We start from the raw sequence: 57,671 nt of genomic DNA, 5'->3' as shown, positions 1-57,671 counted from the left end.
GCGTCATCCGCCACGCCGATTCTGACGCAAACCTCTTGATCAACGAGGCGGGGCGGAGCGGGGCGGAGCGAGGCGGGGCGACGCAGCGGGGTGCGGCGGGGTGGCGGAGCGGGGCGAGGCGGAGCGCGGGTGGGGCGGGGGGTAGCGGTCAGGTGAGGGTGAGGGTGCCGGTGGCGACGAGGACGGCGGGGCCGGCGAGCCAGCAGGAGTCGGCGGTGACCGTGACCGTGAGCCGGCCACCGGGGACGTCCACCGCCACGACGCCGGTGTCCAGGGTGGCGTCGCTCAGCGCCACGGCGGCGACCGCGCAGGCGCCGGTGCCGCAGGACAGGGTCTCGGCCGAGCCGCGCTCGTAGACCCGCATCAGGATGTGGCCGTCGGTGCCGTCGACCGGGTCGGCGGGGGCGGTGAACTCGACGTTCACCCCGTGCGGGAAGACCCGGGGGTCGAATTCGGGCGCGCGGGTCAGGTCCAGGTCGGCCAGCTCGATTCCGGCCGGCAGGGCGCAGACCAGGTGCGGGTTGCCGACGTCCACCGCCGTACCGGGCAGGGTCAGCCCGCCGAGGACGGCGTGGGAGGCGTCGTACAGCCGGGGGCGGCGCATCTCGACGGCGATGGTGTCGCCGTCGACCCGGGCCCGCACCAGGCCGGCGCGGGTCGCCACCGGCAGGGTTGCGCCGGTGGGGGTGGCCAGCCCGGTCGCCAGCAGGTAGCGGACGAAGACCCGGGACCCGTTGCCGCACATCTCGGCGAACGAGCCGTCGGAGTTCCAGTAGTCCATGAACCACTCGGCTTCACCGGCGAGGGCGACCCCGTCGGGGTGTTTCGCCGCGCGGACGACCCGCAGCACGCCGTCGCCGCCGAGGCCGCGCCGCCGGTCGCAGAGCGCGGCGACCAGGCCGGGGGTCAGGTCGAGGGTGCCGTCCGGATCGGGCAGGACGACGAAGTCGTTGCCGGTGCCGTGGCCCTTGGTGAACTCCACGCCCCCATCATCGCCGATGCCCGGCGACCACCCGCAGGGCAGTCTCGACAACCGTCGGTTCGGTCGGGTCCAGCCAGTGGATGCGCTGGTCACGGCGGAACCAGGAGCGTTGCCGTCGGACGAACCGGCGGGTGGCCCGGATCGTCTCCTCCCGTGCCTGCGCCTCGTCGGTCTCCCCGGCCAGGAACCGCAGCACCTGCTGGTAGCCGAGCGCCCGGCTGGCCGTCCGGCCGTCGGCCAGGCCCTGCCCACGCAGCGCGCGTACCTCGGCGACCAGTCCGTCGGCCCACATCCGGTCGACCCGCACCGCGATCCGCTCGTCGAGCAGCACGGTGTCGAGGTCGACGCCGAGCTGCACCGCCGGGTAGTACGGGGTCGGGTCGGGCAGCGAGGCGGTGAACGGCGCACCGGTCAGCTCGATCACCTCCAGCGCCCGGACGATGCGTCGACCGTTGCCGGGCAGGATGCCCGCCGCCGCCACCGGGTCGGCCCCGGCCAGCCGGGCGTACAGCGGGGCCGGGCCGAGCTGCGCCAGTTCCGCCTCCAGCCGTTCGCGTACCGCCGGGTCGGTGCCGGGGAACTCGAACTGTTCGAGCACCGCCCGCACGTACAGGCCGGAGCCGCCGACGAGCAGCGGCACCCGCCCCCGGGCCAGGATGTCGTCGACCGCCGCGCGGGCCAGCCGCTGGTATTCGGCGACGCTGGCCGGCTCGGTGACCGGCCAGATGTCCAGCAGGTGGTGCGGCACCCCGTCGCGCTCGGCGGGGGTGAGCTTGGCGGTGCCGATGTCCATGCCCCGGTAGAGCTGCATCGAGTCGGCGTTGACCACCTCACCGTCGAGGGCGTGTGCCAGGGCGATGCTCAGCGCCGACTTGCCCGCCGCGGTCGGGCCCACCACGGCGACGACCGTGCCGCTCACCGCGTCACACCGCCCGCCGCCGTCCCGGCGTCACCCGCCGCCGTCCCGGCATCGCCCACCGGTGTCCCGTCCGGGCCGGGCGGGTCCGTCCGCGTCCAGGAGGCCACCAGGTAGCCGACACCGTAGGGGACGCCGTGGTGACGCAGTTCGCCGTGCCAGTCGCCGCCGGCCGCGCGGACCGCCCCGGCCAGCACCTGCCAGGCCGGCCGACCGGCGACCCCCAGCCGCGCCGACAGCCCCCGGTCCAGACCGAGCAGCGCGTCGGCGTCCGCGTCGGCCAGGGCACGGGCGACCCCCTCGTCGTACGCCCCGGCGCGCGGATCGTCGTAGCCTGGCGCTTTCGGGCCGTGGCAGGCCGACCCGTCACCGAGCACCAGCAGGGCCCACGGCCCGTCCACCCGCAGCCCGGCGCCGAGGGTGGCGCACCGGTCGGCCGGCTCGTCCGACGCGACGCTCACCAGCCGCCAGGCGGTCGGGGTCGGCGGGGCGGTCCGGTCGACCAGCCAGGCCCCGACCAGCAGACTCAACGGCAGCCCCTCGTCGTCGGCCGACGGCGACACCGGCTCGTCGTCGGCCGACGGAGGCACCGGTTCGACGCCGGCCGACGGAGGCACCGGCTCGACGCCGGCCGTTGCGAGACCGACCGTGAGGGGCAGACCCCAGGGGGCGAAGCTGCCCCGGCGGGGCAGCGCCAGTTCGGTGGTGCGCTCACCGGCACCGACCAGCACGACGGTGTCCGCCCCGGCCGCATAGAGGGCGGCGACGGCGGCGGCGCAGGCGTCACGCAGCTCCGCCAGCTCGGGCGCAGCGGCCCCGGCCAACTCGGGGACGATCAGCGGCGGGTGCGGGCAGACGGCGGCGGCGAGCAGTGGCACCAGGCAACGGTAACGGCCGGGCACCGCCCGCTCCGCCCACCCCGCCGCCCGGCCCCGGGCGCACAGGCCCTGCGGCCCTGCTGCCCCGGGGCCATCGGCCATGTGGTCAGCCGGACCGGGTGGCGGGGGCGGTCAGCCGGTCTGGCCGCCCCAGCCGCCCTGGACCATGGTCTGGAACCGCCACTGCCCGCCGGTGCGGACCAGCAGGTCGGCGTAGCGCACCCGCTGGCGTTGGCCGTCGAGGGTGAACTCGGCCTCGGTGAGCACCACGGCCAGGCTGCGGGTGAGGAAGTAGGGCGTGCGGCGGCTCTCCATCTGCAGGTCGCCTCCGCCGCCGAGGACGCCGCCCATCATCTCCAGGTAGGCCGCCCGGTCGAGCTGGCGGGCCGAACCCTCGCCGGCCGCGTCGTCGGTGACCGTGTTGAGCGGGAACATCGCCAGGTCGGCGGTGCCGGTCACGTCGCCCGCCTCGGCCAGGGCGTCGTACCGGCGGAACCACTCGTCCAGCTCGGCGAGATCGGCGGCGTCGGGCACGAACCCGGGGTCGGCCGGGGGCGTCATCCGGGTGTGGGACTGCGTCATCCTGCTCCTCCTCGCCCGCCCGGGGCACGGGCGGCAATGTCGGTGTACGGCCTACCGTACACCGTACGGCGGATTGCGACACTCGCCCCACGGAGCCTGTGTGTGGGTGCTAGGACACCGTATGGTCACGGTCAGAGACAGGCGCTCGACGCGGACGGGGGCGGACCTGTGACAATGCCGGGAGCAAGTTGGCTGCGCCGTGGCGGCGATCGCGGGGGGTTTCCCGACGACGCCGGGAGAACGAGGATGGGCACATGAGCGACTGGACTGCCTTCGGACGGGTGGACGCGGACGGCACCGTGTACGTGAAGACCAGCGAGGGCGAGCGGGTGGTCGGATCCTGGCAGGCGGGCGCGCCCGAGGAGGGCCTGGCCCACTTCGCCCGCCGCTTCGCCGACCTGGTCACCGAGGTGGACCTCACCGAGGCCCGGCTCAACTCGGGCGCCGCCGACGCGGGAGGTTCGCTGAGCACCGTACGGCGGATCCGCGCCTCGCTGGCCGAGGCCCACGTCGTGGGGGACATCGACGCCCTCGCCGCGCGCCTGGACAAGCTCGCCGTGCTCGCCGAGGAGAAGGCCGGCGAGGCCCGTGCCGCCCGGGAGGCCGCCCGGGGCGAGGCGCTCGCCCGTAAGACCGCCCTGGTCGAGGAGGCCGAGAAGCTGGCCGCCGAGTCGACCGGCTGGAAGACGGCCGGTGACCGGCTCAAGGAGATCCTCGACGAGTGGAAGACCATCCGGGGGGTCGACAAGAAGGCCGACGGTGAGCTGTGGAAGCGGTTCGCCGCCGCCCGGGACGGCTTCACCAGGCGTCGGGGCGCCCACTTCGCCTCCCTCGACCAGCAGCGCAAGCAGGCGCACACGGTCAAGGAGGAGCTGGTCGCCGAGGCCGAGAAGCTCTCCGACTCCACCGACTGGGCGGCCACCGCCAACCAGCTCAAGGAGCTGATGAACCAGTGGAAGGCCGCCCCGCGCGCCTCCAAGGAGTCGGAGCAGAAGCTCTGGGAACGGTTCCGCGCCGCCCAGGACGCGTTCTTCAGCCGGCGCAGTGAGGTCTTCTCGGCCCGGGACAACGAGCAGCGGGCCAACCTGGAGCGCAAGCAGGCGCTGCTGGCCGAGGCCGAGGCGCTCGACGTCGACGGCGACCCGAAGGGCGCCCAGGCGAAGCTGCGCGATATCCAGGCCCAGTGGCACGAGGCGGGCCGGGTGCCCCGGGAGGCCGCCGCCGGCCTGGAGCGGCGGCTGCGGGCCATCGACGACAAGGTCCGCGAGGTGATGGACTCGGCCTGGCGGCGGACCACCAAGGAGGACAACCCGCTGCTCGCCCAGATGCGGGCGCAGGTCGCCGAGGCCGAGGAGCGGCTCGCCCGCGCCCAGGCCGCCGGGGACGCCCGCCGGGTCAAGGAGGCCGAGCAGGCGCTCGCCTCCAAGCGGCAGTTCCTCCAGCTCGCCGAACAGGCCGGCTGACCCCGACCGGCCGTCCTCCGCCCCGGTTGGGTGGACACGCCGGTTGGACGGACACGCCGGTTGGATAGACATACATGAGCCCCCGGTCCCGGGTGAAGGGACCGGGGGCTCACGCGTGTCCGCCCTGGTCGCCGAGCGGACCACCCGGCGGGGCCCGTGCGGGGAGCATCCCGGGCACACCGGTGACCAGCCGGAACGACCCTTCCGGCGGGGCCGCCGCGACCTGCGGTTGACGCATCGAGACCGGCTGATCAGAATGGGCGGCAGAGCCAGGTCGATCCCACCGGCGCGAGGGCACCGACGACGGACACCGTCGTCGGGAGTCGCCGGTGCACCGCAGCGAGTGGCCGTGTCCACGTGACCCGGCACGTCGCGCACTGTCCGCGTATCCCGTAACGAGCGGGACGGACGGCGGCGGCCGGCTTTCCCCCCGGTTTTCCGCCCGCGTCGCCTCGCGACGCCGGGCATCCGAAGTGGAGCCCGCATGTACCGACCTCGCATTCTCGGCGCCGCGCTCACCGCGCTCGCCACCGCTGCGGCAGGCGTGTTCGTCGCCGCCGCCGTCGGCACCACCCCGGCCGCCGCCGCCGTCGGCGGCACCGGCACCGGCTACCTGCACACCAACGGCAACAAGATCGTCGACAGCACCGGCGCGACGGTACGGCTGACCGGCATCAACTGGTTCGGCATGGAGACCGACAACCGCACGTTCCACGGCCTGTGGTCGAACAACCCGTGGCGTGGGCAGCTCGACAAGATGGCCAGCCTGGGCTACAACACGCTGCGCATCCCGTACTCGAACGACTCGGTGAAGCCGGGCGCGACCGCCACCGGGATCAACGACTTCGTCAACCCGGACCTGGTCGGGCTCTCCCCGTTGCAGATCCTCGACAAGGTGATCGACTACGCCGGCAGCAAGGGCATGCGGGTCATCCTGGACCGGCACCGGCCGACGTCGGCCGGTCAGTCGCCGCTCTGGTACACCCCGACGGTCTCCGAGGCGACCTGGCTCGCCGACTGGAAGATGCTGGCCCAGCGGTACGCCGGCAACACCACGGTGATCGGCGCGGACCTGCACAACGAGCCGCACGCCGAAGGCACCAACCCGGCCGCGACCGGCGCCTGCTGGGGCTGCGGCGACACCACCCGGGACTGGCGGCTGGCCGCCGAGCGGGCCGGTAACGCCATCCTCGGGGTGCAGCCGAACTGGCTGATCTTCGTGGAGGGGGTGAGCTGCCCCAGCGGCGGTCTGTCGAACGTCTGGGACAACGACACCAGCAACGACGAGGACTGCGGCTGGTGGGGTGGCAACCTGTCCAAGGCCGGGCAGTTCCCGGTCCGGCTGAACGTGGCGAACCGGCTGGTCTACTCGCCGCACGAGTACGCCACCAGCGTCTACGAGCAGGAGTGGTTCAAGGCGGCCGACTTCCCGGCGAACCTGCCGGCGGTCTGGGACCGCTACTGGGGTTACCTCTACAAGCAGAACATCGCCCCGATCATGATGGGCGAGTTCGGCAGCACCCTGGCCGACCCCCGGGACAAGGTGTGGCTGGAGAAGCTGATGGCCTACACCGGCACCGGCGTCAACGGGATGTCCTTCACCTACTGGTCGTGGAACCCCAACTCGGGTGACACGGGTGGCATCGCGCTCGACGACTGGACCAACATCAACACCGCCAAGCAGGCGATCCTCCAGCCGTACCTGATCCCGCCGGTGGCCGGTGGGGCCGACCCGACGGGCACCCCGACGCCGAAGCCGCCGACCACCACCCCGGTGCCGCCGACCACGACCCCGCCGCCGCCCACCACCACGCCCCCGCCGCCCACCACCACGCCCCCGCCGGCGGGTGGCTGCACCGCCACCTACAAGCAGGTCAACGCCTGGCAGGGTGGCTTCCAGGGTGAGCTGACCGTCAAGAACACCAGTTCGTCGGCGGTGAACCCGTGGTCGGTGACCTGGACCTGGCCGGCCGGGGTGACCCTGGTCAACGGCTGGAACGCCACGGTCACCCAGTCCGGCACGACGGTGACCGCCGCCGGGCCGAACTACGCGCCATCGCTGGCGGCAGGCGCGTCGATCACCGTGGGCTTCACCGCCAACGGTACGGCCGCCGCCCCGGCCTCGGTGAAGCTCAAGGGCACCGCCTGCTGAGCTGAGCATGTCCACACCCGGCGGGCCGCCTGTCGACACGTCCGTCGACCGGCGGCCCGCCGGCCGTTGCGGCACTGCCGGGAGGTGGCCGGCATGCCGATTTACATCCGCCACTGTCTATGCTTTGCTCGGGAAAGCGCTTGTCCGGGCCGCGGGCGCACCACACGGGAGCCACCTCGTACCGACCTGACCCCCGGCAGGGGCCGATCGGCGAACGCGGCGAGTCACCGGTGCCCACGGGCGCGGCAACCACCGGCGGCTCCCCCGTCGACGGCCGCCTGTCCCACCCGAAAGGGACGCAGCATGCGCACACCTCGGCGTCGTACGACGCTGATCGCCGCCACCACCGTCGCCCTGCTCGCCACCGGCACGCTCACCGCCGTCGCCGCCCACGCCGCCCCCGGCTGCGCGGTCAGCTACACCGTCGGCGGGCAGTGGCAGGGCGGATTCACCGGCAACATCACCATCACCAACCTCGGCGACCCGCTGTCGGGCTGGAGCCTGCGCTGGTCGTACTCGGCCGGCCAGACGGTCAGTGACGCTTGGAACGCCACCGTGGCCCAGAGCGGCAGCACGGTGACCGCCACCAATGTGGGCTACAACGGGAGCGTGCCGACCGGCGGCAGCGTCTCGTTCGGCTTCAACGGCACCTGGAACAACTCCAGCAACCCGACGCCGACCAGCTTCACCGTCAACGGGGTGACCTGCACCGGAAGCACCGCCCCCACCGGTGCGCCGACCACCCCGCCGTCGGCCACACCCCCGCCGATGACGCCCCCGGCGACCACCCCGCCGCCCAGCGTGCCGCAGACCGGCCTGGTCGGCTGGGCTACCCAGAACGGCGGCACCACCGGCGGCGGCAGCGCCGGCGCGACGACCGTCTCCACCGCTTCGGCGCTGACCAGCGCGTTGAACGCCACGGGTGCGGCGGTGATCCGGGTCTCCGGCACCATTAACTGCTCGGGCATGCTGCGGGTCCGCTCCAACAAGACGGTGCTCGGCAACGCCGGGGCGACCATCGTCGGCTGCGGGTTCACCGTCAACGGCGACCGCAACGTGATCATCCGCAACCTGACGTTCCGCAACTGGAGCGACGACGCGGTCAACGTGGAGAGTTCGGCCACCAACATCTGGATCGACCACAACACGTTCAGCAACGGCTACGACGGCACCGTCGACATCAAGCGCGGCTCCGACTTCGTCACCGTCTCCTGGAACCGGGTCTACAGCCACGACAAGACGATGCTGCTCGGGCACAGCGACGACAACGGCGGCCAGGACATCGGCCACCTGCGGGTGACCTACCACCACAACTGGTACGACGGCAGCAAGCAGCGCAACCCCCGGGTCCGTTTCGGCAACCCGGTGCACGTCTACAACAACTACTACTACAACAACGCCGGCTACGGCGTGGCGTCCACGATGAGCGCCGGGGTGCTCGTCGAGGGCAACTACTTCGAGAACGTCAAGGACACCTACCACCTCGGCGAGGCCGACTCCGGGCCGGGGAGCCTGGTGGCCCGCAACAACCACTTCGTCAACTCGCCTGCCGGGCAGACCGGCGGCAGCGTCGCCGGCATCCCGTACCCGTACACCCTGGACAACGCAAGCAGCGTGAAGTCCATCGTGACGGCGGGTGCCGGCGCGGGCCGGATCTCGGTCTGACCGGGCACCGGTCGGGGTCCGCGGCGTGGCGGGCCCCGGCCGGGGCGTCAGTGCGCGGCGCAGCCGGCCGTCGGCGCGGGCGGCGCGGCCGGCGCACCGACCGTGGGCAACCCGAGCAACACCCCGGGGGTACGCGGGGCACGGCCCGCCTCGGCGGCGTCCCCGGCCCGGGTGCGGCGGTGTGCCAGCGGCGCGCCGTCGGCGTTGAGGTGGTGCGGGGCGGCGTAGGTGACGGTGGTGTGCACGATGTCGCCCGGCCGGACGGTGCCGGCCGCGCCCGGCTCACCGGGCGCGCCGGTGGCGAAGTGCACCAGGCGGCCGTCGCGGGCCCGGCCGGAGAGCCGGCCGGTGCGGTCGTCCTTGCGTCCCTCGCCGACGGCGACCAGCACCTCGACGGTCTCGCCGACCAGACGCTTGTTCTCCGCCCAGGTGATCTCCTCGACGCAGGCGATCAGCCGCTCGTAGCGTTCCTGCACGACCTGCTTGGGCAGTTGGCCGTCCATGGTCGCGGCCGGGGTGCCGGGGCGCTTGGAGTACTGGAAGGTGAACGCCGACGAGAACCGGGCCGCGCGGACCACGTCGAGGGTGCGCTCGAAGTCCGCCTCCGTCTCGCCGGGGAAGCCGACGATGATGTCGGTGGTGATCGCCGCGTCGGGCATCGCCGCGCGGACCTTCTCGATGATGCCGAGGTACTTCTCCGACCGGTACGACCGGCGCATCGCCTTCAGCACGTCGTCCGAGCCGGACTGCAACGGCATGTGCAGCGAGTGGCAGACGTTCGGGGTCTCGGCCATCGCGGCGATCACGTCGTCGGTGAAGTCCTTCGGGTGCGGGCTGGTGAACCGCACCCGTTCCAACCCGTCGATCTCGCCTGTCGCGCGCAGCAGCTTGCCGAAGGCGTACCGGTCGCCGAACTCGACGCCGTAGGAGTTGACGTTCTGCCCGAGCAGGGTCACCTCCAGCACGCCCTCGGCGACCAGCGCGCGCACCTCGGCGAGGACGTCACCGGGGCGGCGGTCCTTCTCCTTACCGCGCAGCGAGGGCACGATGCAGAACGTGCAGGTGTTGTTGCAGCCCACCGAGATCGACACCCAGCCGGCGTACGTCGACTCGCGCCGGGTCGGCAGGGTGGACGGGAAGACGTCGAGGGATTCGAGGATCTCCACCTCGGCGGCGGTGTTGTGCCGGGCCCGTTCCAGCAGCACCGGCAGCGAGCCGATGTTGTGCGTGCCGAAGACCACGTCCACCCAGGGGGCCTTGCGGACGATGTCGCCGCGGTCCTTCTGGGCCAGGCAACCGCCGACGGCGATCTGCATCCCGGGGTGCCTGTCCTTCACGGGGCGCAGGTGACCGAGGTTGCCGTAGAGCCGGTTGTCGGCGTTCTCCCGGACGGCGCAGGTGTTGAACACCACCACGTCCGGGTTGTCGTCGGCCTCGGCGAGCCGCACGTAACCGGCCTGTTCGAGCAGGCCGGAGATGCGCTCGGAGTCGTGCACGTTCATCTGGCAGCCGTACGTGCGCACCTGGTAGGTGCGCGGGCTGCCCGCGGCTGCGGTAGTCATGACGTGCACAGCGTATCCGGGCCGACCGACCCGGGCCGACCGGGAAGACCCCGACGAGGAGGAACCATGTGCCGGAGCATCAAGACCCTGCGCGAGCCGTACGTCCCGACGGTCACCCCCGCCGACATCGAGGCGGCGGCGTTGCAGTACGTGCGGAAGGTGTCCGGTTTCCGGGCCCCGGCGGCACACAACGCGGCGGCGTTCGACGCGGCGGTGCAGGCGGTGGCCGCCGCCACTGCGACCCTGCTGGACCAGTTGCAGGTCCGCAGCACCCGCCCGACCGCCCCCTGACCGCGGCTCACCGGCCCGGACCGGACCGCGGCGGGGCCGGGTCGGATCGGACCGCGGCGTGGGCCGGGCCGGGCGGTCAGGCGGCGGCGAGGGCCGGGTTGACCGAGTCCGGTTCCCAGCGCGACCGGCAGCACCGCGACCAGCCCCGGCAGCCCGGGTGCGCCAGGGTGCAGAGCCGGCGCTCGGAGAGCACCTCGCCGTCGTCGGTCTCGGTGATCTCGAAGTGCACCGGGCGGATCGTGCCGTCCGGGGCGACCAGCAGGTGCCGGCCGGCATCGAGGGTGTCGTCGGCCAGCAGGCAGTCCCGGTCGAGCAGCCGGGCCAGCGCGGCGACCGCGCTCAACTCGTGCAACGACTCGGGTACGCCGTAGCAGTCGACGATCGTCCCGAACTCCCCCGGGGCCTCCCAGACGTCGCAGATCACCGCGTACGTGGGCAGCCGGGCCGGGTCCGCCACGGCCAGGGGCATCACCACCCGACCGAGGGCCTCGGCCAGCGCCGGGTACACCTCGTCGGGTGCGACCCCGTCGATTCTCCAGTTCCACAGCTCGGTCATGCCGCCTCCTCGCTGCGTTCGTCCCACCGGCCTCCGGATCGGGCCTTAATGACGATGGTGGGGGGCATATGACCTCAGCCGGGGACAAGTTACCGGTCTGTGACCATTCCGGGCAAAATTTCCTGACGCTCCGCTGCGCCGAGTAGCAGGAAAATGACAGTTTATCGGGTACGGTGCCCCGCCGCCGCCGTCATCCGCGCCGCCGGTCCGGGCCATCCGGCACCCGCCCCGGGGCGGGTGCCGGATGGCCGGCACGTCAGCGGACGACGACCATCGACTCCCCCCGGGGCAGCAGCTCGCCGATCACCGTGCCACCGGGCACCTCGCCGGCCAGCAGCAGGCCGCCGGAGGTCTGCGCGTCGGCCAGCAGCAGCCGGTCGGCCTCACCCGTCGATCCGAAACCAGTCCACGGGCTGACCCAGTCCAGGTTGCGTCGGGTGCCGCCGCTGACGTGCCCGTCGCGCACCGCCTGGCGGGCACCGGGCAGGTAGGGCACCCGGGCCGCGTCGATGGCCACCGTCAGGCCACTGGCGCGGGCCAGCTTGGAGGCGTGCCCGAGCAGCCCGAAACCGGTCACGTCGGTGCCGCAGCGGATACCGGCCGCGACGGCGGCGCGCGCCGCGTCCCGGTTGAGCGTGGTCATCGACGCCACCGCCTCGGCGGAGACCTCGCCGGTGGCCTTGTGCCTGGTGTTCAGCACCCCGACGCCGAGCGGCTTGGTCAGCGACAGCGGCAGCCCGGCCCGCCCGGCGTCCAGGGTGATCAACTCGTCGGGGCGGACCAGCCCGGTCACCGCCAGCCCGTACTTCGGGCCGTCGTCGTCGACGCTGTGCCCGCCGGCCAGGTGGCAGCCGGCCTCCCGGGCCACGTCCTGCCCGCCGCGCAGCACCTCCCGGGCCAGCTCCAGCGGGAGGGTGTCCCGGGGCCAGCAGAGCAGGTTGATGGCGACCAGCGGGGTGCCGCCCATGGCGTACACGTCGGACAGGGCGTTCGCGGCGGCGATGCGCCCCCAGTCGTAGGCGTCGTCGACGACCGGGGTGAAGAAGTCGGCGGTGGTGACCACGCCGGTCCGCGCGTCCAGCCGGACCACCGCGGCGTCGTCGCCGTGGTCCAGGCCGACCAGCAGTTCGGCGGTGCCGGTGGCCGGTCCGAGGCCGGCGACCATCGCCTCCAGCTCACCCGGCGGGATCTTGCAGGCGCAGCCGCCACCACGCGCGTACTCGGTCAGGCGGACCCGGTCGGTCATCCCCCCATGATCTCCGTCACTCCGCCGCACCGCCACCTGACGGCCCGTCGGGGTGACGGAATTCGGACGTCGGCGTACACCCGACACCGGTGTTACCTCTCCGTGACCCGTTGGGTTGCGATCCGCCACGTCGCCCCGCCTACAGTGGCCCAACCGGGGGTCGACCGACCCCGCTTTCCGGTACGACGACAGGGACGGTGGACGACGTGGCGACCGGCGAACCGCTGATCGTGCTGGACAAGGTCAACAAGTGGTTCGGCCCCCTGCACGTGCTCGACGACGTGTCACTCTCGGTGGGCAAGGGCGAGGTCGTGGTGGTGATCGGGCCGTCCGGCTCGGGCAAGTCGACGCTCTGCCGGACGATCAACCGGCTGGAGCCGATCAACGACGGGACGATCACCTTCGACGGCCGGCCGCTGCCGGCCGAGGGGCGGGCGCTGGCGAAGCTGCGCAGCGAGGTCGGCATGGTCTTCCAGTCGTTCAACCTTTTCGCCCACAAGACCATCCTGGAGAACGTCACCCTCGGGCCGGTCAAGGTCCGCAAGGAGAAGCCGGCCGCCGCCCGCGAGCGCGGCCTGGCCCTGCTCGACCGGGTCGGCATCGCCAACCAGGCCGACAAGCACCCGGCCCAGCTCTCCGGCGGCCAGCAGCAGCGGGCGGCGATCGCCCGCGCGCTGGCCATGCAGCCCAAGGCGATGCTCTTCGACGAGCCGACCAGCGCGCTCGACCCGGAGATGGTCGGCGAGGTGCTCGACGTGATGACCTCGTTGGCGAGCGAGGGCATGACGATGGTGGTGGTGACCCACGAGATGGGCTTCGCCCGGCACGCCGCCAACCGGGTGATCTTCATGGCGGACGGGCAGCTCGTCGAGGACGCCCCGCCGACGGAGTTCTTCGCCAACCCGCGCAGCGAGCGGGCCCGGGACTTCCTCTCCAAGATCCTCACGCACTAGGCGTCCGTAGTGGAGCGCGCCGGTCACCGGTGCATTCCGACGAAGAAGGAGTTCAGTATGCGTATGAAGCGCGTGGCGGCAGTCGCCGCGGCGGCCACTCTGGCGCTCGGCATGGCCGCCTGCGGTGGCGACGACGCCGACGAGGGCACCGGCGCCGGCAGCAAGTCCTTCGCCGCCGGCAGCACCATGGAGAAGCTCAACAAGGCGCAGAAGATCAAGGTCGGCACCAAGTTCGACCAGCCCGGCTTCGGCCAGAAGGGCCTGTCGGGCAAGCCGGAGGGCTTCGACGTCGAGATCGCCAAGCTCATCGTCAAGGAGCTGGGCATCCCCGAGGACAAGATCGAGTACGTCGAGACGCCGTCGAAGGTCCGTGAGGACGTCATCGTCAACGGCACCGTCGACCTCGTCGCGGCGACCTACACGATCAACGACAAGCGCAAGGAGCGGATCGCCTTCGCGGGCCCGTACTACGAGGCCGGCCAGAACATCCTGGTCAAGAAGGACGACACCACCATCACCGGGCCGGACTCGTTCAAGGACGGCGCCAAGAAGGTCTGCTCGGTGACCGGGTCCACCCCGGCCGAGGAGATCAAGAAGTACGTCAAGGACGTCGGCACCCAGCTGGTGCTCTTCGACACCTACGACAAGTGCCGCGACGCCCTCAAGGGCGGTCAGGTCGACGCCGTCACCACCGACAACGTGATCCTGCTCGGCTACGTCGCCAAGGACGAGGCGTCGTTCAAGCTCGCCGGGGACAACTTCACCAAGGAGCCGTACGGCATCGGGGTGAAGAAGGAGGACACCGACTTCCGCAACTTCGTCAACGACACGCTGGAGAAGGCGTTCAACGACGGCAGCTGGAAGAAGGCGTGGGACGACACCGCCGGCAAGTTCGGCGCGGAGCTGGGCAGCGCGCCCACCGTCAACCGTTACTGATCTGACCTCGATCTGGAGGGTGGGGAGGAACACCGACCCGTGAGTGTGCTCATCGACAAGTTCGACGTCTTCGCGGGTGGTTTCTGGCTCACCCTCCAGATCTGCGTCCTCGCCGCGATCGGTGCCCTGATCCTGGGCGCCGTCGTGGCGGTGCTGCGCATCTCGCCGGTGCCGCCGCTGCGCGCCGTCGGCACCGCGTACGTGAACGTCTTCCGGAACATGCCGTTGACGGTGGTGATGTTCTTCGCCGCCTTCGGCCTGCCGGCGCTCGGCTCCAACGCCGACTTCCTGCGCGTCCCGGTGCTGGATTCGCTGTTCACCCGGCTCGGCACCGACCTGCCGTACTTCCGCTTCGCGCTGATCGCCCTGGTGCTCTACACCGCCGCCTTCGTCTGCGAGGCACTGCGCTCCGGGGTCAACGCGGTACCGCCGGGCCAGGCCGAGGCCGCCCGGTCGCTCGGCCTGACCTTCGGCCAGAACCTGCGGTACGTGGTGCTGCCGCAGTCCTGGAAGGCGTCGGTGGTGCCGCTCGGCTCGGTGATCATCGCGATGATCAAGAACTCCGCGCTGATCGGCTTCTTCGGCGTGGTCGGCGACCTGTCCCAGACCGCCGACCAGCTCACCTCCGCCGAGGGCTACGCCTTCATCCCGGTCGCCATCGGCATCTCGATCGGTTACCTGATCATGACCGTGCCGCTCGGCGCACTGCTCGACCGGCTGGAGAAGCGACAGGCGGTGGCCCGATGAGTCAGCAGACCAGCGTCCTGTACGACGTCCCCGGCCCGCGCCAGCGCCGGATCACCCTGATCAGCAGCGTCGTCGCCACCGTGCTGCTGGCCGTCGGGGCGTACTTCCTGATCTACCGGCCGCTGGACGACAAGGGCCAGTTCTCGATGGAGCTGTGGGGGCCGCTGGTCGACCCCTCCAACGAGAACTTCTCCCAGGTGTGGGACCGGATCGGCCTCGGCCTCAAGAACACCCTCACCGCCGCCGCGCTGGCCATCGTCGCCTCGCTGGTGGTCGGCACCCTGCTCGCGGTGCTGCGCATCCAGCTCAAGAGCCTCACCCGGCGACGCTTCACCGGGATGGCCACCCCGGTGGCCTACCTGCTGCGCGGGCTGAGCGCCGTGCTCTCGGCGGTCACCCGGGTCTGCGTCGAGGTGTTCCGGGGCCTGCCGGTGGTGCTCACCATCTTCTTCGTCGCCCGGGGCTTCCCCGAGTTCGGCATCTCCTTCGACACGCTGTGGTACCTGGTCATCGGCCTGACCGTCTACAACTCCGTGGTCATCGCCGAGATCCTCCGCTCCGGCATGGAGGGGCTGCCCGGCGGGCAGGCCGAGGCCGCCGCCGCGATCGGCCTCTCCCCCGCGCAGACCACCCGGATGATCCTGCTCCCCCAGGCGTTCCGGATCATGCTGCCCGCGCTGATCAGCCAGCTCGTCGTGGTACTCAAGGACACCTCGCTGGGCTTCATCATCAGCTACGAGGAGACCCTCAACATCGGCAAGCAGATCATCGGCGTGCTGGACAACCCGATCCAGGTCTACGTGGTGATCGCCGCGCTGTTCATCCTGGCCAACTACTCGCTGTCGAAGCTGGCCCAGTTCGTCCAGCGGCGGCTCTCCCGGGGCCGCAAGTCCGTCGGGAAGGCGGCCCCGCCGCCCCCGGCCGCCGCGCTCGCCTCCCAGGCGGAGGGCACAGGCGGCAACTGAACCAACCACCCCGTACGACAGCGAGGGCCGGCCCGGAGATCCGGGCCGGCCCTCGCTGTCGTACGGGGTCAGCGGGCGATCTCGGTGACCCGGGACTCGCGGACCACGGTCACCCGGATCTGCCCCGGGTAGGTCAGCTCCTCCTCGATCTGCTTGGCCACGTCCCGGGCGAGGACCGCCGCGCCGATGTCGTCGACGTCGTCCGGCTTGACCATCACCCGGATCTCCCGGCCCGCCTGCATCGCGAAGACCTTCTCCACGCCGAGCTTGCCGGCCGCGATCTCCTCGATCCGCTCCAGCCGCTTGACGTACGCCTCCAGGCTCTCCCGCCGGGCCCCCGGCCGCCCGCCCGAGCACGCGTCGGAGGCCTGGGTGAGGACCGCCTCGATGGTCTGCGGCGGCACCTCGTTGTGGTGCGCCTCGATGGCGTGCACCACATCCTCGCTCTCGCCGTACTTGCGGGCCAGGTCGGCACCGATGATGGCGTGACTGCCCTCCACCTCGTGGGTGAGCGCCTTGCCGATGTCGTGCAGGAACGCCGACCGCTTGATCGTCGGTACGTCCAACCGCAGCTCGGCGGCCATGATCCCGGCGATGTGCGCGGTCTCCACCAGGTGCTTGAGCACGTTCTGCCCGTACGACGTGCGGTAGCGCAGCCGGCCGAGCAGGGTGACCAGCTCAGGGTGGATCTCGGTGATGCCCACCTCGACCAGGGCGTCCTCGGCGGCCCGGTGGCACAGCTCCTCCACCTCTTGGCGGGCCAGGTCGTGCACCTCCTCGATCCGGTGCGGGTGGATGCGCCCGTCGAGGACCAGCTTCTCCAGGGTGAGCCGGCCGACCTCGCGGCGCACCGGGTCGAAGCAGGACAGCAGCACCGCCTCCGGGGTGTCGTCGATGATCAGGTTGACCCCGGTCACCGACTCGAAGGCGCGGATGTTGCGACCCTCCCGGCCGATGATCCGCCCCTTCATCTCGTCCCCCGGCAGGTGCAGCACACTGACCACGCTCTCCGCGGTCTGCTCGCTGGCCACCCGCTGGATGGCGTCCACCACGATGTGCCGGGCGCGCTGCTCGGCGGTGTTGCGGGCGTCGGACTCGATGTCCCGCACCAGCAGCGCCGCCTCCCGCTTCGCCTGCGTCTCGATCGCCTCGATCAGCTCGGTGCGGGCCGAGTCGGCGGTGAGCCCGGCGACGCGTTCCAGTTCCCGCCGGCGCTGCTCCTCGGCCACCGTCAGGGCGGCCTCCCGGGCGGTGACCGCCGCCTCCCGCTCGGCCAGCGCGGCACTGGCGGCGGTGAGCTGCCGCTCCCGTTCGGCCAGCCGCTCCACCTCCTCGGTGTGCAGCCGCTCCCGCTCGTCCATCCGGGCGGCCCGGCGTTCCACCTCGGCCGCCTGCTCCCGCGTCGTCGCGGCGAGCACCGCCACCTCACGCTCACCGCTGCGCCGGGCGCTGGCCCGCAACTGCTCGGCGTCCGCCTCGGCCTGCTTGTGCGCCCGCTCCAGGACGGTGTCCGCCTCGGCGCGGGCGTCGTCGAGGACCCGGCGGGCCTCCGCGCGGGCCGACTTCGCCTCCGCCTTCGCCCCGGCTGCCTCGGCCCGCGCCGCCGAGGCGGCGGACTTCGCCACGTCGATGGTGCTGTTCACCTCGTCGGCGGCGCTGCGCAGCGCGGCCAGCGACTGTTCCTGCCGGTCCTTCTCCGCGATGAAGGCGGGATCGTCCGGGGCGGGGGCGGTGCCGATCCGGCGCAGCGCCCGTACGCCGACCAGGACGACGCCGACCACGACGAGGGCGAGGAGCCCGACGACGATCAGGAGCACCACGTCGAAGGTGCTCATGCCGGCGTCCCGTCACCCGGGCCGGTGGGCCGCAACACCGTGCCGGCGCGACCGTGCGCGCCACCACCTCCTGGGGACCCCCGGTCCCTGTGCCGACCAGCCATGGTCGCGCCTCCCCAAACGTCTACGCCGCAGGGGAACCGTGCCGACGGGCACGCCACCTCTGCGGCTCCGGACGCCCGACCGAGCGGCTGGCCGTGGGGATAGCTCTCCGTCGGCGATGCCCATGCGGCATCGCCGACAGCCGGGTGCAGTTGTCGGGTCGGCTCCGGACCGGCTGTCCGGAGGGACCGTCAAGGCCGGTGGAGCTGGCCAAAGTGATGCGGTTCTGTTACGCGATCTATGTTGTGCGCTTAGCCTGCGCTTGGTCGGGCAAAGTGAGCCTGTATGGCGAGGCTAGGTCGCGGGAGGCCGTTCGGTCAAGAACTCATGATCAAACCCCCCGAACGGAGAGAGTTGGCAACGTCACCCACTGGTGATCCAAATCCGGACACGGCGCTGCAAAAATCCCAAATATCCGCAGTGGTGGGACCGGACCCGGTCGGGTCAGCGGGCACCCAGTGCGCGGGCGCAACCCGCCAGGGCAGCGTTGTCGGGGGCGGGTGAGCCGTCCGGCAGACGCAGGGTGTCCTCCAGACCGATCCTGGTGTCCAGGCCCCGGCGGACCGCCTCCAGGAGCACCGGCCAGGTCGCCGGCCCCTCGCCGTGCAGCAGCACCGGAGGATCGCCGGGGGCGAGGAGGGCGAGCATGTCGGCGGCGTCGGCCAGCGCCCGGTCCGGCTCGTCGGCCAGGCACTCGACCAGGACCCGCCCGGCGGGCACCCGCCAGCCCCGCCAGGCGCGGACCGCGTCCACCGTCCAGAGGCCGACCTCGACCAGCACACCCCGCTCGTGCAGCGCCGCCGCGACCGCCTCGGCACCGTCCTCGTGGGCGTTGACCGAGGCGAAGTCGGGTAGCACCGACCAGGCGCGGACAGCGGCGACCCGGTCGGCCGGGTCGGGTGCGATCCACGCGCCGGTGCTCACCCCCACCGGCAGCCCCGGCCGGGCGGCGCGGATCGTGGTCACCGCCTCGGCGATCACCGACGGCGACAGCGACTCGGCACCGTCGGCGTCCCGGGGATGGACGTGCACCGCCGCCACCCCCAGCGCGGCACAGCGGACCGCGTCGGCGGCCAGCTCGGCTGCGGTCAGCGGCACGGCGGGATGCTCGTCGCGCCGTCGTGCACCGTTGAGGGACGCCTTCCACACGGTCAGCCCCGCTCGCCCTCGGCGTCGGCCAGCGCGTCGGCGTCGATCTGCTCGGCGAACTCGGCCGCCTCGGCGCTCTGGGCGGCCAGGGCGTCCTTCACCGCCCGGATCGCCACCCCGGGCGGATAACCCTTGCGGGCGAGCATGCCGACCAGCCGGCGGAACACCGCGTCGGGCTCGCCCCGGGCGGTCCGCAGCTTCCGGTCGACCAGGGCGCGGGCGGTCTGCGCCTCGGTCTCCTCGTCCAACTCGCCGAGCGCCTCGCTGGCCACCTCGCCGTCCACGCCACGCTGGCGCAGCTCGTTGGCCAGGGCCCGGCGGGCCAGCCCGCGACCGTTGTGCCGGCTGGATACCCAGGCGCGGGCGAAGGCCGCGTCGTCGATGATGCCGACCTCGTCGTAGCGGTCGAGCACCTGGGCGGACACCTCGTCGGAGATGCCCTTCTTCGCCAGCGCCCCGGCCAGCTCGGCCCGGGTACGCGGGCGCACCGCGAGCTGCCGCAGGCAGATCTCCCGGGCCACCTCGCCCTCGTCCCGGGGGGTCGGCTCGACCTGCCCCGGCGCGTCCTCGTCGGCCCGTCCCCGGCGACCCCGACGGGGGCGGGTGCCACCGGCCCGGGTCGGATCGTCGGCATCGGTGCGGGAGGGGTCGTCGGCACCCGCGCGGGGTGGGGAGGCGTCCCACCCCCGCCCCGTGCGGGCGCGTCGTCCTGCCATCGGGGGGCGACCGGTCAGAAGTCGACAGGCGGCAGCTCAGGGCCACCGGCGGCGTCACCCGCGCCGACCCCGACCCCGAGCTTCTCCAGGATCTTCTTCTCGATCTCGGCGGCCACGTCCGGGTTCTCCTTCATGAACTCCCGGGCCTTCTCCTTGCCCTGGCCGAGCTGGTCACCGTCGTAGGTGTACCAGGCGCCGGACTTGCGGATGATCGCCTGCTCCACGCCGACGTCGATCAGCGAGCCCTCGCGGGAGATGCCCTTGCCGTACATGATGTCGAACTCGGCCTGCTTGAACGGCGCGGCGACCTTGTTCTTCACGACCTTGACCCGGGTGCGGTTACCGACCACGTCGGTGCCGTCCTTGAGGCTCTCGATGCGGCGCACGTCGAGCCGGACCGAGGCGTAGAACTTCAGCGCCCGACCACCGGTGGTGGTCTCGGGCGAGCCGAACATGACGCCGATCTTCTCGCGGAGCTGGTTGATGAAGATCGCCGTGGTGCCCGTGTTGTTGAGCACGCCGGTGATCTTCCGCAGCGCCTGGCTCATCAGCCGGGCCTGGAGACCGACGTGGCTGTCGCCCATCTCACCCTCGATCTCGGCGCGCGGCACCAGGGCCGCCACCGAGTCGATCACGATGATGTCGATCGCGCCGGAGCGAACCAGCATGTCGGTGATCTCCAGCGCCTGCTCGCCGGTGTCCGGCTGGGAGACCAGCAGGGCGTCGGTGTCGACGCCGAGCGCCTTGGCGTAGTCGGGGTCGAGCGCGTGCTCGGCGTCGACGAAGGCGGCGATGCCGCCGGCCCGCTGGGCGTTGGCCACCGCGTGCAGGGCGACCGTGGTCTTACCGCTGGACTCGGGGCCGTAGATCTCGACGACCCGGCCCCGGGGCAGGCCACCCACGCCGAGCGCCACGTCGAGCGCGATGGAACCGGTCGGGATGACCGAGGTCTGGACGACCGGGCGCTCGCCCAGCCGCATCACCGACCCCTTGCCGAACTGCTTGTCGATCTGAGCGAGAGCAAGGTCGAGTGCCTTCTCCCGGTCGGGCCCTGCGGCCATGTTTGCCACTCCTGCCTTCGCCGGCGTCTTTCCTGAGCTTCGCGTCACGCGGACACGCTAGGCGCTGGGTCCGACAGAAAACCAGCCGACGGGCCGCGAGCTGTGGACGAGCACCCCGCTGTGGACAATAGCCGAACAGGTGTACGAGTCGGCAAGCGACACGCGGACGGGGTTCGACGGCAGCTCAGCGTAGTCGCGCCGGCACCCGGTCGGGGTACGCGGCGACCACCGCCCGCCACACCACGTGGGTCTGCTCGCCGGCCGCGAGGGCCTGCTCGATGGTCCGCCCGTCGAGTTGGGAGAGCACCTGGTCGCTGGCGATGCTGGTCGCGTAGCCCGACCCGAACGCCTCGTCCAGCCGGGTCCAGAAGTCGGTCAACCGCACGTGATCACTCCTCCTCGTCGGGCACCACCGGTGGCACCCGACGCAACGCTAGCGCCACCAGCGGCACCACCGCGATCGCCGCCAGCAGGGTCAGGGTCGGATAACCCGCCACCCGCATGACAAACCCGCTGGCCGCCGCCGCGCCCGCTCCGGCCAGCCCCATCGTCAGGTCGGAGAGCCCCTGCACGCTGGGGCGCACCCGGGCCGGCACCGCCTCGGACAGCAGCGTCGAGCCGGCCACCATGGTCGCCGACCAGCCCAGCCCGAGCAGGGCCAGGCCGACCGAGAGGCGCGGCGTGTGGTGCCCGGCGGTGCCGGCCACCGCGCACGCCGAAAGCAGGGTGCCGACGCCGACGAGGATCACCGCGCGCCGGCCCCACCGGTCGGTGAGCCAACCCACCACCGGCGAGAACGCGTACATGCCGGCGATGTGCACGCTCAGCACGATGCCGACCACCCGCAGCACGTCCGCGTCGGAGTGCGACTCGCCGAGGCGTACCGGGGTCATCGCCATCACCGCGACCATCACCAGGTGGCCGACCGCGACGGCGGCGATACCCAGCCGCGCCGCCGGCCGGCCGCGCACCACCCGCCAGGCCGCCCGCATGCCGGCCCGCCGTGCGCCCGACGCGGTCGTCGCCGGGGTGGCGGCCCCGGATGCCGCACCCGCCTCGGCCGCCGCGAGCCGCCGCGCGGTGAGCAGCGGGTCGGGCCGCAGCAACAGCAGCAGTACGACCGCAGCCAGGCCGAACGCGACGGCGCTGAACGCGAACGGGCCGGCCAGCGACGGCAGCCCCCAGGACCGGGTGACCCGGTCGGCGAGCGCGGCGAAGTTGGGCGCCGCCACCGAGCCGATGGTGGTGGCCCAGACGACCAGGGAGAGCTGCCGGCCCCGGCGGGCCGGTTCGGCGAGGTCCACCGCCGTGTAGCGGGCCTGGAGGTTGGCCGCCGTGCCGCCGCCGAACAGCAGCATCCCGAGGAAGAGCAGCGGCACCCCGCCGGTGACCGTGGCGAGCACCACCAGCAGCGCCCCGACCGCCCCGGTCAGGTAGGCCACCACCAGCCCCGGCCGCCGGCCGTGCCCGTTCATGATCCGGGTGACGGGTACGGCGAGCAGCGCCGCGCCGACCACCCCGCAGCTCTGCGCCAGCCCCGCCACGGCGGTGCCGGCGACCCGGGCCGCCAGCAGCGCCCCGACGGAGATTCCGATCGCCACCCCGACCCCACCGATGGTCTGGGTGGCGACGAGCAGCCGCAACGTACGCCGCTGGATCGGGGCGACGTCGGGCCGGGCGGGCACGCGCAGGTCGACGGTCATCGCAGCTCCTGGTCCGGGGAGGCCATCCTCGCGCAGTCGGCCCCCCGCCCGCACCGGGGTTCCCGGGCACGCCGGAGCCGGGCCCGGCCAGGGTTGCCGGAGTCGGGCCCGGCCGGGAGTTCCGGGGCCGGCCGGGGTCGGGCACGGCCGGAGTTCCCTGGCGCGCGGCCCCGCGGTCAGCCGGTCAGGGCACGGGCGGCGACCGTGAGGTCGTCCACCAGCCCCCGGTAGGCGACGTCCTGGTTGTCGGCGCGCAGCACCGCCGACGGGTGGATGGTGGCGAGCACCCGGGCGGCGGGCGCGTCGGCGACCGTGCCGGCGCGGTCCACCGGAACCCGGGTGAAGTCCGCCGGGTGCTCGGCGGCGGCCGGCCAGGGCAGCAGCTCGCCGCGCTGCCGGGTGACCCGGAACGTCGGGCCGAGCAGGGCCTTCGCCGCCGTCGCGCCGAGCACCACCACCAGGTCGGGGCCGAGCCGGGCGAACTCGGCGACCAGCCACGGCCGGCAGGCGACGATGTGCACCCGGTCCGGGGTCTGGTGGATGCGACGCCGGCCGCGCAGCTCGTGCCGGAAGTGCTTCACCGCGTTGGTGATGTAGAGGTGGGCCGGGTCGAGACCGGCGTCGTCGACCGCCCGGCGCAGCAGCCGGCCGGCCGGGCCGACGAAGGGCAGCCCGTGCTGGTCCTCCAGGTCGCCGGGCTGCTCGCCGACGAAGACCACCCGGGCGCTCTCGTCGCCCCGGCCGAAGACCGTCTGGGTGGCGTCCCGGTACAGCTCGCAGCCCCGGCAACCGGCGGCCGCGGCCCGCAGCTCGGCAAGTGTGCCGGCCTGTGGCGGGATGAACTGCTGGGCACCGGGTGCGTCGGTCTGCTCGGCCATGGCGACTGTTCTACCCGGTCGCGCCAGTGCACCCGCAACGGACCTGCCGGTCCGGCACGTTCTCAGTCATGCCGGGCCACTCAGGCGAGGTCGATCAGGTAGTCGAGGCGAACCCGGTCCCCCGGGAGCACGATATCGGCGACCTCCGCGACCACATCATCCACATAGGTCTGCCGAGTAATGGCGAAGACTGGTATACCGCCCGGAATCCGCAGGGTGTGCACCTCGTCCGGCAGTGGCATTCGGGCGCTCACCTGTTCACGTACAGCGGTGATGTCATAGCCCAGGCTGTGCAGTTGGGAGGTGTTGCCACCGGGCCACGGCTCGTTCGCGGGGTCGGCCACCGGTGTGCCCGCCACCATGGACAGCAACAGGTACGAGGTGGACATCTGCTGCGGGACACCGTGGGTACGGAACACGAATCGACGCTCCAGCAGCATAGTCCCGGGCGGCACCCCGAAGAGTCCTGCCACCGGAGCAGCCGCCGGAACCTCCTTGAACTCCCTGTCCAGGGTGTACGCAGACCAGGCCACTTGCTGATCGGTGGTGAAGGCCGTGCCCAGCTCGCCGTTGCGTACCTGCTCAAGCTCGGCTCGGTACCGCTCGGAGCCGAGCCGGCGAACGGGCACGACCGGGCGAACGTAGGTGCCCCTGCCCTTCTCCGCCACGGTCAGGCCCTCTGCGCGCAGCAGCGCCAATGCCTCCCGCACAGTGCCCCTGGCGACGGAGAACTCCGCCATGAGGGTGGATTCGCTGGGCAGCAGGGAGCCGGGTGGGATCGCGCCATCCGTGATCCGGCGGCGCAACTCGTCGGCCACGATCCGGTACCGACGCGGCTCTACGTGCGGGGTAGGCACATCTGCCAACTTACCCACCGGTTGCGACCACTCCCATCACACTCCTGTCTAGACAGGATGACTAGACAGATCTAGCGTGGTGACACGGCATACGCGGAGAGCGACCCGGGTATGGGCCTCACGCGCCTATCGTCATACCTCGAGATGTGGCGGGATACGCAAGGCCACGTGGCTCCAGAGCCAACGAAACCATTGACGTACACCAACAACTGTCGACCGGAGCGTTTCACTACAACCCCTCATCGACCTCGACCAGGTGAGGTCGCTTCTCAAGAATCCACGCTTCCACATCAGATCTCAACCAGATCTGGCCCATCTTGAGAACAGCGGCCGGTGGAGGAAAATCTCTGCGCCCGATCAGGATGTAGGCACGCTGTCGTGAGATCCCCAAACGCTCTTGGATCTCGGCAGCTCCCCACACCTCCAACCGGGTGCCTCTGAGCAGTGCCATACCCGCAATCTTAGATATGAGATGCGTTGTCGACAAACCTGAAAGTCACCTAAATCGCTGCCCGGAAAATCGTGCAGCACGGAAGCCACTGCCGCCACACACTCGACTTGTCCTCAACCCTAGTGTCAGGAAACGCGCATGTCTCGTGGGAAGTGGTTCCATCGGCTTATTGAACCTGTCGACGTCGTACGACAGATCAGGCCCCGGCCCCCGACCGGGACTGAACCGCGATTCGGCGAGCCACCGTTCGCCGTGGTGCTGGCCGGTTACGTCGTCGACTTCCACCACCGCAACGCCTGCTCCCGGTGCCGGCCGGACGGCTCGTGCACCCGCCTCGCCGACGCGGGCGCGACGCTGCGCGCCTGGCGGGAGCTGTGCGCCCGACGGGAGCTGCGCGCCCGACGGGAGCTGCGCGCCCGACGGGACCGGGACCGGCGGTGAGGGCCGGCGACCTGGTGTACGTGACCAGAGCCGCCAGCGTGCAGTTCCTCCGGCCCATCCGGTTGCGGGTCATCCGGGTGCTCGACTGGCCCACGTACGACGGATGGGTCTGGTTGGAGGGCTACCAACTGGACGCGGCCGGCGACGCGGTCTCCCGCCGGAAGGTCTTCGTACGCCCGGCGGGGTTGACCGCGCCGCCGGAGCCGACCCCCGGGCAGCGGAGCGGGAGCAGGCCGACGGCTCGGGTCAGGCGGTGAAACGGACCGGGCCGGCGGGGCGGACCGCCGCCGCCACCGCGTCGGCCAGCGGTACGAGGTCGGCGTCGTCGAGCGCGCTGACCGTGATCCGGACAGCGGGCGGGCTGCCGAGCCGGGAGAGACCACCGGGCGCGACCGACCAGCCGGCGTCGCGTAGCGCGGTGACCGTGGCGGTCTCGTCGGGCACCGGCAACCAGACGTTGATGCCGCTGCGGCCGTGCCCCGCCACGCCCCGGTCGGCGAGCGCGGCGAGCAGCCCCCGGCGGCGACGTTCGTAGGCGTCGGCGGCCCGGTCGACCAGGGCGGTGGTGGCCGGATCGTGCCAGAGCGACAGGACGAGCCGTTGCAGGACGGTGGAGACCCAGCCGGCCCCCACCCGGGCCCGGCCGGCCACCCGGGACACCGTCACCTCGTCACCGGCCAGCACCGCCAGCCGCAGGTCGGGCCCGTAGGGCTTGCTCACCGAGCGGACGAACGCCCAGGTCGGGGTGGCACCGGCCAGCGGGTGCACCGGCAGCCGGGACAGCTCGGCTGCGTGGTCGTCCTCGATCAGCAGCAGGTCGGGGCGGCCGGCGAGCAGGGCCCGCAACTCCCCGGCCCGGCCGGCGGAGACGGCGGCGCCTGTCGGATTCTGCGCCCGGCTGGTCACCACCAGCGCCCGCACCCCGAGGGCGAGGGCGTCGCGCACCCCGGACACGACGGGCCCCTCGTCGTCGACCGGGAAGCCGACCGGCCGCAACCCGAGCGCGGCGACGAGGTCGAGCAGGTTGGCCCAGCCCGGGTCCTCCAGGCCCACCGCGTCGCCGGGGCGCAGGTGGGTGGCGAGCAGCCGTTCGATGCCGTCGAGCGCGCCCCCCGTGACGGTCAATTCGTCGGCGGGCACCCCGTCGGCGGCCAGCCGGGAGCGGGCGGCCTCGGCCAGGGCGGGGTGCACGCCGGTGGTGGCGTACCCGACGGGTGGGCCGACCGTGTCGGCGAGCGCGGCCAGGTGCGGGCCGAGCGGCGGCAGGAGCCGGGGGTCGGGTTGCCCGTGGGACACGTCGCGGGTGCCGGGGGCGGGCGCGGGGGCGTGCGCGGCGCGGCGCGGGGCGACCGGCGGCCGGGGCCGGACCCGGGTGCCGTGCCGGCCGGCGGTGACCACCAGACCCCGCTGGCGCAGCTCCTGGTAGGCGCGGGCGACGGTGGCCGGGCTGACCGCCAGCGCGGTGGCGAGGGCGCGGACGGGCGGCAACGCGTCACCGGCGGCGAGCGCGCCGCTGCGGATGCCGGTTTCCACGCTCGCCGAAATCGCGGCGGACGTGGACCCGAGGATCTGATAATGTGCTGCCACAGTTTCCGGATCGTACTAGAACAAAGGCGGGATGTCACATGTACGCGCCGACCGCACGCACCACCGCCAGCCGCAGCCGGGACCGGATGAGCTACGACCGGGCCGCCGCCCACGCGGTGCTCGACGAGGCCTACCACTGCGTGCTGGGGTTCGTGGTCGACGGCGAGCCCCGGCTGCTGCCCACCCTGCACGTCCGCGTCGGTGACACCCTCTACCTGCACGGCTCCACCGGCAGCCGGCCGCTGCTCGCCGCCCGGGGCGACGCCGGGCTACCGGTCTGCGTCACCGTGACCCTGCTCGACGGGCTGGTCTTCGGCCGTTCCCAGTTCCATCACAGCGCCAACTACCGCTCGGTCGTCGCCCACGGCACCGCCCACCTGGTGACCAGCGACGACGACAAGCGCACGGTGCTGACCGCCCTGGTCGAGAAGGCCGCCGCCGGGCGGGCCGCCGACAGCCGCCCACCGAGCCGACGGGAGCTGGCCGAGACGGCCGTCCTGGCACTGCCGCTGCACGAGGTGTCGGTCCGGGCCCGCACCGGCGGGGTCCGCGACGAACCCGCCGACCTCGACCTGCCGTACTGGGCCGGGGTGGTGCCGCTGCGGCAGGTCGCCGGCCCGCCGGAGCCCGACGCCGGGGTGACCGCCCCGCTGCCGGCCTACCTGTCCGGCACCGGCACCCCGGTACGGGAGCCGGCCGGACCGGCACACCCCGACCCGGCGCACCTCACCGGCCCGCCCGACGCCGTCGGGGCCGCCGCGCCGGGAGCCCGGGCCACCGCGCCGGGAGCCCAGGCCACCGGGCCGTCGGGGGCGGGTGCCACCACCTCGCCGTGGTACGAGCCGGTGCCGCTGCGCGGTGAGCACGTGCTGCTGGAACCGCTCACCGCGGCGCACGCCGACGACCTCTTCACCGCCACCGCCGAGCCGGAGGTCTGGGCCCACCTGAGCCACCCGACGCCCACCGACCCGGCCGCGATGCGGGCCGTCGTCGGCACCGCGCTGGACGCCCGGCGGCGCGGTGAACGGGTGCCGTGGGTGCAGCGCTGCGCCCGCACCGGCGCGGTCATCGGGTCGACCTCCTACTACGACCTCGACCCGGCGCGGCGCTGCGTCGCCATCGGGTACACCTGGCTCGGTCGGCCCTGGTGGGGCGGCGCCGTCAACACCGAGGCCAAGCTGCTGCTGCTCGGTCGGGCGTTCGACGAGCTGGGGGCGGTGCGGGTGGTCTGGCAGACCGACATCCGCAACACCCGGTCGCAGGCCGCGATCGCCCGGCTCGGCGCGACCCGGGAGGGCGTGCTGCGGATGCACCGGCAGCGCCCGGACGGCTCCTGGCGGGACACCGTGCAGTACGCCATGACCGTCGACGAGTGGCCGAACGCACAGGCCAGGCTGCGGGAATGGCTTCGCCGTTCGGCACCGGCGGAGCGAGGATGACGGGCGTGCTGGGCATCACCGACATCTGGACGTACGTGTTGGGCACCGTGGCGATCATTCTGCTGCCGGGGCCGAACTCCCTCTTCGTGCTCTCCACCGCCGCCAAGCGCGGTGTGGCGACCGGCTACCGGGCGGCGGGCGGGGTCTTCCTCGGCGACTCGGTGCTGATGATCCTCTCCGCCGCCGGGGTGGCGTCGCTGCTCAAGGCGTATCCGCCGCTCTTCCTCGTGATCAAGTACGCGGGCGCGGCCTACCTGGGCCACGTCGGGCTGACCATGCTGCGGGGGGCCTGGCGGCGGTGGCGCGACCGCAACGACCCCGCGACACCCCGACTGATCGACGCCGCCGAGCCGGAGGCGCTGCACAGCCCGTTCCGCAAGGCGCTGGTGATCAGCCTGCTCAACCCGAAGGCGATCCTCTTCTTCATCTCGTTCTTCATCCAGTTCGTCGACCCCGGCTACGCCTGGCCGGCGCTGTCGTTCCTGCTGCTGGGGCTGATCGCCCAGGTGACCAGCGCGCTCTACCTGACCGCGCTGATCTTCGCGGGCACCTTCCTGGCCGCCCAGTTCCGGCAGCGTCGCCGGTTGGCCGCCGGCGCCACCACCGGCGTCGGCATGCTCTTCCTGGGCTTCGGCATCAAGCTCGCCACGGCCTCGGTCTGACCCGCCCCACCCCGCACACGACACACGGCACCTGACCCGCCTGCCGCGGCAGGTGGGTCAGGTGCCGTCACCACCCCCGCCCCCGCTGCCGATCCCCCCACTCCCGGCGGTGCCGCCCAACCCGAAGCCCGGCCGCACCGGTTCGTCAGGCTGTCGGCTGACGTGGGCCGACTCGGTGATCCGGGCCGACCAGTGCGCGTCCGAGGCCGCCGCTGCGTGCCGGTCGATCGCCGCACGCAACCAACCGTCCACCACCGTGACCCAGTCCTGCTGGTCGGCACCGGTGTGCCAGACCCGGAACCGGCTGATGCTCTGGTGGCTGATCCCGGTCAACGACAGCCGCCGGTCCATCCAGAGCAGCACCTCCAGGCCGGCGGAATTGGTCACGAAGATCAGCTCCAGCTCGGTGATCGGGCCGGCGTAGAGCGGGGCGACCCAGTAACCGAGCCGCTGGTGCACCGGCAGGGTCTGCGCGACCCCCGGCAGCCGGCTCGACACCAGACCCGCCTGCCGCAGCACGAAACCCAGCGTGTCCAGCGCGGCGAGCACGTGCTGCTGGGTGGGCAGCGGATGGACGAAGACCGGCACCATCGCGCCCTGCTCCAGTTCCGGGTCCACCGACACCTCGGTACGCAACCCGGTGCGCAGGCTCATCACCGGCACCCCGCCGAAGATCGTCACCGGGGTCTCCCACGGCAGCGGTACGGCGAAGTCGATGGCCCGTCGCCGCCCGGCCGGCACCACGAACCGTCCCCCCACCGGCACCTGGTGGTACTGGACGAGGCGACGGGGCGAACGGGGGTCCTCCGGTTCGGCGGTCGCCACCAGACCCAGCCGTACGTGCCGGATCGGCACGTCCTGCGACCCGGCGCTGAGGGTCACCCGCCCCGGTAGCCGCAGCCCGGGGCGGGTGCTCGGATTGGTGAGGGTGGTACTCACCGACAACCCGGTCACACCGGATTCCCGGGACACCCCGGTCAACCGCATGACCGTGCGGTTTCCCGCTCACCGGCCCGGCACTCCTCCACCCCGACACCCGACCAGACATGGCGGCCCGTTGTTCGACGCGATGGTGCGATGTAGCGGTGTCAACTCCTCTCCGACACCACCACATCGCCCCCGTTGCGTCGATCCTGCGCAACGACGGGCGGTACGACCGTCAGCGCATCCGGCGGCCCCGCGGGATCGGGTCGGTCTCGTCGTCGAACTCGCCGATGACCTCTTCGAGGAGGTCCTCCAGCGCCACGAAACCGATCGGCCGGGTCGGTCCGCCACCGTTGCGGACCAGCGCCAACTGGGCCTGGTCGGCGCGCATCGCGGCGACCGCCTCGGTGACCGAGGAGGTGGCCGGCAGGGTGAACGACCGGGTCATCAGCTCGGCGGCGGTGGCCGCCCGGCTGGTGGTGACGGCCCGGACCGCCTCCCGTACGTGCACCAGGCCGCACACCTCACCGCCGTCGTCGAGGACGGCGAGCCGGGACCGGCCGCTGTCCCGGCTGACCTGCTCGATCCGCTCGGCGGTGTCGTTGCGGTGGACCGTGACGATCTGGTCGAAGGGTTCCATCACCTGCGCGACGGTGGTGCCCTGCAACTCCAGCATGCTGGTCAGCATCTGGTGCTGTTCGGCACCGAGCAGCCCGTGCTCGCGGGACTGTTCGAGCAGGATGCGCAGCTCGTCCGGGCCGTGGACCTGGGCGAGCTGGTCCTGCTGCTGCACCCCGACCAGCCGCAGCATCGCGTTGGCCAGGGCGTTGAGCACGGACAGCACCGGGCGGGCGACCCGGGCGAAGGCCCGGAACGGCAGCGCCAACAGTGTCGCCGAGCGCTCGGCGTCGGTGATGGCCCACGACTTCGGGGCCATCTCGCCGACCACCAGGTGCAGGAACGTCACCAGCCCCAGCGCGAAGATCAACGCGACGACGTGGCTGGCCGCCTCCGGCAGGCCGACGGTGTGCAGCAGCGGGCTGATCAGGTGTTCGATCGCCGGTTCGGCGAGCGCACCCAGGCCCAGGGTGCACAGGGTGATGCCGAGTTGCGCGCCGGCCAGCATCAGGGACAGCTCGCGTACCCCGTCCAGGGCGGCGCGGGCGGCCCGGCTGCCGGTGGCGGCGGTCTGTTCCAACCGGTAGCGCTTGGCCGCCACGAGGGCGAACTCGGCGGCCACGAAGAAGCCGTTGAGGGCGAGCAGCAGCACCGACACCAGCAGTGCGACGGTGGGGCTCATGACCGCTCCTCCCGACCCGGGGTGACGCGCACGTCGGCACCGCCGGTGGCACGGGCGTTCCCGCCGCCGCGTCGGTCGCCCCTGGTGCCGGTGGCGCGGACGTTCGTGGCGCGGCGTTGGTCGCCCGCGCCGGTGGTGGCCCGGGGCTCCCCGTCGGCACCCTGGTCACCGGCGAGGGTGAGCCGGACGGAGTCGGCCACGTGCCGGTCCACGGCGAGCACCTCGACCAGGGCCGTCGGCCGTTCCGCCGGCTCGTCGTGGTCGACCGGCAGGCTGATCTCCAGCCGGTCCCCCACCTCGGGCACCCGGCCCAGCTCCCGCATGACCAGCCCGGAGAGGGTGTCGTACTCGGGGGCCTCGGGCAGGGCGATGCCGGTGCTGTCGGCGACCTCGTCGATCCGCCATCGGGCCGGCACCACCCAGGAGCCGTCCTCCTGCCGGATCGGGGCCGGCTCGGGCGGGTCGTCCTCGTCGCGGATCGGTCCGACCAGCTCCTCGGCGATGTCCTCCAGCGTGATCACACCGGCGAAGCCGCCGTACTCGTCGACCACGCAGGCGAGCTGCCGGTGCCCCGAGCGCAGCCGGTCCAGCACCGTGGGCAGCGGCAACGTCTCCGGCACCAGCAGCGGCGGTACGGCCACCGCGCTGACCGGGGTGGTGGCGCGCTCGGCCGGCGGCACCCCGAGCACGTCGGCGATGCCGACCACGCCGACGAGGTCGTCGACGCCGTCGACGCCGCGTACCGGGAACCGGGAGTGACCGGTGTCGAGCAGCTCGACCACCCGGCTGACCGGTTCGTGCGACCGGATGGTGTGCACGTCGACCCGGGGCACCATGGCCTCCCCGGCGGTCAGCTCCCGGAAGTCGAGACCCCGGTCGAGCAGGTCGGACATCTCGGCGTCGAGGTGCCCCTCCTCCCGGGACTCGGCGATGATCTGCTCCAGGTCGGCCGGGGTGGCACCGCTGGGCAGTTCCTCGATCGGCTCGATGCCGACCCGGCGCAGCAGCCGGACGGAGGCCCGGTCGAAGAGCGTGATCAGCGGCCCGGCGATCTTCAGGTAGATCAGGGTTGACCGGCTCAGCGCCCGCGCCAACGTCTCGGGCCGGGCGATGGCCAGGTTCTTGGGGGCGAGCTCTCCGAGGACCATCTGCACGACGGTGGCGATGACCAGCGCCAACGCCACCGACAGCGGCAGGCTGACGCCGGTTGCGACGCCGGCGCCGCCGAGCAGTTCGGCCAGCCCGGCACCGAGGTAGGGTTCGGCGGCGTAACCGACCAGCAGGGCGGTCACGGTGATGCCGAGCTGCGCACCGGAGAGCATGAACGACAGCCGCCCGGTGACCTCCAGGGCGCGGGCGGCCTTGGCGTCGCCGTCGTCGGCGAGCTGCTTGAGCTTGCCCCGGTCCACGGCGACGTAGCCGAACTCCTGGGCTACGAAGTAGCCGGTGGCGGCGGTGAGAACGATGATGAGTGCGAGGCCGACGACGATCAACACGGGTCGCTCAGGGCTCCCGTGGACGTCGGGGCGGGGGATTGCCGGGCACGACCCGGCTGGCTACTGCTGCCCTCCTGGGCAGAAGAGTCGATCATGCCGCAATTCTATCGGCGGTTGCTGGGGGCCCGCTGAGGGTGGGGACAAAGTTCCTGCTCGTCCCCTATTTACCGGTCCGGGGGTGGGTCCCCGGCCAGTTCGTCCACGTCGAGCAGGCTGCGGTCGACCCGGCCGGACCGGTAGGCGGCCCGGCCGATCATCTGGGCGGCCACCGGGGCGGTGGCCAGCTGGAAGACCCCCACCAGCAGGATCATGCCCAGGTCCGCGGCGGTACGCAGCCGCAGCACCAGCCCCAGCAGCAACAGCAGCACCCCGAGCACCTGCGGTTTCGTGGCGGCGTGCATCCGGTCCAGCACGTCCGGGAAGCGCAGCACGCCGATCCCTGCGGCGAGGCTGAGCAGCGCCCCGGAGACCAGGGCGACGGCGCCCAGCCAGTCGATCACCGTACCCACGCTCACGGCCGCCCTCCCCCGGCCGGAACCGGCGCGCTCCGGCCGGAACCCGGCAGCCGGCGTCGACCCGGCGCGCGGCCCGGCACCCGGTCGTGGCCGGGCCCGGGATGACGGCCCGACCCCGGGGCGGGCCGGGTCACGGCTCCTCCCGGGCGGCGAAGCGGACCAGGGCGACCGAGCCGACGAAGCCGAGCAGGGAGAGCACCACCAGCACCGGCAGCGTGGTGGCGTGCCGGTTCACCGCCGCCTCCGCCCCGACCGCGCCGAGCATGGTGGCGAGCAGCAGGTCGGCGGCGATGACCCGGTCCAGCAGCGACGGGCCCCGGTAGATCCGGGCCAGCGCCAGCAGCGCGGTGGTCGACAGCAGCACGGTCAGGACGACGGCGAGGACGACGGTCACGGGGCCTCCGTGGGTTCGGTGGGTTCGGTGGTGAGCTGCCGCAGCTCGGCGGCGGAGCCGATGGCCCGCACGATCCGTTCCTCGACAGCGAGGATGCGGTCCCGGCTGCCGGTCAGGTCGGCCGGGGACCGCACGTCGAGCACGTGCACGTAGAGGACGCCGGCATCCCGGTCGACCTCGACGATCAGGGTGCCCGGCACCAGGGAGAGCAGCTCGGCGGTGAGCGCCAGGTTCAGGTCGGTGCGGACCCGCAGCCGCACCCCGATGATCGCGCCGCGCGGGCGGAAGCCGGGGCGTACGGCGATGGCGGCGACGTGGATGCTGGCGCTGACCAGCTCGACGACGAACACCCCGGCGAGCCGGAGCAGCGCCCGGGGCCGCAGCCGACCGCCGAAGGAGACCGGCGGGAGCGGGAAGAACACCAGCACCGCCCCGCCGACCAGCAGGCCGGCGAGCAGGTTGGCCGGGGAGAATTTCCCCCAGAGCAGGTTCCAGACCACGACCAGCCAGCCGAGGGCGATGAGCTGGTCCCGGCGGCGTCCGGTACGCCGCGGCGGCGTACCGGCCCGGCGGCGCGTCCGGCCGGTCACGACGGGCCGCCGGGAAGGACGGCCCGCACGTACGGGGTACGCAGCCGCAGGTCGTCGGCGGCGTCGGCGGTGACCTGGAACAGCGGGCCGGCGGCGACGGTGAGCGCCAGCCCCAGCACCACCAGGGCGGCGGTCGCCCCGATCATCAGCGCGGGCAGCCGGGGAACCGGGTCGGCGGTGGCGAGCTGCGGGGCCCGCCAGAACGCGATGTTCCACACCCGGGAGGCGGCGTAGAGGGTGAGCAGGCTGGTCAGCGTGCCGGCGACGACCAGCACCCAGGGCAGCACGCCGCCGTGCGCCACCCCGGCCTCGAGCAGGCCGACCTTGCCGAGGAAGCCGGAGAACGGGGGGATGCCGGCCAGGTTCATCGCGGGGACGAAGTAGAGCACCGCCAGCAGCGGGGCGATCCGGGCCAGCCCGCCGAGCCGGCGCAGGTCGGTGCTGCCGGCCCGCTCCTCGACCAGGCCGGCGACCAGGAACAGGGTGGTCTGGATGGTGATGTGGTGCACCACGTAGAAGATCGCGCCGGAGAGGGCGGCGGCGGTGCCCAGCGCCACCCCGAAGATCATGTAGCCGATGTGGCTGACCAGGGTGAACGAGAAGAGCCGCTTCATGTCCGACTGGGCGACCGCGCCGAGCACGCCGACCACCATGGTCAGTCCGGCCGCCACCATCAGCAGGGTGGACGCCGCGCCACCGGGGAAGAGCAGCGTCTCGGTCCGGATGATCGCGTAGACGCCGACCTTGGTGAGCAGGCCCGCGAAGACGGCGGTGACCGGTGCCGGGGCGGTCGGGTAGCTGTCCGGCAGCCAGGCGGACAGCGGGAAGAGCGCCGCCTTGATGCCGAAGGCGAGCAGCAGCATCAACTGCAACGCCAGCCGTACGCCATCGGGCAGGGCGTCGAGCCGGCCGGCGAGCTGCGCCATGTTGAGGGTGCCGGTGGCCGCGTACACCAGTCCCACGGCGGTCAGGAAGACCATCGAGGACAGGATGCTGACCACCACGTACGTCGAACCGGTGCGGATGCGGGCCTCGGTGCCGCCCAGGGTGATCAACACGAAGCTCGCCGCGAGCAGGATCTCGAACCCGACGAATAGGTTGAACAGGTCACCGGCGAGGAACGCGTTGGTGATCCCGGCGGTCAGCACCAGGTAGGTGGGGTGGTAGATGCTCACCGGCGCGGACTCGCTGGTCTCGGCGCGGCCCTGGCCGATGGAGTACAACAGCACGCAGAGCGTGACCGCCGACGAGACCACCAGCATCAACGCGGCGAGCTGGTCGGCGACCAGCACGATGCCGACCGGCGCGGGCCAGCCGCCCACCTCGGTCACCACCGGCCCGTCCCGGTGGGCCCGCACCAGCAGCAGCACCGCGACCACCAGGTTGGTGGCGAGGGCGACCACGCTGACGGTGCGCTGCAACCGGGGCCGGCTGACCAGGATCAGGGTGAGGGCGGCCCCGAGCAGCGGCACCACCACCGGCAGCGGCACGAGGCGGTTCACCGGATGCCGCCCGGTCGGCGGGGCGGTTCCGGGTCCACCTGTTCGGGGTCGTCGCCGGGCCCCTCGCCGCCGAGGTCGGCGTTGGGCACCTCGTTGCGGGCGGCGAGCGCGACGATCTGCTGGTCCTCCACGTCGTCCTGGACCTCGTCGTCGCCGCCGAGATACCAGCTCCGGTACGCCACGGCGGCGAGGAAGGCGGTCAGCCCGAAGGTGATCACGATGGCGGTGAGCACCATCGCCTGCGGCAGCGCGTCGCTCATCGCGTCGTCCGGGCCGGCACCCACCACCGGCGCACCGCCGGAGCGGCCACCGACCAGGATGAGCAGGTTCACCCCGTTGCCGAGCAGGATGACGCCGAGCAGGATGCGGGTGAGGCTGCGCTCCAGCAGCAGGGTCACCCCGGTGGCGGTGAGCACGCCCACGGCGATCACCAGCACCAGCGTCGGGCCCGCCCCGCCGTCCCTCACCGCCGGTCCCCCTCGTGGTCGACGACGAGCCCCCGGTCGGACTTGCCGGCCGCCTCGATGTGCCTGTCGATCTCGGCGCCGAGACTGCGCAGGATGTCCAGCATCAGCCCCACCACGATCAGGTAGACGCCGATGTCGAAGAAGAGCGAGGTGACCAGGTACGGCCCGCCGAGGCCGGGCAGCGGCAGGTCGACCCGGGTGCTCGCGAGCACGGTGCCGGTGGTCAGCAGGGAGACCACGCCCCCGCCGACGGCGATCGCCAGGCCCGCGCCGAGCACCGTGCCCGCCCCCACCGGGGCCGCCTCGGCCAGTTCGTACCGGCCACCGGCGAGGTAGCGCACGGCCAGCGCCAGGCTCGCCACCAGGCCACCGGAGAAGCCGCCGCCCGGCGCGTTGTGGCCGGAGAAGAGCAGGAACAGCGAGAAGAGCACGATCGTGTGGAACAGCAGCCGGGTCACCACCTCGAAGACGATGGACCGCCGGCGCTCGTGCAGGGTGGTCCCGCCGCGCAGCCACACCGCCCGGTCGCCGTGGCCGGCGGTGGCGGGTTCCACCCGACGCGGTCGCGGCCCGGTGCGGGACCGCTCGAAGATCAGGCTGGCCACCCCGGTCGCGGCCACCACCAGCACCGCGATCTCGCCCATGGTGTCCCAGGCCCGGATGTCCACCAGGGTCACGTTGACCACGTTGCGGCCGTGCCCCTCGGCGACGGCGAGCGCCGGGAAGGCGGTGGAGACGGACACGGCGGTCCGGGCGCCGGACGCGACCAGCGCCAGTCCGGCCAGCACCACGCCCACGGCGACGCCGAGCACCCGGCGGGCCCACCGGCTGCGGCGCAGCGGGCGGGCCGAGAACCGTTCCGGCAACCGGCGCAGCACCAGCACGAACACGGCGATGGTGGCGGTCTCCACCAGGAACTGGGTCAACGCCAGGTCGGGTGCCCCGTGGAGCACGAACAGCATGGCGGTGCCGTAGCCGGTCACCCCGACCAGCAGCATCGCGGTCAGCCGCCGTCGGGCGTTGACCGCGAAGAGCGCCGCGACCCCGATGACCAGCCCCACCACCAGTTGCAGCGGGCTGTCCCAGACCGCGATCCGGGTTCGCCACGGGCTGGTGCTGAGCAGGGCCGCGCCCGGCACCAGCACCAGGGCCAGCAGGACGGTGCCCAGGTACAGCGGCAGCGAGCCGCGCTGGGTGGCCCCGGTGACCTCGATGGCGAGCCGGTCGAACCGGTGGGTGGCCCACTCGTACCCCTGGTTGCCGGTGAACGGCAGCTTCCACCGGGCCAGCGCCGGGGCGAGCGGGCCGCGTACCGCGTGCAGCACGGCCCCGCCGGCCAGGGCCAGCACGGACAGGCCGAGGGCGGGGGTCAGGCCGTGCCAGAGGGCGAGCGTGTCGTGCGGCGGGCCGAAGAGTTCCGCGTACGGGTCGAGCAGGCCGTTCAGCGCGGCGGCGGCCGGGCCGGCGACCAGCCCGGCGATCGCGAGCAGGGCGGGTGGGGCGAGCATCGGCAGCGGGACCGGCTCCGGGGCGGCCTCGGGGGTGCCGGGGCGGGTGGCGAAGGCGCCCCAGAGGAAGCGGATGCTGTAGGCGACGGTGAGCACGGTGCCCAGGACCAGACCGACGAGCGCCACCGGACGGGTGGCCAGGGCGGTGAAGACCGCCTCCTTGGCGACGAAGCCGAGCAGCGGCGGCACGCCCGCCATCGAGGCGGCGGCGAGCGTGGCGACCACCGCCAGCGCCGGGGCCCGGCGGCCGAGGCCGGAGAGTTCCCGCAGGTCGCGGGTGCCGACGTCGTGGTCGATGATGCCGACGACGAGGAACAGGGCGGCCTTGAACAGGGCATGGGCGAGCAGCATCGCGACCCCGGCGAGCGCGGCGTCGGCGCTGCCGGTGCCGATCGTCACGGTCAGCAGGCCGAGTTGGCTGACCGTGCCGTAGGCCAGCAGCAGCTTCAGGTCGCACTGGCGCAGCGCCGCCCAGCCGCCGGCGAGCATGGTGACCAGGCCGAGGGTGAGCAGCACCGGCCGCCACGGGCCGGTGTCCGCGAGCACCGGGGCGAGCAGGCCGATCAGGTAGACGCCGGCCTTGACCATCGCCGCCGCGTGCAGGTAGGCGCTGACCGGGGTGGGTGCGGCCATCGCCACCGGCAGCCAGCCGTTGAACGGCACGATCGCCGATTTGGCCAGCGCGCCGGTCAGGATCAGCAGCACCGCGGCGACCAGCGTCCCGCCGCCGGGCAGTGGCGCGGCGGCGATCTCCGACCAGCGGTAGCTGCCGGCGTGCCCGCCGAGGATCAGGAACCCGAGCAGCATGGCCAGGCCGCCGAGGGTGGTGACGGTGAGCGCCTGGGCCGCCGCCCAGCGGCTGGAGCGGCGCTCCGTGCTGTGCCCGATGAGCAGGTAGGAGAAGACGGTGGTGAGTTCCCAGAAGACGTAGAGCAGCAGCAGGTCGTCGGAGAGGACCAGGCCGAGCATGGCCCCGGCGAAGGCGACCAGCACCGCGACGAACCGGGGCAGGCCCACCGCGCCGGGCGCGAAGTACCGGCCGCAGTAGACCAGGACGAGCGCACCGACCCCGCCGACCAGCAGGGTCATCAGCCAGGACAGCGTCGTCATCCGCAGCGCCACGTCGAGGTCGAGCTGGCCGATCCAGTGGTACGTCTCGACGACCGCGCCGCCGTCGCGGACCGCCGGGGTGCGGGTCAGGGCCCAGCCGAGGGCGGCGGCGGGCACCAGTGCCAGCGGGTAGCAGGCGCGCGGGCCCCACCAGCGGACCAGCAGCGGCGCGACGAGCGCCGCCACCAGGTGGAGGAGCAGCAGTACGAGCACGCGTCCTCCCCGTCGAACTGGCGGCGCGCGCCGGGCGAGTTGTCCGGCCAGCACCGATCACACGCCAGTTTTGCCCACTATGGGGCGTTTTCGGGGAAATCCTCCGGTCAACCGGCGGCTGCGTCACCACCGGGAAGCGCGGGCGTCAGGGCACGCCGGGGCTCGACGAGCAGGTCGGGGCGGCCGAGCTGGAGGGCGACCTTGTCGACCACCCGCTGGGCCACGGCGAGCGAACGCACCGGCAGCATCGCGCCGCGACTCTCCCTGCGGAGCACGAAGTAGTGCACGGCGACCCGCACCTGCCCGCGGTCGGCGGCACTGGACTGGGCGGTGGAGACGACCAACTCCCGCAGGCTGTCGGCGAGACGCTCGGCGAGCGCCAGCTCGGGGCCGCGCAGACTGGTCCGCAGGGCGGTGAGGTGACCTTCGACCTTGCGGATGAGCACGTCGGTGCCGGGCGTCGGGCCACGCTCCTCGACGAACATCCGATTCCTTTCACCTGGTGCGGCGTTCCGGGAGAAGTTACTTTATGTTGTGGGTCACAAGCAAGCAGTTAAGTAAGACTTAAAGCGCAAAACGTACAATCGGCCTGCAATTTTCTCTTAGTTGGGCATAACGGCAGCGGTTCCGGTGGAATGTCACCCCGCCGGGGCAGGATGGGGGCGTGACGGGGCGACAGGGCAGGGCGGCGTGACGGGCGGGGCGGCGTGACAGGCGGGACAGCGTGACGGGCGGGACAGCGGTTCCCGCCGGGTTCGGTCCGGCCACCCGGGAGTGGTTCACCGCCGCCTTCGCCGCTCCCACCGCCGCCCAGAACGGCGCCTGGCGCTCGATCGCCGCCGGCCGCAACGCCCTGGTCGTCGCGCCCACCGGCTCGGGCAAGACCCTCGCGGCGTTCCTCTGGTCGCTCGACCGGCTGGCCGACGCGCCACCCCCGGACGACGCCCGGCACCGCTGCCGGGTGCTCTACGTCAGCCCGCTCAAGGCGCTCGCGGTCGACGTCGAACGCAACCTCCGCGCCCCGCTCGCCGGCATCCGGCAGGCCGCCACCCGGCTCGGCGTGACACCGCCGGACATCACCGTCGGGATGCGTACCGGCGACACCCCCGCCGACGAGCGGCGGACCTTCGCCCGCACCCCGCCGGACATCCTCATCACCACTCCCGAATCGTTGTTCCTGCTGCTCACCTCCGCCGCCCGGGAATCGCTGCGCGGTGTCGAGACGGTCATCCTCGACGAGGTGCACGCCGTCGCCGGCACCAAGCGTGGCGCCCACCTGGCGCTCTCCCTGGAGCGCCTCGACGGGCTGCTGGCCCGGCCCGCCCAGCGGATCGGCCTGTCCGCCACCGTCCGGCCGATCGACGCGTGCGCCCGTTTCCTCGGCGGCGCCCACCCGGTCGACGTGGTCCAGCCGGCCACCCCCAAGACGATCGAGGTCAGCGTCCAGGTCCCGGTGGAGGACATGACCCGGCTCGACGAGACCGAGCAGCCACCGGACGACGCCCTCGGCGGCCCCGGCCCCCGCCGGGCGTCCATCTGGCCGGCCGTCGAGGAACGGGTCTTCGCGCTGATCCGGGCGCACCGCTCGACCATCGTGTTCACCAACTCGCGGCGCAGCGCCGAGCGGCTCTGCGCCCGGCTCAACGAGCTGGCCACCGAGGAACGGGAAGCCGCCGCAGCCGCCCCGCCCGCCGGGGCGGGCGACGGGCCGGGCGGGGCGGGCGACGGGCCGGGCGAAGCAGACGGGCCCGGTGGGGCGCAGCGGTGGGGCGGCCCGGTGGGGCCGCTGCGGACACCCCGCCCACCGGCCGAGGCGATGGCCCAGTCGGGCACGGCGGCCGGCGCGGAGGCGGTGATCGCCCGCGCCCACCACGGCAGCGTCTCCCGGGAGGAACGCAAGCAGATCGAGGAGGCGCTCAAATCCGGCCGGCTGCCCGCCGTGGTCGCCACCTCCAGCCTGGAGCTGGGCATCGACATGGGCGCGGTCGACCTGGTGGTGCAGATCGAGGCCCCACCGAGCGTCGCGGCCGGCCTGCAACGGGTCGGCCGCGCCGGGCACCAGGTGGGCGCGGTGTCCCGGGGCGTGGTCTTCCCCAAGCACCGGGGCGACCTGCTCTCCTGCACGGTGGTCGCCGAGCGGATGACGGCCGGCGCGATCGAGGAGCTGCACTACCCGCGCAACCCGCTCGACGTGCTCGCCCAGCAGATCGTCGCCATGGTCGCCCTCGAACCCTGGTCGCTCGGCGACCTGGCGGTGCTGGTCCGCCGGGCCGCGCCCTTCGCCGAGCTGCCCGACTCGGCGTTGCACGCGGTGCTCGACATGCTCTCCGGCCGCTACCCGTCGACCGCCTTCGCCGAGCTGCGGCCCCGGCTGCTCTGGGACCGGGCCACCGACGTGCTCACCGGCCGGCCGGGAGCCCAGCGCCTCGCCGTCACCAGCGGCGGCACCATTCCCGACCGGGGCCTGTTCGGGGTCTTCCTGGCCGGGGCGGAACGCGCCGCCCGGGTCGGCGAGCTGGACGAGGAGATGGTCTACGAGTCCCGGGTCGGCGACGTCTTCCTGCTCGGCTCGTCGTCCTGGCGGATCGAGGAGATCACCCCCGACCGGGTGCTGGTCTCCCCCGCGCCCGGGCAGGCCGCCCGGATGCCCTTCTGGAAGGGCGACCAGTTGGGCCGGCCGGTCGAGCTGGGCCGGGCCATCGGCAGCCGGGTCCGGGCGTTGCTGCGCCAGGACGACACCACCGCCCGCGGCGCGCTGCGCGCCGGTGGCCTGGACGACTGGGCGGCCGACAACCTGCTGGCCTACCTGCGGGAACAGCAGGCCGCCACCCGCTCGCTGCCCGACGACCGCACGGTGCTGGTGGAGCGGTTCCGCGACGAGCTGGGCGACTGGCGGCTCGCCGTGCACAGCGTGCTCGGGGCCCGGGTCAACGGCCCCTGGGCGTTGGCGATCGGCCGCCGGCTGGCCGAACGTTACGGGGTCGACGCCCAGGTCATGCCCTCCGACGACGGGATCGTGGTGCGGCTGCCGGACACCGCCGACGAGCCGCCCGGTGCCGACGTGGTGGTGTTCGCCCCCGACGAGATCGCCCAGCTGGTCGAGGATTCGGTGGGCACCTCCGCGCTGTTCGCCGCCCGGTTCCGCGAGTGCGCCGCCCGGTCGCTGCTGCTGCCCCGGCGTGACCCGCGCCGCCGGCAGCCGCTGTGGCAGCAACGCCAACGCGCCGCCCAGCTCCTCGACGTGGCCCGCGAGTACGCCGACTTCCCGGTCACCCTGGAGGCCGCCCGGGAGTGCCTGCAGGACGTCTTCGACCAGCCCGCCCTGGCCGAGCTGATGCGCGACCTGGCCAGCCGGAAGGTCCGCCTGGTCGAGGTCGAGAGCGAACGCCCCTCGCCGTTCGCCAGGTCGCTGCTCTTCGGCTACGTCGGCGCGTTCCTCTACGAGGGGGACGCCCCGCTGGCCGAACGCCGGGCCGCCGCGCTGGCGCTGGACTCGGCGCTGCTCGGCGAGCTGCTCGGCCGGGTCGACCTGCGCGAACTGCTCGACCCGGCGGTGCTCGCCGAGACCGAACGGCAGGTGCGCTGGCGCACCGAGCAGCGTCGCCCCCGCGACGCCGAGGACGTGGTCGAGCTGCTGCGGGTCGTCGGCGACCTGACCGGAGCGGAACTGGCCGAGCGGGGCGTACCGGAGGGCTGGCTGACCGAGCTGGCGGCGGCCCGCCGGGTGCTGCGGGTCCGCATCGCCGGTGCGGACCGCTGGGTGGGCATCGAGGACGCGGCCCGGCTGCGCGACGCGCTCGGGGTGGCGCTGCCGGTGGGGGTGGCCGAGGCGTACCTGACTCCGGTGGCCGACCCGCTCGGCGACCTGGTCGCCCGGTACGCCCGCACCCACGGGCCGTTCGCCGCCGCCACCTGCGCCGCCCGGTTCGGGCTCGGGGTGTTCGTGGTGGAGCAGGCGTTGCGTCGGCTCGCCGCGACCGGGCGGGTGGTCTCCGGCGAGTTCGCCCCGGACAGCGTCGGCACCCAGTGGTGCGACGCCGAGGTGCTGCGGCTGCTGCGCCGCCGGTCGCTCGCCGCGTTGCGCCGGGAGATCGAGCCGGTGCCGCCCCGGGTGCTGGCCGGTTTCCTGCCCCGCTGGCAGCAGATCGGCTCGTCGGCGCGCGGGGTGGAGGCGGTGGCCGCCGCCGTCGAGCAGTTGCAGGGCACGGCGGTACCGGCGTCGGCGTGGGAACGGCTGGTGCTGCCCGCCCGGGTCGCCGACTACTCCCCCGCCCAGCTCGACGAGCTGTGTGCCGGTGGGGAGGTGGTCTGGGCCGGCTCGGGGGCGATCTCCGGCGGCGACGGGTGGATCACTCTGGCGTACGCGGACGTCGCACCGCTGCTGCTCCCCCCGCCGGACGACGGCTTCGCCGGCACCCCGCTGCACGACGCCGTGCTGGACGCGCTCGCCGACGGTCAGGCGCTGTTCTTCCGTTCGCTCGCCGACCGGGTCGGCTCCACCGACGACGCCGCCCTCAGCGCGGCGATCTGGGATCTGGTCTGGGCGGGGCGGCTCACCAACGACACCCTGGCCCCGCTGCGGGCGGCGCTCGGCGCGGGCGGGGCGCACCGGTCCCGTCCGGCGGCCCCCCGGACCCGGTACCGCCGCCCGGGTCGGGTGGCGCTGCCCAGCCGGGGCGGTCCGCCCACGGTGGCCGGACGCTGGTCGCGGCTGCCGGAGCGGGACACCGACCCGACCCGGCGGGCCGCCGCCCTGGCCGACCTGCTGCTCGACCGGCACGGGGTGGTGACCCGGGGCGCGGTGGTGGCCGAGCAGGTGGTGGGCGGGTTCGCCGCCGTCTACCCGGTGCTCGCCGCGCTGGAGGAACGGGGCGCGGCCCGGCGCGGCTACTTCGTGGAGGGGCTGGGCGCGGCGCAGTTCGCGGTGCCCGGGGCGGTGGACCGGTTGCGGGCGCTGGCCGAGCCGGCCGACTCCGGGCGCGGCGACGGGCCGACCACGGTGCTCGCCGCCACCGACCCGGCCAACCCGTACGGTGCGGCGCTGCCCTGGCCGGAGCGGGCCGTCGACTCCGGTGACGGCGCCGCCCCGGGCAGCGGGCACCGGGCCGGGCGCAAGGCCGGGGCGGTGGTGGTGCTGGTCGGCGGCGGGCTGGCCCTCTACGTCGAGCGGGGCGGCCGGACGATCCTCTCCTTCACCGACGACGCCGACGCGCTGGCCGCCGCCGGCAAGGCGCTCGCCGACGCGGTGCACTCCGGCGCGTTGGGGGCGATGTCGGTGGAGCGCGCCGACGGCGGGGCGGTGCACTCCTCGCCGCTGCACGACGCGCTCACCGCCGCCGGTTTCCGGGCCACCCCCCGGGGCCTGCGGCTGCGCGGCTGACCGGGCGGGCCACCCCGCGTCGCCGGCCGGGTCACCCCGACCGGCGGCGGCCGGAGCCGGGCGGGGTCAGCCGAGCTTCGCCAGGACGTCGTTGTAGCGCTTCTGCTCGGCGGCGCTGGTCCGGGTGCCCAGGTAGTTGAGCACCACCGCACCGGCCCGGTACGCCTTGGTCCCCCACACGTCGGTCTGGTTGGTGGCGCTCGCCTCGTCGGGGAAGACGTACACCGAGACGGCGTCGGTGACCATCAGTTGGGCGCAGCCGACGCCCGTACCGTTGGGGCCGCAGTCCTTGGAACGGTCACGCGGGTCGGGCACCTTGAGGCCGGCGGCCTTGAACGCGTCGACCACCTTGCGGGCGGCGGGGGCGCTGGTCTTCTTGGTCGGCAGCACGAACGGCGGGGTGGAGGGGCTCTCCCGGGGGGTGCTGCCCGACTTCTCGGCCTTCGGTGGGCCCTCGGCCGGAGCCGCCTCGCTGGTGGCCGGGGCCTTCGACCGTCCGTCGGCCCACGCCCCGCCGTCCCGTTCGTCGCCGGGATCGTCGCCGCAGCCGGCGAGGGCCAGCGCGAGCAGGACGGTGGTGGTCACGGGCAGGAGGCGGAGGCGTTTGGTCACCCCGGCAGTCTGCCGAACCGGGTGCGCGCCCGGCACCGGCCGGTCGGTCGGTCGGGGTGTCCGGTCAGTGATAGGGCGGTCACCGCACTAGCCTGCCGGCATGACCCCGACCCCCTGGATCTCGCTGACCACCGACTACGGGCTCACCGACGGGTTCGTCGCCGTCTGCCACGGGGTGATCGGCCGGATCACCCCGGCCGCCCGGGTGATCGACGTGACCCACCTGGTGCCGGCGGGGGACGTCCGGCGCGGTGCGGCGGTGCTCGCCCAGGCGGTGCCGTACCTGCCGTACGGGGTGCATGTGGCGGTGGTGGACCCGGGGGTGGGCACCGCCCGGCGCGGGGTGGCGCTGGTGACACCGGGCGGGCTGCTGGTCGGGCCGGACAACGGGCTGCTGCCGGCGGCGGCGCAGGCGTTGGGCGGGGTCACCGCGGCGGTCGAGTTGACCTCGCCGGGGTGGGTGGCGGCGGAGGTGTCGGGCACCTTCCACGGCCGGGACGTGTTCGCCCCGGTGGCGGCCCGGCTGGCGCTCGGCGACCCGCCGGCCGACGCGGGCCCGCCTGTCGATCCGGCCAGCCTGGTGACCCTGCCCGCGCCGGTGCTGCGTCGGGAGGCCGACGGGTTCACCGCCGAGGTGCTCACCGTGGACCACTTCGGCAACGTGCAGCTCGCCGCCGGGGCCGACCTGCTGGCGGCGTTGCCGGGAACGGTCCGGGTCGACGGCCACCCGGCGGTGCGGGGCGCGACGTTCGCCGACGCGCCGGCCGGGGACCTGGTCGTGCTCGTCGACTCCGCCGGCCTGGTGGCGGTGGCCCGCAACGGCGGTCGGGCGGTGGACCTGCTCGGGGTCGCCCCCGGTGCGACGGTGACGGTGCGGGGACGCCCCGGAGGGTGAGCTGCGCTCCCTGTCGGGCGTCCGGTATGGAATGCTGCTGCGGTGGGTGAAGTGTGGGTTCCGGTGGGCTGTCCCTGTTGTGCGTCCCGGACGGGTGGGGGCACCTGTCCGGTCTGTTTCTGGACCGACGACGGCCAGGGCGACGCCGATGCCGACGTGGTGCGGGGCGGTCCCAACGGTGACCTGAGCCTCACCCACGCCCGGCTGAACTTCGCCGTGTACGGCGCCAGCCACCCCCGCTACCAGGACATGGTCCGCCCGCCCCGCCCGGACGAGCGGCCCTGAGCCACGCCCGCCCCCGACCCGGCCGGTCGGGGGCGGGGGCGGCGTACCGGCTCAGCAGCGGGACACGGTGCCGCCGTACACCGTGGACACGTACGCGTGGCTGACGTACTGGCCACCGGCCAGCCGGTTCCACCGGTTGGTGGTCCGGTAGGTCCCGGCGACCGTCTGCCCGGTGACGTAGCACTGGATGGGCACGTTGGCGTGGGTGGCGGCGAGCCCCCGCACCGGGTACGAGGTGCCGGGGCCGGTGCGGATGTTGAGCGGCCCGGAGCCGATGACGCCGCGCGGTCCGCTGCCGGTCCACAGGTACGTCACGTCGACCCAGGCGTTGTCGGTGAGCAGCAGGCCGTCCCAGAAGGTGCCGTCGGCGAGGTCGATGCCGGCCGGGTTCAGCACGGTACGCCCGAACTGGTCCTTGCCGCCGTTGTAGCCGTACTGGTAGGCGGCCTGGGCCTCGGGTCGCCCCTGCGGCAGGTCCTTCCAGTTCTCCCGGACGGCGGCGGGGTTCCAGTAGTCGTCGCGGGTGTTCCACGGGCCGACGTCCCAGACGGGTGCGTACTCGCAGCGGCTGCCGCTGGTGGTGCAGACCCGCACCGTGTAGTCGCCGGTGCCGATCGGGGACAGGCCACGCCGGGACGGCAGCGCGACGAAGTGGTCCCGGGCTCCGATGGTGTGCCCGTTGGCGGTGACCCCGCCGACCTCGCCCTCCCGGGTGGCGAAGACCCGGTAGCTGCGTACGGCGGTGGGGGCCGGGGCGGCGGTGGTGGCGGTGTCGGCGGTGAGCCGCACCGCGCGTACCGATGCGGCGGCGTGCGCGTCGCGGGTGGTGAGCAGCACCCGGGCCTGGACCCGGGTGACCGGGCGGTCGAAGACGGCCGGCCCGGTGCCGGCCTCCCGCCACTCGGTCCAGCCGGTGGCCCGCCAGCCGCGCACCTGGACGCCGACGGTGGCACCGGTGGCCGCCTCGGCGGTGAGGTCGACGCGGACCCGGTTGGCCGGGCCGGTGAGGGTGCGCGCGGGGGCGAGCAGCACCCCCTCGGCGACCGGCGCGCCGAGGGCGGCGGGCCGGGTGCGCCGGGTCGGGTGCGGGTCGGCGAGGCGCAGCAGGCCGGCACCGAAGCGGACGTTGACGTCGTCGCCGCCGGCCACGGCGAGGTCGACGGTCCAGTGCTCCCCGGCGGTGGGTGCGGCTGGGGCGGCGGCGTGGCCGGTGCTCTGGCCGGGGGTACGGGGTGCGGCGGTGGCGGCGGTCGGGACGAGACCACCGGCCAGGGTCAGGGTCAGCAGACCGACCAACAGGGACGATCGGGGACGACAAGGGCCAAAGGCCATAATATTCTCCTCAAGACCCCCTCATAGTGCATTTTTTCGTAGATCGACAGGAAGCACGCTACAAATAGCGATACATGCGAATTATGCTCGGACGAGGGAGAATGCTGGGGTGCCCGAGGGAGACACCGTCTGGAACACCGCCCGCGTCCTGCACCGCGCCCTCGCCGGCGCCCGGCTCACCGGCAGCGACTTCCGGGTGCCCGCGCTGGCCACCACCGACCTGACCGGCTGGACGGTGACGGAGTCGGCCAGCCGGGGCAAGCACCTGTTGCTGCGGCTGACCGCACCGGCCCCGGTGACGTCGACCATCGCCTGGACGCTCCACTCCCACCTGCGGATGGACGGCGTCTGGCGGGCGTACGCCCCGGGGGAACGCTGGACGGCCCGGCCGGCCCACCTGATCCGGGCGGTGCTGCGCAGCGCGCAGGCGGTGGCGGTCGGCTACCACCTGCACGAACTGGCCCTGCTGCCCACCGCCGAGGAGGAGCGCCTGCTCGGGCATCTCGGCCCCGACCTGCTCGGCGCGGACTGGGACCCGGCCGAGGCGGTCCGCCGGCTGGCCGCCGCCCCCGGGGTGACCATCGGCGAGGCGCTGCTCGACCAGCGCAACCTGGCCGGGGTGGGCAACCTCTACAAGTGCGAGCTGCTGTTCCTGCGCGGCATCTCCCCGTGGACGCCGGTCGGCGCGGTGCCCGACCTGCCCGGCACGGTGGCCCTGGCCCAGCGGCTGCTCGCCGCCAACCGGGGCCGGTGGACCCAGAGCACCACCGGTTCGCTGCGCCGGGGCCAGACCAGCTACGTCTACGGGCGGCGGGCCCAGCCGTGCCGCCGCTGCGGTACCGCCATCGCCAAGGAGGACCTGGGTGACCGGGTCACCTACTGGTGCCCGACCTGCCAGCCGACGCCACCGCCGGCCGACCCGGGAACCCCTCCCGTCTGACGGGACAACCCGCAGACACGGACGAATGGGTAATTCCTATCCGGCCGCCGACGTCGCATGCTGCGAGTGAGTGCTCACCGTTCGTCACCATCGGACGCGACCGCCCACCACGCCGGGGTGGGGGCGGCGGGTCCCCGTGCCCGGGGAGAGCCATGACCCTGTTCCGCAGACTGCGACCGCACTGGACGACCCGGGTCGTCCGCCTCCACCGGCCCGACCGGCCGACCGTGCCGGCCGCCCGCACCGGCGAACCCGATCCCGCCCCGGCGACCCTCGATCCGGCCGCCGTGCCGCGCTGCTTCGGCCCGGTGCCCAACTTCGCCGGCAGCCCGCTGCCCGTACGCGACCCGCAGGGCCGGGTGGTCACCGGCACCGGCCTGCGCAAGTTCGTCGACGCGCTGCCGCTGCCCGGCCCGGCGGGCCGCACCGAACTGGGCGGACACCTGCCGGTCGCCACCCCGGACACGGTGAGCTGGCCGGGCTGCGACTACTACGAGATCGGGCTGGTCGAGTACACCCAGCGGCTGCACCGGGACCTGCCCACCACCCGGCTGCGCGGCTACCGCCAGCTCAACCTGGGCACCGACCCGGACGGCCACAACACCGTCGCCCCACCCGAGCGGCCCTACCACCTCGGGCCGCTGATCATGGCGAGGCGGGGGCGGCCGGTCCGGATCAAGTTCATCAACCAGCTCCCCACCGGCCCGGCCGGGGACCTCTTCCTGCCTGTCGACACCAGCCTCCCGGGGGCCGGGGCGGGGCCGCTGGAGGGGCCGGCGCCCTACCCGCAGAACCGGGCCGTGCCGCACCTGTCCGGCGCGCACACCGGGTGGATCAGCGCCGGCAACCCGTGGCAGTGGGTGACCCCGGCCGGGGAGATCACCCCGTACCCGACCGGGCCGGGCCTGACCCACGTGCCGGACATGCCGCCGCCCGGTGCGGGCGCCACCACGCTCTACTACCCGAACGCGCAGAGCGGCCGGCTGATGTGCCTGCACGACAACACCCTCGGCCTGTCCCGGCTGACCGTCCTGTCCGGCCAGTTCGCCCTCTACTTGCTCACCGACCCGGTCGAGGAGGAGTTGACCGCCGACGGGGTGCTCCCCGCCGACCAGGTCCCGCTGGTGATCCAGGACCGGACCTTCGTCCCCGACGACGCCCAGCTCGCCGCCGAGGACCCCACCTGGGACCGGGACCGCTGGGGCACCCGGGGCAACCTGTGGCACCCGCACGTCTACCAACCCCGGCAGGACCCGTACCGGGAGCACGGGCGCAACCCCACCGGCCGCTGGGACTACGGCCCGTGGCTGCCCGGCACCGACGGTGGGGACGGACCCCGGGTCGGGCCGGTGGACAACCCGCACCACGACCCGGTGGCCGCCCCGCAGGAGCCGCCACAGGCCCCCGGGGTGCCGCACCCCAGCGCCGTGCCCGAGGCGTACGGGGACACCATGCTGGTCAACGGGGTCGCCTACCCGTACCTGCGGGTGCAGCCGACGGCGTACCGGTTCCGGATCGTCAACGGCTGCGCCGACCGGTCGCTCAACCTGCAGCTCTACCGGGCCCGCTCCGACGGGCCGATGTGGCGGCCCGACGGGAGCCTCGCCGACGCCGACGCCGGTGAGGTGCCGATGGTGGACGCGGTCCGCGCCCCCGGCCGGCCGGCCGACTGGCCCACCGACGGGCGCGACGGCGGGGTGCCCGATCCGGCCGCCGCCGGCCCATCCATGATCCAGATCGGCAACGAGTGCGGGCTGCTCCCCGCCCCGGTGGTGCTGCCCAACCGGCCGGTCGGCTACCGCTACGACCGACGCGACCCGACCGTGCTCAACGTCGACTCGGCCGCGCTGCTGCTCGCCCCCGGCGAACGGGCCGACGTGATCGTCGACTTCTCCACCCTGCCGCCCGGCGCGACGGTGCTGCTCTACAACGACTGTCCGGCCCCGCTGCCCGGCTTCGACCCCCGCTACGACCGGCACACCGCCGCCGGGGACCACCGCGCCGAGGGCGGCGGCCCCGGCACCCTGCCCGGGTACGGCCCGAACACCCGTACCGTGCTCCAGTTCCGGGTGGCCGGCGTCCCCGGCCGCCGGTACGACCTGGACCGGCTGGCCGAGCGACTGCCCGCCGCGTACGCCGCCAGCCAGCGACCGCCGGTGGTGCCGCACCCGGTGTACGACCCGGCGTTCGGCACCACCACCGGGCGGGCGACGGCCGCCTCGGCGCAGGCCACCTCGCTCACCTTCACCCCGCCGGGCGGCACCGCGCCGGTCACCCTGCCGATCCAGGTCAAGACCGTGGGGACCGTCTTCGAGCCGGAGTACGGGCGGTGGGCCGGCCGGCTCGGCGTACCCCATCCGGGTGCCGGCCCGCTGGGTCCGGTGACCCTGCCGCTCGGCCCGACCGACCCGGCGACCGAGATCCTCGTCGCCGCCGACCCGACGGTGGGGCCGGCCGACCCGGCCGACGGCATCCAGGTGTGGCGGATCAGCGGGACCGGCCGGCAGACCCACCCGGTCCGCTTCGACGGCTGCGACGTGCAGGTGGTCAACCGGATCGGCGGGGACGGCACGGTCCGTGCCCCCGACGGCGGGGAACGGGGCTGGAAGCAGACCGTCCGGGTCAACCCGGCCGAGGACGTGGTGGTGGCGCTGCGTCCCGAGGTGCCGCCGCTGCCGTTCAAGGTCGGCGACAGCCTGCGGTTGCTCGACCCGACCCGACCCGCCGGGGTACGCCTCGACGCCACCGGAGTCAGCCCCTGCGACGGCCGGCCGGCGATCGTGGTCAACCAACAGGTCAACCTGGGCTGGGAGTTCCGCTGGGTGAGCGGCGCGGCGGGGCTGCGGGACCTGGGGATGAGCCGGCCGCTGGTGCTGCGGGTGTCGCCCCGCGCGCCGACCGGGCTGACCGCGACCCCGGTGCCCGGCTCGGCGACCGCGCTGCCGGCGATCGCGTTGGCCTGGACGGGCAACGGCAGCCGACCGGCGGCCACCGGTCACCTGCTCCAGCGGGCCACCGACGCCGGTTTCACCGCCGGCCTGACCACCATCACCGTGGCGGCGACCGCGACCCGGTACACCGACGCCAGCATCACCCCCGGCGTGACCTACCACTACCGCATCCGGGCCGAGAACGCGGCCGGCTGCTCGGCCTGGTCGAACAGCAGCCCGGCGTCGGTACGCCTGCCCGCGCCGGGCGGGCTGGCCGCGACGGTGCCACCGGCGGCCCCGCTGCGGGTGGCGCTGCGCTGGGTGAACCGTTCCTTCGCCACCGGGCTCGACGTGCAGCGGGCCACCAACCCGACCTTCACCAGCGGTCCGGGCACCACCGCCGTGCCGGTGGCCGACCACCACCTCGATCCGGCGGTCGCCCCGGACACCACGTACTACTACCGGGTCCGGGCCACCTATCTCGGCGCGGCGTCCCCGTGGTCGACGGTGGCGACGGTGACCACCCCACCGGTGCCGGAGCTGCCGACGAGGGTCGCCGCGACGGTGGGCGTCCCCGCGCCGGACACGGCGACGGTGTCGGTGAGCTGGGCGGCGGACGCCCCGACCGGCCCGGGAGCCGGGTTCGTGGTGCAGCGCGCGGTGGACCCGGCGTTCGACCGGGAGGTGGCCAGCTTCACCGTCACCGGCCGCAGCTTCACCAACACCGGCCTGGCCCGGGGGGTCACCTACCACTACCGGGTCCGCGCGTTCAACGTGGTCGGCAGTTCACCGTGGACCGGCCCGCTGCCGGTCCACACACCCGACTGAGGCCCGGTCCGGCCGTGGGCAGCCCGGCGGCAGGCCGGACCGGCCGGCCGCGCGGGCGCTCAGCGGGTGGGGGTGCGCTGGGGTTCGCCCACGGCACGCAGCTCGGCCAGGGCGGAGGCGACACCGTGCAGCAGGTCCGTCGCCTCCATCAGCCGGGCGGCGGACGGGTCCGCGACGACCTCCGGGTGGGCGTCCTCGGCGACGTAGCCGGCCGCGGCGGCGACCAGCCCCTCGTAGGCGGTCACCCCGGCGACCAGCTGGTCGAGCAGGGCCCGGTGGGCCTCGGCGAGCCGGGGCCGGGCCTCGGGCGGGGCGAGCCGCAGGGCGCGTTCCACCCCGGCCGTACGGTCGGCCAGGTCGCGCAGCGAGCGGTCAGCGGCGGCGGCCTCCAGCACGGCCGGCTCGGCCGGGCCGGTCAGCCGGGGCGCGATCCCGGCCAGGGTGAGCGCGGCCCGGTCCAGCCGGGCCCACGAATCGGCGGCGGAGGTGCCGCGCAGCGCGAACCGGGAGCGGAACCGACGGGCCTCGGCCAGCACGCCGGGGCCCACCGGGAGGCGTTCGACGGCGGCGACCAGCCGGGCCCGGGAACGGGCGGCGGCCTCGGCCGGGTCGAGGGCGGGGGGCACCGGGCGGGCCGCGAACGCCCGCAGGTCGATCCAGCGCCAGGCGGCCAGCGCGACGGCACTGCCCGCCGCGCCCGCCCAGGCCGCGTCGGGCAACCCCAGCCCGGCGTACGGGGTCAGCACCGCCGCCGCGCCGGTGAGCCCACCGGCCAGGACGCTCCACCGGCGGGCGGAGCGCCGCAGCCGGCCCAGTCGACGGAAGTGTCGCGTTCGCTCGTCGGCCACCCGTACCTCCTCGTGCCGGCGGTCAGCCGGCGGTGGTGTCCCCCACGCCGCGGTCGCGGCTCATGCTGGCCCGGAGCTCGTCCAGCCGGGCGGCGGCGGCCGGGTCGGCCGTCGGGGCGGCCGGCTGGGCCTGCTGCTGCACCGCCGGCTGCTCCTGCCGGCTGCCGAGCTGGTCGCCGGCCATGCTGGCCCGGATCTGCTCCAGCCGGGACGACCCGGCGCTGTCCAGCGTCGACTTCTGGATCTCCAGCATCCGTCCCTCGACGGAGTTGCCGGCCAGCTCGGCGCGGCCCATCGCGTTGGCGTAGCGGCGCTCGATGCGGTCCCGCACCTCGTCCAGCGAGGGGGTGTTGGCCGGTGCGGCCATCGACGACATCGACTCCAGCGACCGGGCCACGCTCTCCTGCATCTTGGCCTGTTCGAGCTGGCTGAGCAGCTTGGTGCGCTCGGCGAGCTTCTGCTGGAGGATCATGGAGTTGTTCTCGACCGCGCGGCGGGCCTGCGCGGCGGCCCCGATCGCCTGGTCGTGCAGGGTCTTGAGGTCCTCGGTGGCCTGCTCGGCGGAGACCAGCTGGGTGGCGAGCACCTGGGCGGACTGCTCGTAGCGGCCGGCCTCGGCCTCGTCGCCCTTGGCGCGGGCCTGGTCGGCGAGGACCAGCGCCTGCCGGGCGTTGCCCTGGAGCCGCTCGACCTCGGTCATCTGCCGGGAGAGTTTCATCTCCAGCTGCCGCTGGTTGCCGATCACCGCCGCCGCCTGCTGCACCAGCGCCTGGTGCTGACGCTGCGCGTCCTCGATGGCCTGCTGGATCTGCACCTTGGGATCGGCGTGCTCGTCGATCTTGGCACCGAACAGCGCCATCAGGTACTTCCAGCCCTTGACGAACGGGTTCGCCATCTCCGCGGTATCCCCTCAGTAGCGTCGCTGCGCCCCGGCCACACCCGGGACCGGGCGGGCCGCACGGCGCTCCCCCATCGTCGCAGGCGGACGCCAGCAGGGCCGTTCGTGACGCGGGGTGCTCCGGCGGCCTGCGATCAACACTACGCGGCGTCGGCCAGCCCGGCCACGGGACGGACAGCGGGGTCAGGCGGCGCAGACCACGTCACGGTCAGTCGGGCGGACCCGGGCGCTGCGCAGGGTGGCCTTGAGGGGGGAATCCTGGCGGACCGAGACGGCGACCGCACCGTCGGTCGTCACCTGGCGCACGCCCCGACCGGTGGCCTTGCGCACCCCGGCGGCCGGACCGGCGGCGGCCGGCTCGTCCTGCACGGGCATGAGCACGCCCGGCAGCTGCTCGGCCAGCGCCACGGTGTCGCTCACCTCACGCAGCAACTCGGACAGGCGGGCGCCGAGCGCGTCGCAGATGGCGGCGAGCAGCTCGCTGGAGGGTTCCTTCTGGCCGCGCTCGATCTCGGAGAGGTAACCGAGGCTCACGTTGGCGGCGGTGGAGACCTCGCGCAGGGTGCGGTGCTGACCCTGGCGGCGCGCCCGAAGTGCGTCACCGATCACCCGGCGTAGCAGGACCATCGCACCTCCCCCTGACGGGATTTCACGCTCCGGGCGGATGGTCGCCCGCGCCGGACGCGGTGGACCGCGCCGCCGCCGACGCCGTACGCCGGAGCCTTCCCGCAACCGTACCCGTTGGTCGGCCCGGCGACATCCCACCCCGCCTGTCGGATCTGGACAACGCCGGTCAGCGCCGGCCCGCGCCGGCCGGGGGCACCACGGCCGCCGGCCCGGGGCGCGGGCCCGGCCCCGGCTCGGGAAACGCCCTGTGGATACGCGTCGCGAGCAGGCGTAACGCCTCGATCACCGCCGCCGCGCGGATGTGGTCGCGGCCCCCGTCGAGGTCGAGCCGGCGGACCACCGGGCCGCCCGGCCCGGCCACCGCGACATAGACCAGGCCGACCGGTCTGCCGTCCTGCGGCTCGGGACCGGCCACCCCGGTGGTCGACAGCCCCCAGTCGGCGGCGCAACGCCGCCGGCCCCCCTCCGCCAGGGCGATGGCCACGTCCGGATCGACCGCTCCGCGTTCGGCCAGCAGATCCTCGGGTACGTCGGCCAGCCGCGCCTTCAGTTCCGTGGCGTAGGTCACCAACCCGCCCCGGTAGACGGCGCTCACCCCGGCGATCTCCACGATCGCGGCGGCCAGCAGCCCGCCGGTCAGGGACTCGACGGTGGCCAGGGTCTGCTGCCGTTCGTGCAGGCTGTGCACCACACCCGCCGCCGGGCTGCCTGCGGGTCGCTCGTGCTGTGCATCGGTGGCCATGTCGTCCTCCTTCCCCGAGGTCACCCTCCTACTCATCCGGGCCCGACCGATCGTCGTGTCCGCTCCCGCCCCGCTGGTGCGGCGGACCCCGGTGGATCCGCTCCCGCCCCGCCGGGGTCAGCCGGTGAGGCCGGCGTCCCGGGCGAGCAGGGCGGCCTGGACCCGGTCGGCGACCCCGAGCTTGGCGAAGACGGCCGAGAGCTGGTTGCGGACCGTCTTCTCACTGAGCCCGAAGTGGCGGGCGATCCGGGCGTTGGTGTCACCGCCGGCCAACCTGCGCAGGATGTCCCGCTCGCGCGGGGTGAGCCGGTCGAACGGGGGCGGCAGCTCGACCGGCTGGCGGCGCAGGCTGGTCAGCACCTGTGGGCCGACCCGGGGACCGAGGACCAGTCCGCCGCCCGCCACCGTCCGCAGCGCGTCGACGATCACGTCCGGGTCGGTGTCCTTGAGCACGTAGCCCCGGGCACCGGCCCGCAGCGCCCGGCCGACCACGTCCTCGTCGTCGGTCATGGTCACCATCAGCACCCGGGTCTCCGGTCGGCCCTGGACGATCCGCCGGGTCGCCTCCACGCCGTCGCCGTCCGGCAGCGCCACGTCCATCGCGACCACCCCGACGGGTTCGGTCGACGCGATGCCGACCGCCTCGGCACAGGTGGCGGCCTCCAGCACGCCGTCGACCCAGGGCTCGCCCTCCAGCATCGTCCGCAGGCCCCGGCGGACCACCGGGTGGTCGTCCACGATCAGCACCCGCACCGCCCCGCCACGGGCCCCCTCTGCCGTCACTGCCCTCCCCCTCCCGCAGCACCGTCCGCCACCCAGGAGCCCTCGGTGATCAAGAGGTTCGCGTCATCCTCCGGGCGGATTCTGACGCAAACCTCTTGATCACCGGAAGCGGGCGGGGCGGGGGCGGAGGTGGGCGGGGCGGGAGACGGTGGGGTGGGGGGTAGGGGCAGGCGGACCCGGATCAAGGTGCCGTGCGGGTCCCGGTCGACGATGTCGCTGCCGCCGCCCAGCTCGGCGGCCCGTTCCCGGATCGAGTCCAGGCCGACACCGCCGGGTCGGCGGGCGACGATGCCCGTGCCGTCGTCGGACACCTCCACGACCAGCGCCCGGCCCCGGCGCACCACCACGTCGCAGCAGGTCGCCCCGGCGTGCCGGGCCGTGTTGGCGAGCGCCTCGCCGACGATCCGGTACGCCGCCACCTCCACCGCCGCCGGCAGCCCGTGCAGCGGGTCCGCCACGCTCAGCCGCACGGTGAGAGTCGGGCCGTCGAAGCGCTGGCACTCGGCCCGTAGCGCCGACTCCAACCCCCGGTCCAGGGCCGCCGGGCGGAGCTGGTCGACCAGTTGGCGTACCTCGCCGGTGCAGGTGAGCAGGTCGTCGGCGAGCCCGTCGAGGATGCGGGCCAGCCGGGCCTGGTCGACGGCGGCGAGCTTACGGGCCGCGCGTACCTGCATCGACATGCCGGCCAGGGTCGGGCCGAGCCCGTCGTGCAGGTCCCGGCGCAGCCGGCGGCGCTCCTCCTCCCGGGCGGTGACCAGGCGTTCCCGGGAGTCGCGCAGGTCGCGGATCAGCCGGGCGGTCGCGGCGGCCACCGAGGCGTGCAGCGCGACGTCACTGAGCAGCCGCCGCTCCACCGGGGTGAACCGGGTGCCGGGTGCGCGGCGGGCCACCACCAGCCGCCCCACCCGCTCCCCGTGGGTCACCATGTCGAAGCGTTCCAGCTCGGTGGTGGCCCGGCCGTGCGCGGCGTGCACCCGGGCGGGCCGCCCGTCGTCGGGCTCCCCGCCGAGTTCCACCGCCACGTACGGCACCTGGAGCGAGCGGGCGATGGTGCCGGTCAGCAGCGGCAGCACCGCCTCCGGCTGGACCGTCCGCTCCAGCAGGTCACCGAGGCGGGCCAGCACCGCGTACGGCTCGTCGCGGTCGCCGTAGAGCAGCCGGTTCACCCCGCGCTGCACCCGCCGCCGCAGCGGTTCGAAGGTCACCGCGATCAGGCCGGTGGCCACCAGCGAGGCGTTCGAGGTGTCCCCGCGCAGCACCAGATCCCGCAGCAGGGCGACCACCCCGACGAACGCGGCGATCACCAGCAGGCTCATCACCAGCCAGACCAGGGTCCGGTTGATCACCTGTTCCAGGCCGTAGAGCCGGTAGCGGAGCACCGCCACCGTCATCGCGGCCGGGATCGCGACCACCATCAGCACCCACGCGCCGGAGAGGTTGAGCCAGTCCAGCAGGAAGCCGAGCAGGAACAGCACGCCGGCGGCCAGCAGGCAGGCGAGCTGCTGGCGGGCCTCGCCGACGGCCCGCCGAAAGCGTCGGGCGAGCCCCACCAGCACGGCGGCCACCAGCAGCAACTGCACCCCGACGGTCACCAGGGCGACCCGGACCAGCAGCCGCGCGGTCGGGTCGGCCGCCGTCGTCGCGGACAGCAGCAGGCCCCGGGGGTCGCTGGTCGCGGCCACCGCCAGCGCCACGGCCGCCACCGCCGTGGTGACCACCAGCCCGACCGCGACCGGCCGGAATCCCCGGCCCGGCAGCCGGCCGTCCGGGAAGACCA

Annotated in this window: 51 protein-coding genes and 1 pseudogene (1 of these 52 only partly in view); 17 read left to right on the top strand and 35 right to left on the bottom strand. The window is 73.7% G+C overall.

Going from position 1 to position 57,671, the window contains the following annotated elements:
* Window positions 1-148: 148 nt before the first annotated feature.
* From dapF to JQX11_RS05905, 4 genes are all read right to left on the bottom strand, one after another.
* Window positions 149-982 carry a diaminopimelate epimerase gene (gene dapF, locus JQX11_RS05920; protein WP_204923952.1) on the bottom strand — a complete coding sequence of 278 codons (834 nt, stop codon included), beginning with the start codon at window positions 980-982 and terminating at the stop codon, window positions 149-151.
* Window positions 983-989: 7 nt separating this feature from the next.
* Window positions 990-1,901, bottom strand: a complete 912-nt coding sequence (gene miaA, locus JQX11_RS05915) for a tRNA (adenosine(37)-N6)-dimethylallyltransferase MiaA (RefSeq protein ID WP_204923951.1) — start codon at window positions 1,899-1,901, stop codon at window positions 990-992.
* Complete coding sequence (locus JQX11_RS05910; protein WP_307826083.1) at window positions 1,898-2,776, bottom strand: class III extradiol ring-cleavage dioxygenase family protein; 879 nt, start codon at window positions 2,774-2,776, stop codon at window positions 1,898-1,900. The genes miaA and JQX11_RS05910 overlap by 4 nt, the downstream gene beginning before the upstream one ends.
* 132 nt (window positions 2,777-2,908) lie before the next feature.
* Complete coding sequence (locus JQX11_RS05905) at window positions 2,909-3,358, bottom strand: hypothetical protein (RefSeq protein ID WP_232377255.1); 450 nt, start codon at window positions 3,356-3,358, stop codon at window positions 2,909-2,911.
* A 254-nt stretch (window positions 3,359-3,612) separates the two neighbouring features.
* On the opposite strand from JQX11_RS05905, the gene JQX11_RS05900 reads away from it, so the two are divergent.
* From JQX11_RS05900 to JQX11_RS05890, 3 genes are all read left to right on the top strand, one after another.
* On the top strand, window positions 3,613-4,821 hold the full coding sequence (locus JQX11_RS05900) for a DUF349 domain-containing protein (RefSeq protein WP_204923950.1): 1,209 nt from the start codon (window positions 3,613-3,615) through the stop codon (window positions 4,819-4,821).
* 484 nt (window positions 4,822-5,305) lie between these two features.
* The gene (locus JQX11_RS05895; RefSeq protein WP_204923949.1) at window positions 5,306-6,973 is read left to right on the top strand and encodes a cellulase family glycosylhydrolase; all 1,668 of its coding nucleotides are present in this window, start codon (window positions 5,306-5,308) and stop codon (window positions 6,971-6,973) included.
* A gap of 303 nt (window positions 6,974-7,276) precedes the next feature.
* Complete coding sequence (locus JQX11_RS05890; RefSeq protein WP_204923948.1) at window positions 7,277-8,638, top strand: pectate lyase family protein; 1,362 nt, start codon at window positions 7,277-7,279, stop codon at window positions 8,636-8,638.
* Window positions 8,639-8,685: 47 nt separating this feature from the next.
* Here JQX11_RS05890 and miaB read toward each other — a convergent pair whose 3' ends face one another.
* Entirely contained in the window at window positions 8,686-10,200 is a 1,515-nt protein-coding gene (miaB, locus tag JQX11_RS05885; RefSeq protein WP_204923947.1) for a tRNA (N6-isopentenyl adenosine(37)-C2)-methylthiotransferase MiaB, read from the bottom strand.
* Window positions 10,201-10,266: 66 nt separating this feature from the next.
* Between miaB and JQX11_RS05880 the strand changes: the two genes are divergently transcribed.
* Window positions 10,267-10,491 carry a DUF2277 family protein gene (locus JQX11_RS05880; RefSeq protein ID WP_204923946.1) on the top strand — a complete coding sequence of 75 codons (225 nt, stop codon included), beginning with the start codon at window positions 10,267-10,269 and terminating at the stop codon, window positions 10,489-10,491.
* Window positions 10,492-10,567: 76 nt separating this feature from the next.
* Here JQX11_RS05880 and JQX11_RS05875 read toward each other — a convergent pair whose 3' ends face one another.
* Window positions 10,568-11,047 carry a hypothetical protein gene (locus tag JQX11_RS05875; protein ID WP_204923945.1) on the bottom strand — a complete coding sequence of 160 codons (480 nt, stop codon included), beginning with the start codon at window positions 11,045-11,047 and terminating at the stop codon, window positions 10,568-10,570.
* Window positions 11,048-11,303: 256 nt separating this feature from the next.
* On the bottom strand, window positions 11,304-12,293 hold the full coding sequence (gene selD / locus JQX11_RS05870; protein ID WP_204923944.1) for a selenide, water dikinase SelD: 990 nt from the start codon (window positions 12,291-12,293) through the stop codon (window positions 11,304-11,306).
* A 197-nt stretch (window positions 12,294-12,490) separates the two neighbouring features.
* Here selD and JQX11_RS05865 point away from each other — a divergent pair, with 197 nt between their 5' ends.
* Genes JQX11_RS05865 through JQX11_RS05850 form a run of 4 tightly spaced genes read left to right on the top strand, consistent with a single transcriptional unit; the run spans window position 12,491 to window position 15,894 of the window.
* Window positions 12,491-13,246 (top strand): amino acid ABC transporter ATP-binding protein, encoded by a 756-nt coding sequence (locus JQX11_RS05865; protein ID WP_307826082.1) that lies wholly within the window; start codon window positions 12,491-12,493, stop codon window positions 13,244-13,246.
* 57 nt (window positions 13,247-13,303) lie between these two features.
* Complete coding sequence (locus JQX11_RS05860; RefSeq protein WP_204923943.1) at window positions 13,304-14,182, top strand: glutamate ABC transporter substrate-binding protein; 879 nt, start codon at window positions 13,304-13,306, stop codon at window positions 14,180-14,182.
* A 39-nt stretch (window positions 14,183-14,221) separates the two neighbouring features.
* Window positions 14,222-14,929, top strand: coding sequence for an amino acid ABC transporter permease (locus JQX11_RS05855; RefSeq protein WP_204923942.1), 708 nt, complete (start codon window positions 14,222-14,224; stop codon window positions 14,927-14,929).
* On the top strand, window positions 14,926-15,894 hold the full coding sequence (locus tag JQX11_RS05850) for an amino acid ABC transporter permease (RefSeq protein ID WP_204923941.1): 969 nt from the start codon (window positions 14,926-14,928) through the stop codon (window positions 15,892-15,894). The genes JQX11_RS05855 and JQX11_RS05850 overlap by 4 nt, the downstream gene beginning before the upstream one ends.
* A 68-nt stretch (window positions 15,895-15,962) precedes the next feature.
* Here JQX11_RS05850 and rny read toward each other — a convergent pair whose 3' ends face one another.
* The 9 genes from rny to JQX11_RS05805 form a co-directional block, all read right to left on the bottom strand.
* A complete protein-coding gene (gene rny / locus JQX11_RS05845) occupies window positions 15,963-17,729 on the bottom strand; it encodes a ribonuclease Y (RefSeq protein WP_204923940.1) in 1,767 nt (588 codons plus the stop codon).
* 546 nt (window positions 17,730-18,275) lie between these two features.
* A complete protein-coding gene (locus JQX11_RS05840; RefSeq protein ID WP_204923939.1) occupies window positions 18,276-18,980 on the bottom strand; it encodes a 3-keto-5-aminohexanoate cleavage protein in 705 nt (234 codons plus the stop codon).
* A 2-nt stretch (window positions 18,981-18,982) separates the two neighbouring features.
* Complete coding sequence (locus tag JQX11_RS05835; RefSeq protein WP_204923938.1) at window positions 18,983-19,696, bottom strand: regulatory protein RecX; 714 nt, start codon at window positions 19,694-19,696, stop codon at window positions 18,983-18,985.
* A 14-nt stretch (window positions 19,697-19,710) separates the two neighbouring features.
* Complete coding sequence (gene recA, locus JQX11_RS05830) at window positions 19,711-20,757, bottom strand: recombinase RecA (protein ID WP_088647146.1); 1,047 nt, start codon at window positions 20,755-20,757, stop codon at window positions 19,711-19,713.
* Between the two features lie 184 nt (window positions 20,758-20,941).
* The gene (locus JQX11_RS05825) at window positions 20,942-21,142 is read right to left on the bottom strand and encodes a DUF3046 domain-containing protein (protein WP_204923937.1); all 201 of its coding nucleotides are present in this window, start codon (window positions 21,140-21,142) and stop codon (window positions 20,942-20,944) included.
* A 4-nt stretch (window positions 21,143-21,146) separates the two neighbouring features.
* Complete coding sequence (locus JQX11_RS05820; protein WP_204923936.1) at window positions 21,147-22,460, bottom strand: MFS transporter; 1,314 nt, start codon at window positions 22,458-22,460, stop codon at window positions 21,147-21,149.
* Between the two features lie 176 nt (window positions 22,461-22,636).
* On the bottom strand, window positions 22,637-23,338 hold the full coding sequence (locus JQX11_RS05815; protein ID WP_204923935.1) for a UdgX family uracil-DNA binding protein: 702 nt from the start codon (window positions 23,336-23,338) through the stop codon (window positions 22,637-22,639).
* A gap of 80 nt (window positions 23,339-23,418) precedes the next feature.
* Window positions 23,419-24,156: a GntR family transcriptional regulator gene (locus JQX11_RS05810; RefSeq protein ID WP_204923934.1), complete on the bottom strand. Its 738-nt coding sequence runs from the start codon at window positions 24,154-24,156 to the stop codon at window positions 23,419-23,421.
* A 268-nt stretch (window positions 24,157-24,424) separates the two neighbouring features.
* Window positions 24,425-24,646: a helix-turn-helix transcriptional regulator gene (locus tag JQX11_RS05805; protein WP_204923933.1), complete on the bottom strand. Its 222-nt coding sequence runs from the start codon at window positions 24,644-24,646 to the stop codon at window positions 24,425-24,427.
* Window positions 24,647-24,898: 252 nt separating this feature from the next.
* Between JQX11_RS05805 and JQX11_RS05800 the strand changes: the two genes are divergently transcribed.
* Complete coding sequence (locus JQX11_RS05800) at window positions 24,899-25,087, top strand: hypothetical protein (RefSeq protein WP_204923932.1); 189 nt, start codon at window positions 24,899-24,901, stop codon at window positions 25,085-25,087.
* Window positions 25,084-25,344, top strand: a complete 261-nt coding sequence (locus tag JQX11_RS05795; RefSeq protein ID WP_307826081.1) for a hypothetical protein — start codon at window positions 25,084-25,086, stop codon at window positions 25,342-25,344. The genes JQX11_RS05800 and JQX11_RS05795 overlap by 4 nt, the downstream gene beginning before the upstream one ends.
* Here the strand turns inward: JQX11_RS05795 and JQX11_RS05790 are convergent.
* Window positions 25,334-26,674, bottom strand: coding sequence for an aminotransferase class I/II-fold pyridoxal phosphate-dependent enzyme (locus JQX11_RS05790; protein WP_204923931.1), 1,341 nt, complete (start codon window positions 26,672-26,674; stop codon window positions 25,334-25,336). The genes JQX11_RS05795 and JQX11_RS05790 overlap by 11 nt on opposite strands.
* Before the next feature lie 38 nt (window positions 26,675-26,712).
* On the opposite strand from JQX11_RS05790, the gene JQX11_RS05785 reads away from it, so the two are divergent.
* Both JQX11_RS05785 and leuE read left to right on the top strand, forming a co-directional pair.
* The gene (locus tag JQX11_RS05785; RefSeq protein WP_204923930.1) at window positions 26,713-28,113 is read left to right on the top strand and encodes a bifunctional pyridoxamine 5'-phosphate oxidase family protein/GNAT family N-acetyltransferase; all 1,401 of its coding nucleotides are present in this window, start codon (window positions 26,713-26,715) and stop codon (window positions 28,111-28,113) included.
* Window positions 28,110-28,775 (top strand): leucine efflux protein LeuE, encoded by a 666-nt coding sequence (gene leuE, locus JQX11_RS05780; RefSeq protein ID WP_204923929.1) that lies wholly within the window; start codon window positions 28,110-28,112, stop codon window positions 28,773-28,775. Before JQX11_RS05785 ends, leuE begins: the two co-directional genes overlap by 4 nt.
* Window positions 28,776-28,832: 57 nt before the next feature.
* Here the strand turns inward: leuE and JQX11_RS05775 are convergent, their stop codons facing one another.
* From JQX11_RS05775 to JQX11_RS05730, 10 genes and pseudogenes are all read right to left on the bottom strand, one after another.
* Window positions 28,833-29,762 carry a sporulation protein gene (locus JQX11_RS05775; protein ID WP_204923928.1) on the bottom strand — a complete coding sequence of 310 codons (930 nt, stop codon included), beginning with the start codon at window positions 29,760-29,762 and terminating at the stop codon, window positions 28,833-28,835.
* A 172-nt stretch (window positions 29,763-29,934) separates the two neighbouring features.
* Window positions 29,935-30,999: a hemolysin family protein gene (locus JQX11_RS05770; RefSeq protein ID WP_204923927.1), complete on the bottom strand. Its 1,065-nt coding sequence runs from the start codon at window positions 30,997-30,999 to the stop codon at window positions 29,935-29,937.
* A gap of 143 nt (window positions 31,000-31,142) precedes the next feature.
* A pseudogene (locus JQX11_RS05765) lies at window positions 31,143-32,495 on the bottom strand (hemolysin family protein); the annotation flags it as partial.
* A 164-nt stretch (window positions 32,496-32,659) separates the two neighbouring features.
* Window positions 32,660-33,004: a monovalent cation/H(+) antiporter subunit G gene (mnhG, locus tag JQX11_RS05760; protein WP_204924158.1), complete on the bottom strand. Its 345-nt coding sequence runs from the start codon at window positions 33,002-33,004 to the stop codon at window positions 32,660-32,662.
* A 136-nt stretch (window positions 33,005-33,140) separates the two neighbouring features.
* Window positions 33,141-33,404: an MrpF/PhaF family protein gene (locus JQX11_RS05755; protein WP_204923926.1), complete on the bottom strand. Its 264-nt coding sequence runs from the start codon at window positions 33,402-33,404 to the stop codon at window positions 33,141-33,143.
* The gene (locus JQX11_RS05750; protein ID WP_204923925.1) at window positions 33,401-33,994 is read right to left on the bottom strand and encodes a Na+/H+ antiporter subunit E; all 594 of its coding nucleotides are present in this window, start codon (window positions 33,992-33,994) and stop codon (window positions 33,401-33,403) included. Before JQX11_RS05750 ends, JQX11_RS05755 begins: the two co-directional genes overlap by 4 nt.
* A complete protein-coding gene (locus JQX11_RS05745; RefSeq protein WP_204923924.1) occupies window positions 33,991-35,496 on the bottom strand; it encodes a Na+/H+ antiporter subunit D in 1,506 nt (501 codons plus the stop codon). Before JQX11_RS05745 ends, JQX11_RS05750 begins: the two co-directional genes overlap by 4 nt.
* The gene (locus JQX11_RS05740; RefSeq protein WP_204923923.1) at window positions 35,493-35,963 is read right to left on the bottom strand and encodes a Na(+)/H(+) antiporter subunit C; all 471 of its coding nucleotides are present in this window, start codon (window positions 35,961-35,963) and stop codon (window positions 35,493-35,495) included. The genes JQX11_RS05745 and JQX11_RS05740 overlap by 4 nt, the downstream gene beginning before the upstream one ends.
* Window positions 35,960-38,794 carry a Na+/H+ antiporter subunit A gene (locus JQX11_RS05735; RefSeq protein ID WP_204923922.1) on the bottom strand — a complete coding sequence of 945 codons (2,835 nt, stop codon included), beginning with the start codon at window positions 38,792-38,794 and terminating at the stop codon, window positions 35,960-35,962. Before JQX11_RS05735 ends, JQX11_RS05740 begins: the two co-directional genes overlap by 4 nt.
* A gap of 107 nt (window positions 38,795-38,901) precedes the next feature.
* On the bottom strand, window positions 38,902-39,279 hold the full coding sequence (locus JQX11_RS05730) for a hypothetical protein (protein ID WP_204923921.1): 378 nt from the start codon (window positions 39,277-39,279) through the stop codon (window positions 38,902-38,904).
* A 239-nt stretch (window positions 39,280-39,518) separates the two neighbouring features.
* Here JQX11_RS05730 and JQX11_RS05725 point away from each other — a divergent pair, with 239 nt between their 5' ends.
* Window positions 39,519-44,174, top strand: coding sequence for an Lhr family helicase (locus JQX11_RS05725; RefSeq protein ID WP_204923920.1), 4,656 nt, complete (start codon window positions 39,519-39,521; stop codon window positions 44,172-44,174).
* Between the two features lie 66 nt (window positions 44,175-44,240).
* Here JQX11_RS05725 and JQX11_RS05720 read toward each other — a convergent pair whose 3' ends face one another.
* The gene (locus tag JQX11_RS05720; protein WP_204923919.1) at window positions 44,241-44,786 is read right to left on the bottom strand and encodes a hypothetical protein; all 546 of its coding nucleotides are present in this window, start codon (window positions 44,784-44,786) and stop codon (window positions 44,241-44,243) included.
* 100 nt (window positions 44,787-44,886) lie between these two features.
* On the opposite strand from JQX11_RS05720, the gene JQX11_RS05715 reads away from it, so the two are divergent.
* On the top strand, window positions 44,887-45,681 hold the full coding sequence (locus tag JQX11_RS05715) for an SAM hydrolase/SAM-dependent halogenase family protein (protein WP_204923918.1): 795 nt from the start codon (window positions 44,887-44,889) through the stop codon (window positions 45,679-45,681).
* A gap of 42 nt (window positions 45,682-45,723) precedes the next feature.
* Complete coding sequence (locus JQX11_RS32170) at window positions 45,724-45,966, top strand: CPCC family cysteine-rich protein (protein WP_088645607.1); 243 nt, start codon at window positions 45,724-45,726, stop codon at window positions 45,964-45,966.
* A gap of 51 nt (window positions 45,967-46,017) precedes the next feature.
* Here the strand turns inward: JQX11_RS32170 and JQX11_RS05705 are convergent, their stop codons facing one another.
* Window positions 46,018-47,262 (bottom strand): DUF8814 domain-containing protein, encoded by a 1,245-nt coding sequence (locus JQX11_RS05705; protein ID WP_232377254.1) that lies wholly within the window; start codon window positions 47,260-47,262, stop codon window positions 46,018-46,020.
* Window positions 47,263-47,407: 145 nt separating this feature from the next.
* Here JQX11_RS05705 and JQX11_RS05700 point away from each other — a divergent pair, with 145 nt between their 5' ends.
* Together JQX11_RS05700 and JQX11_RS05695 are read left to right on the top strand one after the other, a co-directional pair.
* Complete coding sequence (locus tag JQX11_RS05700; RefSeq protein WP_204923916.1) at window positions 47,408-48,238, top strand: DNA-formamidopyrimidine glycosylase family protein; 831 nt, start codon at window positions 47,408-47,410, stop codon at window positions 48,236-48,238.
* Between the two features lie 152 nt (window positions 48,239-48,390).
* Window positions 48,391-51,996 (top strand): fibronectin type III domain-containing protein, encoded by a 3,606-nt coding sequence (locus JQX11_RS05695; protein WP_204923915.1) that lies wholly within the window; start codon window positions 48,391-48,393, stop codon window positions 51,994-51,996.
* 59 nt (window positions 51,997-52,055) lie between these two features.
* On the opposite strand, the gene pspM is transcribed toward JQX11_RS05695, so the two are convergent.
* The 6 genes from pspM to JQX11_RS05665 all read right to left on the bottom strand — a co-directional run.
* On the bottom strand, window positions 52,056-52,844 hold the full coding sequence (gene pspM / locus JQX11_RS05690; RefSeq protein ID WP_204923914.1) for a phage shock envelope stress response protein PspM: 789 nt from the start codon (window positions 52,842-52,844) through the stop codon (window positions 52,056-52,058).
* 22 nt (window positions 52,845-52,866) lie between these two features.
* Window positions 52,867-53,739 carry a PspA/IM30 family protein gene (locus tag JQX11_RS05685; protein WP_204923913.1) on the bottom strand — a complete coding sequence of 291 codons (873 nt, stop codon included), beginning with the start codon at window positions 53,737-53,739 and terminating at the stop codon, window positions 52,867-52,869.
* A gap of 186 nt (window positions 53,740-53,925) precedes the next feature.
* Complete coding sequence (locus JQX11_RS05680; RefSeq protein WP_204923912.1) at window positions 53,926-54,369, bottom strand: helix-turn-helix domain-containing protein; 444 nt, start codon at window positions 54,367-54,369, stop codon at window positions 53,926-53,928.
* Window positions 54,370-54,535: 166 nt separating this feature from the next.
* Window positions 54,536-55,111 carry a CinA family protein gene (locus JQX11_RS05675; protein ID WP_204923911.1) on the bottom strand — a complete coding sequence of 192 codons (576 nt, stop codon included), beginning with the start codon at window positions 55,109-55,111 and terminating at the stop codon, window positions 54,536-54,538.
* Between the two features lie 117 nt (window positions 55,112-55,228).
* Window positions 55,229-55,894, bottom strand: a complete 666-nt coding sequence (locus JQX11_RS05670; protein WP_307826080.1) for a response regulator — start codon at window positions 55,892-55,894, stop codon at window positions 55,229-55,231.
* A protein-coding gene (locus JQX11_RS05665; RefSeq protein ID WP_307826079.1) for a sensor histidine kinase crosses the window boundary here: on the bottom strand, window positions 55,891-57,671 show its 3' portion. Its footprint extends 340 nt past the window's final position; the window shows 1,781 of its 2,121 coding nt (coding positions 341-2,121); the start codon falls outside the window, past its right edge; it ends in the stop codon at window positions 55,891-55,893. Before JQX11_RS05665 ends, JQX11_RS05670 begins: the two co-directional genes overlap by 4 nt.

This window comes from Micromonospora humida (assembly GCF_016901255.1).
Taxonomy (GTDB): domain Bacteria; phylum Actinomycetota; class Actinomycetes; order Mycobacteriales; family Micromonosporaceae; genus Micromonospora; species Micromonospora wenchangensis.
Note: the sequence above shows the minus strand (reverse complement) of the source record. Positions and strands in the feature narration are given on the sequence as shown.

Bases quoted from the DNA above. Each gene is read 5' to 3' on its own strand.
- JQX11_RS05905 (WP_232377255.1), bottom strand. From the start codon at position 3,358: ATGACGCAGTCCCACACCCGGATGACGCCCCCGGCCGACCCCGGGTTC.
- JQX11_RS05900 (WP_204923950.1), top strand. From the start codon at position 3,613: ATGAGCGACTGGACTGCCTTCGGACGGGTGGACGCGGACGGCACCGTG.
- JQX11_RS05895 (WP_204923949.1), top strand. From the start codon at position 5,306: ATGTACCGACCTCGCATTCTCGGCGCCGCGCTCACCGCGCTCGCCACC.
- JQX11_RS05890 (WP_204923948.1), top strand. From the start codon at position 7,277: ATGCGCACACCTCGGCGTCGTACGACGCTGATCGCCGCCACCACCGTC.
- miaB (WP_204923947.1), bottom strand. From the start codon at position 10,200: ATGACTACCGCAGCCGCGGGCAGCCCGCGCACCTACCAGGTGCGCACG.
- JQX11_RS05880 (WP_204923946.1), top strand. From the start codon at position 10,267: ATGTGCCGGAGCATCAAGACCCTGCGCGAGCCGTACGTCCCGACGGTC.
- JQX11_RS05875 (WP_204923945.1), bottom strand. From the start codon at position 11,047: ATGACCGAGCTGTGGAACTGGAGAATCGACGGGGTCGCACCCGACGAG.
- selD (WP_204923944.1), bottom strand. From the start codon at position 12,293: ATGACCGACCGGGTCCGCCTGACCGAGTACGCGCGTGGTGGCGGCTGC.
- JQX11_RS05860 (WP_204923943.1), top strand. From the start codon at position 13,304: ATGCGTATGAAGCGCGTGGCGGCAGTCGCCGCGGCGGCCACTCTGGCG.
- JQX11_RS05850 (WP_204923941.1), top strand. From the start codon at position 14,926: ATGAGTCAGCAGACCAGCGTCCTGTACGACGTCCCCGGCCCGCGCCAG.
- rny (WP_204923940.1), bottom strand. From the start codon at position 17,729: ATGAGCACCTTCGACGTGGTGCTCCTGATCGTCGTCGGGCTCCTCGCC.
- JQX11_RS05835 (WP_204923938.1), bottom strand. From the start codon at position 19,696: ATGGCAGGACGACGCGCCCGCACGGGGCGGGGGTGGGACGCCTCCCCA.
- recA (WP_088647146.1), bottom strand. From the start codon at position 20,757: ATGGCCGCAGGGCCCGACCGGGAGAAGGCACTCGACCTTGCTCTCGCT.
- JQX11_RS05820 (WP_204923936.1), bottom strand. From the start codon at position 22,460: ATGACCGTCGACCTGCGCGTGCCCGCCCGGCCCGACGTCGCCCCGATC.
- JQX11_RS05815 (WP_204923935.1), bottom strand. From the start codon at position 23,338: ATGGCCGAGCAGACCGACGCACCCGGTGCCCAGCAGTTCATCCCGCCA.
- JQX11_RS05805 (WP_204923933.1), bottom strand. From the start codon at position 24,646: ATGGCACTGCTCAGAGGCACCCGGTTGGAGGTGTGGGGAGCTGCCGAG.
- JQX11_RS05785 (WP_204923930.1), top strand. From the start codon at position 26,713: ATGTACGCGCCGACCGCACGCACCACCGCCAGCCGCAGCCGGGACCGG.
- leuE (WP_204923929.1), top strand. From the start codon at position 28,110: ATGACGGGCGTGCTGGGCATCACCGACATCTGGACGTACGTGTTGGGC.
- JQX11_RS05775 (WP_204923928.1), bottom strand. From the start codon at position 29,762: ATGCGGTTGACCGGGGTGTCCCGGGAATCCGGTGTGACCGGGTTGTCG.
- JQX11_RS05770 (WP_204923927.1), bottom strand. From the start codon at position 30,999: ATGAGCCCCACCGTCGCACTGCTGGTGTCGGTGCTGCTGCTCGCCCTC.
- JQX11_RS05730 (WP_204923921.1), bottom strand. From the start codon at position 39,279: ATGTTCGTCGAGGAGCGTGGCCCGACGCCCGGCACCGACGTGCTCATC.
- JQX11_RS05715 (WP_204923918.1), top strand. From the start codon at position 44,887: ATGACCCCGACCCCCTGGATCTCGCTGACCACCGACTACGGGCTCACC.
- JQX11_RS05695 (WP_204923915.1), top strand. From the start codon at position 48,391: ATGACCCTGTTCCGCAGACTGCGACCGCACTGGACGACCCGGGTCGTC.
- JQX11_RS05685 (WP_204923913.1), bottom strand. From the start codon at position 53,739: ATGGCGAACCCGTTCGTCAAGGGCTGGAAGTACCTGATGGCGCTGTTC.
- JQX11_RS05680 (WP_204923912.1), bottom strand. From the start codon at position 54,369: ATGGTCCTGCTACGCCGGGTGATCGGTGACGCACTTCGGGCGCGCCGC.
- JQX11_RS05675 (WP_204923911.1), bottom strand. From the start codon at position 55,111: ATGGCCACCGATGCACAGCACGAGCGACCCGCAGGCAGCCCGGCGGCG.